54 protein-coding genes, 1 tRNA gene and 1 pseudogene (2 of these 56 cut by a window edge) are annotated in these 57,365 nt (G+C 58.0%); 19 read left to right on the top strand and 37 right to left on the bottom strand.

Annotated features, from left to right (window positions below; all coding sequences use genetic code 11):
• The 5 genes and pseudogenes from C7H09_RS00540 to C7H09_RS20580 form a co-directional block, all read right to left on the bottom strand.
• On the bottom strand, positions 1–587 hold the 5' portion of the coding sequence (locus tag C7H09_RS00540) for a hypothetical protein (protein ID WP_106760735.1). Its footprint begins 73 nt before the window's first position; the window shows 587 of its 660 coding nt (coding positions 1–587); the start codon lies at positions 585–587; its stop codon lies beyond the left edge, outside the window.
• Positions 588–708: 121 nt separating this feature from the next.
• Positions 709–852 (bottom strand): hypothetical protein, encoded by a 144-nt coding sequence (locus C7H09_RS19810; RefSeq protein WP_165794758.1) that lies wholly within the window; start codon positions 850–852, stop codon positions 709–711.
• A pseudogene (locus C7H09_RS20065) lies at positions 806–973 on the bottom strand (type 1 glutamine amidotransferase domain-containing protein); the annotation flags it as partial. The gene C7H09_RS19810 and the pseudogene C7H09_RS20065, both read right to left, overlap by 47 nt.
• On the bottom strand, positions 954–2,021 hold the full coding sequence (locus tag C7H09_RS00530) for a hypothetical protein (protein WP_206074241.1): 1,068 nt from the start codon (positions 2,019–2,021) through the stop codon (positions 954–956). The pseudogene C7H09_RS20065 and the gene C7H09_RS00530, both read right to left, overlap by 20 nt.
• A 29-nt stretch (positions 2,022–2,050) precedes the next feature.
• The gene (locus C7H09_RS20580) at positions 2,051–2,215 is read right to left on the bottom strand and encodes a DUF3360 family protein (RefSeq protein ID WP_240616462.1); all 165 of its coding nucleotides are present in this window, start codon (positions 2,213–2,215) and stop codon (positions 2,051–2,053) included.
• Between the two features lie 99 nt (positions 2,216–2,314).
• On the opposite strand from C7H09_RS20580, the gene C7H09_RS00525 reads away from it, so the two are divergent.
• On the top strand, positions 2,315–4,156 hold the full coding sequence (locus C7H09_RS00525; RefSeq protein ID WP_106760734.1) for a diguanylate cyclase domain-containing protein: 1,842 nt from the start codon (positions 2,315–2,317) through the stop codon (positions 4,154–4,156).
• 4 nt (positions 4,157–4,160) lie between these two features.
• On the opposite strand, the gene C7H09_RS00520 is transcribed toward C7H09_RS00525, so the two are convergent.
• The 3 genes from C7H09_RS00520 to C7H09_RS00510 are packed head-to-tail and all read right to left on the bottom strand — an operon-like array spanning position 4,161 to position 9,130.
• Entirely contained in the window at positions 4,161–4,778 is a 618-nt protein-coding gene (locus C7H09_RS00520) for a condensin complex protein MksE (RefSeq protein ID WP_206074240.1), read from the bottom strand.
• Positions 4,771–6,195, bottom strand: coding sequence for a hypothetical protein (locus C7H09_RS00515; protein WP_106760733.1), 1,425 nt, complete (start codon positions 6,193–6,195; stop codon positions 4,771–4,773). Before C7H09_RS00515 ends, C7H09_RS00520 begins: the two co-directional genes overlap by 8 nt.
• Entirely contained in the window at positions 6,188–9,130 is a 2,943-nt protein-coding gene (locus C7H09_RS00510; protein ID WP_106760732.1) for a hypothetical protein, read from the bottom strand. Before C7H09_RS00510 ends, C7H09_RS00515 begins: the two co-directional genes overlap by 8 nt.
• Positions 9,131–9,272: 142 nt before the next feature.
• On the opposite strand from C7H09_RS00510, the gene C7H09_RS00505 reads away from it, so the two are divergent.
• Positions 9,273–9,920: an MBL fold metallo-hydrolase gene (locus tag C7H09_RS00505; protein WP_106760767.1), complete on the top strand. Its 648-nt coding sequence runs from the start codon at positions 9,273–9,275 to the stop codon at positions 9,918–9,920.
• A gap of 20 nt (positions 9,921–9,940) precedes the next feature.
• On the opposite strand, the gene C7H09_RS00500 is transcribed toward C7H09_RS00505, so the two are convergent.
• Positions 9,941–11,563, bottom strand: a complete 1,623-nt coding sequence (locus tag C7H09_RS00500; protein ID WP_106760731.1) for a methyl-accepting chemotaxis protein — start codon at positions 11,561–11,563, stop codon at positions 9,941–9,943.
• Between the two features lie 267 nt (positions 11,564–11,830).
• On the opposite strand from C7H09_RS00500, the gene C7H09_RS00495 reads away from it, so the two are divergent.
• Positions 11,831–12,475, top strand: a complete 645-nt coding sequence (locus C7H09_RS00495; protein WP_106760730.1) for a hypothetical protein — start codon at positions 11,831–11,833, stop codon at positions 12,473–12,475.
• Positions 12,476–12,508: 33 nt separating this feature from the next.
• Here C7H09_RS00495 and C7H09_RS00490 read toward each other — a convergent pair whose 3' ends face one another.
• Entirely contained in the window at positions 12,509–13,132 is a 624-nt protein-coding gene (locus C7H09_RS00490) for an L-threonylcarbamoyladenylate synthase (RefSeq protein ID WP_106760729.1), read from the bottom strand.
• A complete protein-coding gene (locus tag C7H09_RS00485) occupies positions 13,129–13,485 on the bottom strand; it encodes a BolA family protein (protein ID WP_106760728.1) in 357 nt (118 codons plus the stop codon). The genes C7H09_RS00490 and C7H09_RS00485 overlap by 4 nt, the downstream gene beginning before the upstream one ends.
• A 125-nt stretch (positions 13,486–13,610) precedes the next feature.
• On the opposite strand from C7H09_RS00485, the gene C7H09_RS00480 reads away from it, so the two are divergent.
• The 4 genes from C7H09_RS00480 (at position 13,611) to C7H09_RS00465 (ending at position 20,850) form a co-directional block, all read left to right on the top strand.
• Positions 13,611–15,776 (top strand): DNA topoisomerase III, encoded by a 2,166-nt coding sequence (locus tag C7H09_RS00480; RefSeq protein ID WP_106760727.1) that lies wholly within the window; start codon positions 13,611–13,613, stop codon positions 15,774–15,776.
• Positions 15,777–15,888: 112 nt separating this feature from the next.
• Positions 15,889–16,617, top strand: a complete 729-nt coding sequence (locus tag C7H09_RS00475) for a response regulator transcription factor (RefSeq protein WP_106760726.1) — start codon at positions 15,889–15,891, stop codon at positions 16,615–16,617.
• Positions 16,610–18,244 carry a FecR domain-containing protein gene (locus tag C7H09_RS00470; RefSeq protein ID WP_106760725.1) on the top strand — a complete coding sequence of 545 codons (1,635 nt, stop codon included), beginning with the start codon at positions 16,610–16,612 and terminating at the stop codon, positions 18,242–18,244. The genes C7H09_RS00475 and C7H09_RS00470 overlap by 8 nt, the downstream gene beginning before the upstream one ends.
• A gap of 20 nt (positions 18,245–18,264) precedes the next feature.
• Positions 18,265–20,850 carry a CHASE2 domain-containing protein gene (locus tag C7H09_RS00465; RefSeq protein WP_106760724.1) on the top strand — a complete coding sequence of 862 codons (2,586 nt, stop codon included), beginning with the start codon at positions 18,265–18,267 and terminating at the stop codon, positions 20,848–20,850.
• Here the strand turns inward: C7H09_RS00465 and C7H09_RS00460 are convergent.
• The 17 genes from C7H09_RS00460 to rpsB form a co-directional block, all read right to left on the bottom strand.
• On the bottom strand, positions 20,841–21,215 hold the full coding sequence (locus C7H09_RS00460) for a fibronectin type III domain-containing protein (protein ID WP_106760723.1): 375 nt from the start codon (positions 21,213–21,215) through the stop codon (positions 20,841–20,843). The genes C7H09_RS00465 and C7H09_RS00460 overlap by 10 nt on opposite strands.
• A gap of 230 nt (positions 21,216–21,445) precedes the next feature.
• Positions 21,446–21,522, bottom strand: a tRNA-Met gene (locus C7H09_RS00455).
• A 95-nt stretch (positions 21,523–21,617) separates the two neighbouring features.
• The gene (gene rnhB / locus C7H09_RS00450; RefSeq protein WP_106760722.1) at positions 21,618–22,289 is read right to left on the bottom strand and encodes a ribonuclease HII; all 672 of its coding nucleotides are present in this window, start codon (positions 22,287–22,289) and stop codon (positions 21,618–21,620) included.
• Positions 22,289–23,437, bottom strand: coding sequence for a lipid-A-disaccharide synthase (gene lpxB / locus C7H09_RS00445; RefSeq protein WP_106760721.1), 1,149 nt, complete (start codon positions 23,435–23,437; stop codon positions 22,289–22,291). Before lpxB ends, rnhB begins: the two co-directional genes overlap by 1 nt.
• Before the next feature lie 49 nt (positions 23,438–23,486).
• On the bottom strand, positions 23,487–24,278 hold the full coding sequence (lpxA, locus tag C7H09_RS00440; protein WP_106760720.1) for an acyl-ACP--UDP-N-acetylglucosamine O-acyltransferase: 792 nt from the start codon (positions 24,276–24,278) through the stop codon (positions 23,487–23,489).
• Positions 24,278–24,715: a 3-hydroxyacyl-ACP dehydratase FabZ gene (gene fabZ / locus C7H09_RS00435; RefSeq protein WP_106760719.1), complete on the bottom strand. Its 438-nt coding sequence runs from the start codon at positions 24,713–24,715 to the stop codon at positions 24,278–24,280. Before fabZ ends, lpxA begins: the two co-directional genes overlap by 1 nt.
• 11 nt (positions 24,716–24,726) lie before the next feature.
• On the bottom strand, positions 24,727–25,752 hold the full coding sequence (gene lpxD / locus C7H09_RS00430; RefSeq protein WP_106760718.1) for a UDP-3-O-(3-hydroxymyristoyl)glucosamine N-acyltransferase: 1,026 nt from the start codon (positions 25,750–25,752) through the stop codon (positions 24,727–24,729).
• 40 nt (positions 25,753–25,792) lie between these two features.
• The gene (locus C7H09_RS00425; protein WP_106760717.1) at positions 25,793–26,290 is read right to left on the bottom strand and encodes an OmpH/Skp family outer membrane protein; all 498 of its coding nucleotides are present in this window, start codon (positions 26,288–26,290) and stop codon (positions 25,793–25,795) included.
• A 37-nt stretch (positions 26,291–26,327) separates the two neighbouring features.
• Positions 26,328–28,646, bottom strand: coding sequence for an outer membrane protein assembly factor BamA (gene bamA / locus C7H09_RS00420; RefSeq protein ID WP_106760716.1), 2,319 nt, complete (start codon positions 28,644–28,646; stop codon positions 26,328–26,330).
• A 45-nt stretch (positions 28,647–28,691) separates the two neighbouring features.
• The gene (rseP, locus tag C7H09_RS00415; protein ID WP_106760715.1) at positions 28,692–30,041 is read right to left on the bottom strand and encodes an RIP metalloprotease RseP; all 1,350 of its coding nucleotides are present in this window, start codon (positions 30,039–30,041) and stop codon (positions 28,692–28,694) included.
• Between the two features lie 48 nt (positions 30,042–30,089).
• Positions 30,090–31,274 carry a 1-deoxy-D-xylulose-5-phosphate reductoisomerase gene (ispC, locus tag C7H09_RS00410; protein WP_106760714.1) on the bottom strand — a complete coding sequence of 395 codons (1,185 nt, stop codon included), beginning with the start codon at positions 31,272–31,274 and terminating at the stop codon, positions 30,090–30,092.
• Positions 31,271–32,116 carry a phosphatidate cytidylyltransferase gene (locus C7H09_RS00405; protein ID WP_106760713.1) on the bottom strand — a complete coding sequence of 282 codons (846 nt, stop codon included), beginning with the start codon at positions 32,114–32,116 and terminating at the stop codon, positions 31,271–31,273. Before C7H09_RS00405 ends, ispC begins: the two co-directional genes overlap by 4 nt.
• Before the next feature lie 18 nt (positions 32,117–32,134).
• Positions 32,135–32,905, bottom strand: a complete 771-nt coding sequence (uppS, locus tag C7H09_RS00400) for a polyprenyl diphosphate synthase (RefSeq protein WP_106760712.1) — start codon at positions 32,903–32,905, stop codon at positions 32,135–32,137.
• A 61-nt stretch (positions 32,906–32,966) separates the two neighbouring features.
• Positions 32,967–33,524 (bottom strand): ribosome recycling factor, encoded by a 558-nt coding sequence (gene frr, locus C7H09_RS00395; RefSeq protein ID WP_106760711.1) that lies wholly within the window; start codon positions 33,522–33,524, stop codon positions 32,967–32,969.
• 71 nt (positions 33,525–33,595) lie between these two features.
• Positions 33,596–34,324, bottom strand: a complete 729-nt coding sequence (gene pyrH, locus C7H09_RS00390) for a UMP kinase (protein ID WP_106760710.1) — start codon at positions 34,322–34,324, stop codon at positions 33,596–33,598.
• Between the two features lie 183 nt (positions 34,325–34,507).
• Positions 34,508–35,377, bottom strand: a complete 870-nt coding sequence (tsf, locus tag C7H09_RS00385; RefSeq protein WP_106760709.1) for a translation elongation factor Ts — start codon at positions 35,375–35,377, stop codon at positions 34,508–34,510.
• A 93-nt stretch (positions 35,378–35,470) separates the two neighbouring features.
• Entirely contained in the window at positions 35,471–36,217 is a 747-nt protein-coding gene (gene rpsB / locus C7H09_RS00380; protein WP_106760708.1) for a 30S ribosomal protein S2, read from the bottom strand.
• A 242-nt stretch (positions 36,218–36,459) separates the two neighbouring features.
• Between rpsB and map the strand changes: the two genes are divergently transcribed.
• From map to dapE, 6 genes are all read left to right on the top strand, one after another.
• Positions 36,460–37,230 (top strand): type I methionyl aminopeptidase, encoded by a 771-nt coding sequence (map, locus tag C7H09_RS00375; protein WP_106760707.1) that lies wholly within the window; start codon positions 36,460–36,462, stop codon positions 37,228–37,230.
• Positions 37,231–39,876, top strand: a complete 2,646-nt coding sequence (locus C7H09_RS00370) for a [protein-PII] uridylyltransferase (RefSeq protein ID WP_106760706.1) — start codon at positions 37,231–37,233, stop codon at positions 39,874–39,876. It begins immediately after the preceding gene.
• Positions 39,873–41,069 carry a succinyldiaminopimelate transaminase gene (gene dapC, locus C7H09_RS00365; protein WP_106760705.1) on the top strand — a complete coding sequence of 399 codons (1,197 nt, stop codon included), beginning with the start codon at positions 39,873–39,875 and terminating at the stop codon, positions 41,067–41,069. Before C7H09_RS00370 ends, dapC begins: the two co-directional genes overlap by 4 nt.
• Positions 41,070–41,111: 42 nt before the next feature.
• Complete coding sequence (locus C7H09_RS00360; RefSeq protein WP_106760704.1) at positions 41,112–41,450, top strand: ArsC family reductase; 339 nt, start codon at positions 41,112–41,114, stop codon at positions 41,448–41,450.
• Between the two features lie 38 nt (positions 41,451–41,488).
• Positions 41,489–42,517: a 2,3,4,5-tetrahydropyridine-2,6-dicarboxylate N-succinyltransferase gene (gene dapD, locus C7H09_RS00355; protein WP_106760703.1), complete on the top strand. Its 1,029-nt coding sequence runs from the start codon at positions 41,489–41,491 to the stop codon at positions 42,515–42,517.
• Between the two features lie 100 nt (positions 42,518–42,617).
• Complete coding sequence (dapE, locus tag C7H09_RS00350; protein WP_106760702.1) at positions 42,618–43,748, top strand: succinyl-diaminopimelate desuccinylase; 1,131 nt, start codon at positions 42,618–42,620, stop codon at positions 43,746–43,748.
• 52 nt (positions 43,749–43,800) lie between these two features.
• Here dapE and C7H09_RS00345 read toward each other — a convergent pair whose 3' ends face one another.
• Complete coding sequence (locus C7H09_RS00345; RefSeq protein WP_106760701.1) at positions 43,801–44,019, bottom strand: SlyX family protein; 219 nt, start codon at positions 44,017–44,019, stop codon at positions 43,801–43,803.
• Positions 44,020–44,194: 175 nt separating this feature from the next.
• On the opposite strand from C7H09_RS00345, the gene C7H09_RS20385 reads away from it, so the two are divergent.
• Positions 44,195–44,734: a cold-shock protein gene (locus tag C7H09_RS20385; RefSeq protein WP_106760700.1), complete on the top strand. Its 540-nt coding sequence runs from the start codon at positions 44,195–44,197 to the stop codon at positions 44,732–44,734.
• Positions 44,735–44,799: 65 nt separating this feature from the next.
• Here C7H09_RS20385 and C7H09_RS00335 read toward each other — a convergent pair whose 3' ends face one another.
• The 3 genes from C7H09_RS00335 to C7H09_RS00325 all read right to left on the bottom strand — a co-directional run bounded on the left by C7H09_RS00335 (position 44,800) and on the right by C7H09_RS00325 (position 47,591).
• Complete coding sequence (locus tag C7H09_RS00335; protein ID WP_106760699.1) at positions 44,800–45,174, bottom strand: hypothetical protein; 375 nt, start codon at positions 45,172–45,174, stop codon at positions 44,800–44,802.
• Positions 45,146–46,567: a hypothetical protein gene (locus C7H09_RS00330; RefSeq protein WP_240616461.1), complete on the bottom strand. Its 1,422-nt coding sequence runs from the start codon at positions 46,565–46,567 to the stop codon at positions 45,146–45,148. Before C7H09_RS00330 ends, C7H09_RS00335 begins: the two co-directional genes overlap by 29 nt.
• Positions 46,568–46,643: 76 nt before the next feature.
• Positions 46,644–47,591 (bottom strand): DUF1853 family protein, encoded by a 948-nt coding sequence (locus tag C7H09_RS00325; protein WP_106760697.1) that lies wholly within the window; start codon positions 47,589–47,591, stop codon positions 46,644–46,646.
• Between the two features lie 63 nt (positions 47,592–47,654).
• On the opposite strand from C7H09_RS00325, the gene C7H09_RS00320 reads away from it, so the two are divergent.
• Together C7H09_RS00320 and C7H09_RS00315 are read left to right on the top strand one after the other, a co-directional pair.
• A complete protein-coding gene (locus tag C7H09_RS00320) occupies positions 47,655–48,092 on the top strand; it encodes a VOC family protein (protein WP_106760696.1) in 438 nt (145 codons plus the stop codon).
• A gap of 239 nt (positions 48,093–48,331) precedes the next feature.
• A complete protein-coding gene (locus tag C7H09_RS00315; RefSeq protein ID WP_106760695.1) occupies positions 48,332–49,276 on the top strand; it encodes a bile acid:sodium symporter family protein in 945 nt (314 codons plus the stop codon).
• Positions 49,277–49,345: 69 nt separating this feature from the next.
• Here the strand turns inward: C7H09_RS00315 and rlmE are convergent, their stop codons facing one another.
• Positions 49,346–49,972, bottom strand: coding sequence for a 23S rRNA (uridine(2552)-2'-O)-methyltransferase RlmE (gene rlmE / locus C7H09_RS00310; protein ID WP_106760766.1), 627 nt, complete (start codon positions 49,970–49,972; stop codon positions 49,346–49,348).
• A 181-nt stretch (positions 49,973–50,153) separates the two neighbouring features.
• Here rlmE and C7H09_RS00305 point away from each other — a divergent pair, with 181 nt between their 5' ends.
• Together C7H09_RS00305 and C7H09_RS00300 are read left to right on the top strand one after the other, a co-directional pair.
• Positions 50,154–50,927: a TrmH family RNA methyltransferase gene (locus C7H09_RS00305; protein ID WP_106760694.1), complete on the top strand. Its 774-nt coding sequence runs from the start codon at positions 50,154–50,156 to the stop codon at positions 50,925–50,927.
• Between the two features lie 24 nt (positions 50,928–50,951).
• Positions 50,952–52,406, top strand: coding sequence for a protein adenylyltransferase SelO (locus tag C7H09_RS00300; protein WP_106760693.1), 1,455 nt, complete (start codon positions 50,952–50,954; stop codon positions 52,404–52,406).
• A 61-nt stretch (positions 52,407–52,467) separates the two neighbouring features.
• Here C7H09_RS00300 and C7H09_RS00295 read toward each other — a convergent pair whose 3' ends face one another.
• On the bottom strand, positions 52,468–53,820 hold the full coding sequence (locus C7H09_RS00295; RefSeq protein WP_420844153.1) for an AmpG family muropeptide MFS transporter: 1,353 nt from the start codon (positions 53,818–53,820) through the stop codon (positions 52,468–52,470).
• 33 nt (positions 53,821–53,853) lie between these two features.
• Positions 53,854–54,336: a YajQ family cyclic di-GMP-binding protein gene (locus C7H09_RS00290; protein WP_106760692.1), complete on the bottom strand. Its 483-nt coding sequence runs from the start codon at positions 54,334–54,336 to the stop codon at positions 53,854–53,856.
• A gap of 132 nt (positions 54,337–54,468) precedes the next feature.
• Between C7H09_RS00290 and C7H09_RS00285 the strand changes: the two genes are divergently transcribed.
• Positions 54,469–55,440, top strand: a complete 972-nt coding sequence (locus C7H09_RS00285) for a response regulator (RefSeq protein WP_106760691.1) — start codon at positions 54,469–54,471, stop codon at positions 55,438–55,440.
• A 236-nt stretch (positions 55,441–55,676) separates the two neighbouring features.
• Here C7H09_RS00285 and C7H09_RS00280 read toward each other — a convergent pair whose 3' ends face one another.
• The gene (locus C7H09_RS00280; RefSeq protein ID WP_106760690.1) at positions 55,677–56,729 is read right to left on the bottom strand and encodes an AraC family transcriptional regulator; all 1,053 of its coding nucleotides are present in this window, start codon (positions 56,727–56,729) and stop codon (positions 55,677–55,679) included.
• A gap of 100 nt (positions 56,730–56,829) precedes the next feature.
• Positions 56,830–57,365, bottom strand: the end of a protein-coding gene (locus tag C7H09_RS00275; protein WP_106760689.1) for an argininosuccinate synthase. 676 nt of this gene lie beyond the right edge of the window; only the last 536 of its 1,212 coding nucleotides appear in the window; its start codon lies off the right edge, out of view — the gene reads right to left on this strand; it ends in the stop codon at positions 56,830–56,832.

Genomic DNA, 57,365 nt, shown 5'->3' with positions numbered 1-57,365 from the left:
ATAATATTTAAGCCGGAAATAACGATAATAGCGGGTATGCTCATCATACCGATACCCGATACAATTCGATTCTGAAAACCTAAGCGTCGCGCGATTTCTTTGACAAGCCCGCTTTCTTTGAAGGGCTCAAGAATCTGACTTGCCTGAGCTCTCAATCCATTCTTGGATGTGTAATAAACAGCCCCTGCCAATGCCCCCACTGTGAAGTTTGGCACGGACACTGGATTCATTTGAGCGGTAATCGAGGCAGTTGTTTTTGAGAACTGAAAAAACTCCAGAAGCTCTTCGTCGGATAGAGACCACATGTACCAATATGGCTGAACACTTTGATCTACTACGAGTGTCTGCAAGCGTTGCGTTATATGGCCCCTCGGCACCTCATCTCTTATTGCCCTGTTCACTTCAGCACGAGCTGAGGCGGGAAGGTGTCTAAATACAGCAATTCCATTCAAGATAGGAGCATACAAGTCCGGGGAACCGGAAATCTGGGATTTAAAACTTCCTAAACCCATCAAATCAGCAAGAGCAAGCAGAGGAGAGTTCTGAAAATCAGAGGTAACATAACGATCAGCAGCTACGCTGTTCATAAACTATTCCTTGTCGTAAAAGTGCGACGATCCTGTCATTTAACCTTGGGGCATAATCGCCAAGTTTGAATTTTCTGTCAATAGTTTCAATTACTCCTCCTATTTTTCCTGTAGTAGTCAACTATTCCCGAACATTAATTGAAAGCTCCAGGATATAGCGACACCCCACGGCGCCTTCTTCGGTGTAGGTAAAGCCGGTTACCTTTTGCCCGCCACCAGCGGGTGGCGTCTGTCTGGGAATCTTCAACACTGGTGTTCGGGTCAAGCGGCGGCTGACCGACCTTGGGCGAGGCCAGAACGATATTCGCGCCCGCGTCTTTGAATGCGTAATACGGAAAAGCCAGTTCTTCCAGCCAGAAGCCGGTCTTATGGCCGGTTTCGCTCAGTTTGCCGTGGAGATCGCCGGTTCAACGACGGCCAGAGCGCCAGCACCAGCCACAGGCTCCACCGCAATAGCCACCGGGCCAGCACCAGTACCGGTAACAGCACCAGAAACCAAGCAGGCACCTGCACTACCCAGTGTGGCAGCCCCAGCACGTTGGCTACGCCTGCAAACAGATCATTCAATAGCGCAGGGTGGCGAACCGCCACGTAGGCGAGCGCCGCCATCGCTGGCCATTTGGCATTGCTCACCATCAACGATGCCATACGCCCTGCCCGTGCAAGCCGCGAGGAATATGCCGCAGAGCGGGCAGAAACTGCTGCCGCCCGGCTGGCCCCGGCTGCTGCCCTGCCTACTTTCAGGAACTTCACCGCGCTACCGATAATTACGGCATCCAGCGCCGCCCAGCCCAGATCACTGGCTCGAACAGGTTGGTCAGTCCGATAACGGGACTCCAGGGTTCGAATACCGCCGGTGAAGAACTGGCTCAAGCCCTCGGTAATACGCTCGGTCCAGATCCACTGGATCTCGCCATTCGGCCCAGCTTCAAACTGTCCAATGAAGTCGTGGCCTTCCTGGTTGGCAAAATTCACTGCATACCAGGCACGCTCTTCCGGGCTCAATGCTTTGCCCGTTCCGGCCACCCGGTTCACCATTTCCACCGAACCCACCGGATTGCGGTAAAAGTAGATCATGGGCAGGATCAGGTATTCGCCATAGCGGCGCAGCGCTTTGCGAAACTCAGGCTCTTCCCCGAACAGCTCCAGAAACAACCGGGCCTGCTCCGGGTAAACCGCCAGGGCCGCTTCGGCCTTGAGTCGTAACAAGCGGTCGCCGTGGTAATCGAGCATCAGAGCCTGTATGGGCAACGACTCCTGCAGCACCGCGGCCTGTGAACCGAACCTTTCTTTCGCCTGCAGGGCGATCAGGCGATCTTCTATCGGTTGCGGCTGCAGCCAGAGAGCGATAACACCAGCCATCACAAGAGCGATAGCCACCAGCCAGAGCAGCCCCCGGCGGCGGCGAGTTCGAAACAATTCGGTTTCAGGCATTCAGTGCTCCGGCAACCAAAAACCTCAGTCTACACGGAAAGTCTCCAGCATGGGCGGCAGCCCCGGAATGGCAGATTGGGCCGCCACTGTCGGGGAGACATCCCCTGCAGTTCATGTTCAAGATAAGCTTTGCAGGCCGTAAATTCAGATCTGGGCTTTCGGCTGGCACTGCAAGAAAACGAAGAATACGACAACGACAGCTACATAAAACTGCGTATTTCAGCGGTAATCCTTGCAAAAACAGGATAATATTTCTCCAAATCACTTTTTGCTGCTCCTACCTCCGTCATTTTATGGACATTTTTGAGCAAAAACGGCGCATTATCTCGATCGCCATCGTTGCCGTGGTGCTGACCGGCATTATTATTGCTGCCGCCGTCTCAAGCCCCCTGATTAACCAGATTCATAGCGAAGCGGCCAAGTCTGCCAGCCAGATTGCGGATGCCAAATCGAACAACATCCGAACTCTTTTTAGCCAGTATCAGAATCTGGCAAACCAAACAGCAAGCCGTTCTGAACTTGCCAGTGCATTGGCTGAGTACGCCCGTGGCACTATGTCAGCACACGCACTGAGGCAGATCTCCACTCCACGCCTTGCCGACGCCACTGCCGAGATTGCGCCTTTGGCGGCCCTGGTTCGGTTTGACGTTGCCGGCAACGAGCTGATCAGAATCGGTGCCGATTCAGACGCACTCCCAACTGACCTTGTTCTTCCGCACGAAGGTGATATCGCCAACTACCCATTCGATAGGGCCCAACTCAGCGTTCCCCTCTTGCAGGCGATCGCGCCCATCACGCACCAAGGCTACCTGGTTGGCCACGACTTGTTGCTATTTCATCTAACAGCTTTCGAACACACTCTTAGCACAGGATCCGGCTCTCAGGTGTGCCTGTTCGACGATACCTACGATCGCCTTCTCACGCGTTTACCAAACGGTGGGCTGGAACTCACGTCGCAAAACAGTTGCCGCTCCGAGCTCACTAACATGAGCCAGGTCACTGATACCGGTTTTTTCCGGACAACGTTGGCTGATGGCTCGCGGGTTCTGGGGTTTCATCGGTCAATCGATGGTTATCCGTGGAATCTGTTCATGCACGCCAAAATCACCAGTGTTTTTGGCAATGTTATCGAAGACGTTGGTATCACAATTGTCTTAATTTTGTTGCTGTCGGCGCTCGCGGGCTTCCTGGTCTGGAAGTCTCTCAATCCGATCGTACACGCCTTGGTCGCTCAAGCATCGCGCATCGCACGTTCGTCCGAGGAACTGCGGCTGGCCCAGCAGGTTTTCGCGCACACCCACGAGGCCATCGTTATTTGCGACACCGATCTTGGCATCGTTCGTGCCAACCCGGCCTTCAGCGACATAACGGGTATGCTGCCAAAATCCATGGACAACCTGTCTATTCTCAAGTTCATCAAAACCGAACAGGGCGATAGCTTCTCTGTGGATAGCATCAGGCGCCACCTCATGGCAGAGAACGCCTGGCAGGGTGAAGTCTGGTTAAAAGTGCAACCGGATGCCAGTACACCCACACTGCTGACCGTATCGCCGGTGAAGAACCAGAGCGGACTGAACCATCAATTCATTCTCACTTTCAGCGATATCAGTGCGCGGGTTCAGGCCGAGAAACAGATGTTCCGGTTGGCGCACTTCGACAAGCTCACCGGGTTACCCAACCGCACGGCGCTGGAAAACCATCTGGAGCAGGCTATTCAGCAAGCGCGTCGGCAGCACCACCATTTTGCCGTGATGTTTCTGGATCTGGACAAATTCAAGCCGGTGAACGACACCTATGGCCATCAGGCCGGGGATGGACTGTTACAGCATGTCGCCCGCCGCCTGAAACACTGTGTGCGCTCCGACGATGTGGTAGGTCGGCGCGGTGGCGATGAGTTTCTGGTGATTACCGGGCCCCTGGAGCGCGACGAGCATGTTGAAGCCATTGCTGGCAAGATCATCTCGGTATTAAACGAGCCCTTCGACATCCAGGGCCACAGGGTCAGCATCGGAGCTTCGGTGGGGATTGCCCTGTACCCGGATAACGGACAGGTTGCGGAGGAATTGCTGGAGGCCGCCGACAAAGCCATGTACTCGGTCAAAAGCAGCGGCCGAAACCATTTCGCTCTGGCCTGACAGATCAGGCCTGTTCGTATTCCTGCACCAGCTGGGCCAGGAAATATTGCCCCGCTGAACTGAGGAAATAGCGCCCGGCACCGGCGCGGAAAATCAGGTTTCGCTTCTCCAGATAGTCCAGGGCTTCCCCCATACCCTTTTCGAACCTGGCTGCCCGCAGGATCTCTCGGTATTCGTCGTCGGCCCCCAGGTTCTCAAGATCCTGCTCGTTCAGCCCGGCTTCCGGTCGGCCCAGAAACTCCAGGTCGCGACCACTGCGGGCAAAATAGCGGCCGATCAACAACAGCACCACCTGCACCCTGAAAGCGTTTTCATCGTGTTCCTCGCTTTCGTCGTCGCTGCTTTCCTTGAGAAAAAAGAAGGCCCCAACCTCGTTGAACACCAGCTCACTGCCCAGATGCTCGTAGAGCGTCCGGAAATGGGCCAGGTGATTGTAGAGCAGGTTATACAGCGGGTTGGCGCAGACTTCGGAGCGATTCGCGTCCCAGAGATCGCGCACGATCACCCGGCCCGCCTGGAACTCCCGGAACACCGCCGCACTCTGGGCCGGGAGTATCTGGTCAAAGCTGGCAGTGGTGGTCGGGGTTTCATCACTGACCATAGAGTCTGAATACTCAGGCATGTCGGGCGTCCTGCGGTTGTGTGGTCTCGGCGTAAAGGCGGCGTTTACGGTAAACAAACTGTTCGTCGTCAGTTTCGGGCGCCAGCACCCGGAAACGGTTGGTCGTGGCTACGCGCATACCCGCGGGCGGCGAGTTCACCAGCCGGTTCAAGGCCGCCAGCAAATCCGGCAACCGGTAGCCGGGAATGAAGCCGTCCAGGCGCCCGTGCAGCTCCCTCACCAGATCCCCGGTGGGCCGCAACTCCAGGGTTTCCAGCCACTGGTATAAACGGTTGATGCGTTCCACATCGATGCGGGTGTGCCGACCACTGCCTTCAACCTGCTGCAGCATCGGCACTTCCGCCTTGCGGCGAAGATCGTTCAGGCGCAGCTCCAGTTCGCTGAACAGCAGCTGGTAGTAGCTTGAGGACTGCCCGAACGCGTAGTGCTTGGCCCGCGGCTGGGCCCGAAGCCCCACCAGAAAGCCGGTGCTGCGGGCAAAATCGCGACCTTCCAGCCACTTGCGGCGCAGGCTAAGCGTCTCGGTTTCACCTTTGAGATCGCGCAGCTTGTGATAGAAGTGTTCCATGGCGTTGTACTGGGCCATACCCCGTCGGGTCTTGCGCAGGAAGTGCTCTACCTCCTGTGCCACCGCCTGTATCGGTTTGTAGAGCGCATTCAGACTGATCGAGGAACAGAACAACTGGTCGGCCAGACTGTGGTCGCCCTGGCGTTCCAGTAACCGCACCATAGCCTCGAGGGTTTCAAACAGGTTGCTGCCGTCTGGCAGCCGGGTGTCCGGGTTCAGAAACACCAGCGTGGGCTTGATGTGGCGCTCGTACAGGGTCACGATCTGCTCGAACAGATTCTGGCGAAACTCCAGATATTTATCCGGCGCCCGGCTGGCATCACCGGACAATTCCGCCAGCTGTGTGCTGATGGTCTGCATGCGCAACACATTCTGTCGCAACAGGCCGATCAACTGGCTGATCCGCTCGTTTAGATCGTCCCGCAGTTCGGTGTAATCCGGGTCGGCATTACTGAAACTGCTGAGCTCCAGGCGATTGCAAACATCCCGCAGGGTGACCAGATGGCCACGCAGGCGGGCGTCGGTGAGCTCCTGGTACAGTGAGGCGTTGCACGCCCGCATCAGGTTGATCACCGCATCCTGGAAGACCAGGCGGCGCTCACCCTCGGCTTTCATGATGTCGATCACCAGCCCGGTGCGAAACAGGTTGTCGGTACTCAGTGCCAGGCGAACCCGCTCCCGGTCTGCCCGGCCCAGTGACCGGCTGTAATCCATCACGTCTGCCACCAGATCGCTCTCCCGCACATAGCGGGCTTCGTTTCGATCCATCCGTTCGATCATCCGGAACAGAATCTTCGGGTGTTCGAACAGCAACCGGGTGGTATCCAGCGTGCTGAAACGCTTACTCATCCGCCGCCTCCAGCAGGCTGTTCTGGGTCTGGTCTGCCCAGTGGCTCAGCGGTTGGCCGCCGGTAAACCCCTCGGGGCCGCCCCAGAACACCAGGGTGCGCTGGGGGCTGTAGGGCTTGCCGGTGCGCATCTGGCCCACCTCCAGGTGCCGGCCAATCAGGTAGATGACTTCGGCACTGGCGCTGTGGGTAGCCGCGGAAAACAGATTAAAGCCCTGCTTGCCAAGCCGATCCAGCAACGCGGGCATCTGGCTGATGTCGACGCTGGCCAGTTCATCCAACACCATCGGGAACGACAAGCGAACACCAGGGTACAGCACCCGTTTCAGCAGCCGATACACCAACTCCAGGTTGATCAGTGCGGTGGTGGACGTGGACTGGCCTTTCTTGTCCAGGTTGGCGGCGTTTTCCTTGCGGGTCCGGTACGAGATCCCGGTGATCACCTTGTCCATGGTCAGGCGTTTGCTGCTGCCCTGCTCGCCGAAGAAATCCGCCACAAATACCCGCAGGCGATCGTAGAAGGCGTCCGACTGTAATTGATGGCCAAAAGGATCGATATTATTGGCTTCTTCCACCAGGTTTCGGAACTTCGGGTCGGTATAGATATCCACGCGGATTTCCACCAGATCGTTGATCTGAACCCCCTCCAGTTCCCGGTTAAGCTGGGCCTCAAAGCGGCTGATATGCTCGTGGTTGCTCTTCAACGCCTGCCGATAACTGGCCACGGTTTCGTTGTGAATGGCAATCTGCTCTTCCAGCATTCGCCACTGCTCCGGCAACCCGGCGAACAGATCCGCCAGGCCTTTGAACACCTCCCGAATGTGGGTGCTGGCCGGGCTGTCCTTTTGCAACTCGCCGTTCCCATCATCCAGGATGCCCAGATACACAAACTGTCGCAGGTGGTCGAGTATGCTGCGGCGACGTTCTTCCAGATCATCCAACTGGGTTTGCAGGTCATCAAACCCGGCAACCGATACCACATCCGGCGCCAATGGCGCCTCCGCCTGAACGGCTTTCAGGTGCGGGAAGCGGTGCTCAACGGTTCCTATACTCCGGTTAAGCCCAACCAGTTCCCGCTCCCGTTCTTCAATCCGCTCTTTCTCGCCTCGGGCTTTGGCGACTTTTTGCTGCAGTGCATCCTGTTGCTCCTGGGCTAATCGGGCCTGCTCCTCCAGCCGCGCCTGCTGCTGCTCGGCGGCTTCTTTCTCTTCCGTGGCGTCCCGCAACATGGTGGCTGCCGCCGGATAGCGGTTCAAGGTTTCCAGGTCTTTTTCAATCGCCTGGATTTCTTTCTCCGTACGTTCAATCAGCCGCGGGCGGTCATGCTCCTGATTGCTGGTGTCGGCCAGCTCCGAACGCTCTTTCTCCAGCCCGTGCAGTTCACTCTCCAGGTGCTGCCGCTGTTCGGCAAAGTTGGTCTGGCGCGCTGGCTCGGCCCGGAATTCGGTGTCATACCAGTCAAATCCCTGGCTGCTGGGCACGAACAGGCGGGCAAAGGCCTCAATCACCGCTTTACTTCCGGCATCCAGGTCCTGCCCCGGGCTGGCCATCATCAGGCGGGGATCAATGGCCCGCAGCGGTGCCGCGGTGGCCTCATCCAGCTGATTCTGAAGCTGCCACTGCTGTTTGCTCTCCCGCTCCGCAAGCGCTTCCTTTTGGCGCAGTAGCTCTTTGCTTTTGCGCTCAATCTGTTCGAAGCGGATTTCTGCCTGGGCCGCGCTTTTCAGGGCCGCGAGGTAACCCTGCTTGTTCTCAAGCTCCTCTTTCTGAATCTCGCCGATTTCCTGCAGCGTCATCTCACCGTACTGGGATACCAGCAGTTCGCCGTCTTTACGGGCCTGTTCCGCCTGCTGAATACGCCGGGCGGCGGAACGGATTTCCCCCTTCAGCCCGCTGTCTTCCTGCTCCAGTTTTTTCAGAGTCTGCAGTACGTGTCGCAAGGTGTCGTTCTGCTCGTTGAACACCTCAACGGCGGCCTTGCGCTGCTCACCGATAGCCCGGAGCGCGCCGGCCACGCCATCCCGGAAGGCGGCGAAATCGTACTGACTGCGCAACAGCCTCTGGTAGGCCTGGTAATCCCGGTTGAGCTTTTCGAACCGATGCCGTTCTTTTTCAATCCGGTTCCAGTGGGTCTGCTGCTGCTTCAACTGATCGTGTCGGCTCAAGAAGTCATCAATGTTGAAATCGAAGGCATCGTCGGCAAACTTTTTATCGGCTTCGATGATACTGGCCACGGCGTTAGCCATGGCCTGGTCGTCCGCTTTCATTTCAAACAGCAAAAGAATCAGTGTACGCAACGACTGCACCCGGCGTTCGTCCGACTCCCCCAACGGCAAGACCGAGTAGCGGACACCTTCGGCGTTCATCAGTTCGCTGCTGTAGAGCATGGTTTTGAGCCGGGCCGGGTCACTGACCAGCCGGGTCTCTTTGGAAAGCTTTTTCAGGGCCTCCGATAACCGGCTGAACGACAACTCCGGCACCGCCTGGCCAATCCCCTCGTCGTCATCGCCATCCCAGAACAGGGGCCGCAGCTGGTCGTAGCCCACCGGCACAAACGCCCGGCCATAGCTGAGCTGGCTGGCATTATCCCGATACAGAATCTGGCAGTGGGTGCCAGCAGGATTTTCCGCTTCCATAATCAGGAAGCTGTACTGGCTGGGAAAGTAGTGCTGGTAGCTTTCTTCGTTGGTGTAGAAGCTACCTGCACTGGCGTTACGAAACGCGAACTTCTTGCGGCTGTTCTTGAAGTTGTTCTCTGGCAACAGAAACAGCCGCAGGGAATTGAGCAAACTGGATTTACCCAGATTGCCCGGCCCCAGAATCAGGCCGTGGTTGTCCACCGGGATTTCCACGTAGCAAAAACCGGCAGAATCCACCAGGACCAGGCGGCGTATGCCAAAGGTAAAGGTGCTTGCGCTCGCCTGAGGCTCAGTCATCCAGAATCATCTCCTGTTCCATAAATTTTCCGGTTGCCCGGAACGGTCGGGGCAGCACCATCATGCCGAAACCGTGGTTCGATAGCCCGTGGATGTGCGGCTTGGTAAACTCTCGCCCAAGTTTACCAAGCCGAGGCAGATTATGTCCCTGAAGTACCGCGTGATTCCCGTGACCCCCTTCGAGCAGAACTGCACCCTGCTCTGGTGTACAGAAACTAACAAAGCCGCGGTGGTCGACCCGGGCGGGGATCTGGATCGCATTCGGGCTGCGATTCAGGCCGAGGGCGTGGTGCTGGAGAAGATCCTGCTGACTCACGCTCACATTGACCATGCCGGAGGCACGGCAGCGCTGGCGAACAGCGAGGGCGTGGCCATCGAAGGCCCCCACAAAGAGGACGATTTCTGGATTCAGGGCCTGCCGATGCAAAGCCAGATGTTCGGCTTTCCGGCACCGGAGGTCTTCACCCCGGATCGCTGGCTGGAGGATAACGACCGGGTCACGGTCGGGCAGGAAACTCTGGAAGTTATTCATTGCCCCGGCCACACACCGGGACACGTGGTGTTCTTTCACCGGGCATCGAAACTGGCCCAGGTAGGCGATGTGCTATTCAACGGCTCCATTGGCCGAACAGACTTCCCCAAAGGCGATCACGCCACGCTGATTCACTCGATCCGCGAAAAGCTGTTTCCCCTGGGGGATGACGTCCGTTTCATCTGTGGCCATGGCCCAATGTCCACCTTTGGCCAGGAGCGGGCCACCAACCCGTTTGTGTCAGATCACCGGGGCTGACCCAACCCCGGCGCCACCAACTATTTTCCGCCCTGCGATAGCCGGAACTGCTCAATGGTCCGGCGCAGGGTTTCCGCCATGGCCAGCAAGTCACCGGCAATACGCGCGGTTTCCTGGGCGTCGCTGGAGGTTTGCTCCGCCGAACGGCTGATCTCAATCACATTCTGATTGATGGAATCCGACACCTCGCTCTGCTCATTGGCGGCGCTTTCCATCTCTTCATTCAAACCGGTGATCTCACGCACCTCAGCGGCAATGGTCTGCAGCTCGGTTTCCACTTTCAATATGGCCTCAACCTGATGCTGAGCCAGCTCGGAGGCATGGCGCATGGTGCCGACGCAATCCACCACCTCCTTCTTCAAGCCTGCAATGGTTTCGCGAATTTCCTCGGTCGAGGTTTGAGTGCGGGATGCCAGCGCCCGAACTTCATCTGCAACCACAGCAAAACCACGGCCCTGTTCACCAGCCCGGGCGGCCTCGATCGCCGCGTTCAACGCCAGCAGGTTGGTCTGGTCGGCAATTTCTGAAATCAGTTCAAGCCGGGTCGCCATTTCTGTGGTGCGCTGATCCAGCTGCTCAATCCGGTGCGCGCCGTCCTGCACTTCAGAGTTCAGCGACTCAATGCCCTGCACTGCATTCCGAGCCAACTGCTCTCCGGTTTCAGCGGAGCGCGCCGTGTCTGCCGATTTCCGGGCAGTGCTTACGGCGTTTTCCCGCACCTGCACCGCCGATGCGGCCATTTCTGTGGTGGCGCTCGCAACCTGATCGGTGTTGTCCTTCTGAGCCAAAACTTCCCGCTCGGTGGTCTCAGCCTTACCTGCAATGGTACGAGCTGCCGCTTCGACCTGCTCGGCGTTGTCCATCACCGTGTGCATACTGTCCCGGATCTTCGCCACCATGCGGTTAAAGGCTCGGGAAACAGAGCCGATCTCGTCGTTGCGAGTTACCTCAAGTTCGATGGAGAGGTCAGAATTTCTAGAGATTTCATCCATGCGGTCATGCAGGCTGCGCAAACGGGAAAACACCAAACGCCCCAGCACATAAGTGGTGAGTATAAAAATCACTACAAAAATCAGAATCTGCAAGCCACCGCTCACCAATAACTGCTGCTGTAACCGGGCATCGCTTTTGGCCAGGGAATAATCCACGCGAATGGCACCAAGAACATCGCCCTCGTTGGCCTGATGGCAACCCAGGCAGTTCACCCCCTGATAATCGGCACTGGCGCGCACAGGGTCGATCAGCGTATACACACGGCCCTGGTCGTTTTCTGAATAGTGTTCGATGCGCTCGCCCTTGAGCGCCTTGCGGTCCAGGGGCTCCCGGCGTTGTTCCTCGGCACTGCCCGCGCCGTACATGGCATTCAGCTGATCGCTGCGAATCACCCGAACATCCAGCACCTCTTCCGGAGCGGTCACTTTATCCCGCAGAACGCTGCGGTTGCCGATGGTGCCTGTCACCATCATGGTATTCAGGCCGTCAAAATAAGATTTCGCCAGCCCATCCACGTATTTGTGGCTGTACTCTTCAAGGTGTGCCCGTTGAGACTGGGCGCTGTAGGCAATGGTAAACACCAGAATCGCAGTGAACGCCAGCGCTAGTGCAGCAAGCAACAGAAACCGGATGGAATAATGTTTTTTCATGATACCCCGACAACGGACGAAAATTCGGACACCTGAGGTATTGACGGCCAGGCAGCGGATAACTTTATACCCAAGTATCAATGTTTTCCTGTTCCAGATCATCCCCGCTAATGGTCATGCCCGCTTTATTGCAACTTTTAACAATCGCCGGGCAGCCCCCGAAAGCGGCTGAATTGGCCCGAAACCTGCAGATACTCCTGTAAGCATCACTAACGCGGCCGAAAACAGACGGTTGCGGCAGATTTTTTCCGTTGGGAGCAAGTACTCATGTCGTTGCTGACATCACTGATCCAAGCCAGCACCCGGTTTCAGCAGGCCATGGAACAGCCGGCCTCGCGCACGGACAAAGCGGAAAGCAATGCGCCCGAAGCGCAGCCACTACCCCAGAGCGAGGGCGACGATCGCTTCACTCCGTCGCAGCGGGACGAAAACGCCGCCAGCCTGAAAACCCGAAAACTGCCGTTATCCCAATACAAGCAAACGGTCGCGCAAGACCTTTCCTATGTGCGGGAAACCCTGCGGCATAAACTTGCCGAGTACAATCTGCACCCGGCAACAGCGATCAATGTCAGCAGGAATGACGACGGTTCTTTGCAGCTGAATGGGAAAATGCCAGAGCCGATCCGGGAAAAGATGCAGCAGGATCTCGCCCAAAACAAAAACTTCTCGGAGGCGCTCGGCCGGCTGAGCATAAACGAACCGACCCTGCACTTTATGGACAACGCTTTGAAGCTGAGCAGTGCCTACGGTGTGCAGAATAGCCTGCTGGATTCACTGGTGAGCGAAAACCAACAGTTTAACGGGCTGAATGATCTGATTCATCGCTACGACAGCTTGCGCCGCACCGCAGAACCAACCCAGACCATCAGCGCCAGACAACCCTACGCGTTCAGCCTGAATGCCCGGGCCTGAGCCCGGGTATCGGGCGCATCACAGGTGCCCGGCTCAGACCTGGAACGGTGCCGGGTCGCCCTGGCCCACCCGGGTTACCTCCGGCGCATCTCCGGTGAAATTCACCACGGTGGTCGCCTCCATGCCACAGAAACCACCATCGATGATCAGATCCAGCTCATGTTCCAGCACCTGGCGAATCTCGTAAGGGTCGGTCATGGGCTCCGATTCTTCTGGCAGAATCAGCGTACTGCTCATGATCGGCTCCCCCAGCTCACCCAATAGCTCCCGAACGATCTCATTATCCGGAACCCGCACACCAATGGTGCGACGCTTCGGGTGCAGCAACCGCCGGGGTACTTCCGTTGTGGCATCCAGAATAAACGTGTAGGGGCCAGGCGTGAACGTTTTCAGCAACCGGTACTGGGTGTTGTCGACTTTCGCATACACACCGATGTCCGAGAGATCCCGGCACACCAGGGTGAAGTTATGTTTGTCATCCAGCTTGCGAATGCGCTTGATCCGGTCTGACGCCTGCTTGTCCCCCAAGTGGCAACCCAGTGCATAGCCGGAGTCGGTGGGGTACACAATGACACCGCCGCCCCGAAGAATTTCCACGGCTTGTTTGATCAGGCGCTTCTGCGGATTTTCCGGGTGTATCTGGAAAAACTGACTCATCCGTTTGCCCCTTGTTCAAGTTTGCGAGCCATGTCCGGGTCGCCTTTGGAGCCCCCCATGCAATTGGGAGAATCCGGTGCCGCCTGCCCGCTGGCCTGCCATTCTTCCGGCGTGAACAGATGCAGAGCCAGTGCATGAACTGGCCCGGCGAGTTCCTCAGCCAGCACCTTGTAAATGGCCTGATGCCGTCGAACTTTCATCTGCCCCTCAAAAGCCGGTGACACCAGCGTTACCTTGAAATGGGTTTCCGAGTCTGGCGGAACCGCGTGCATGTAGCTTTCGTTTTCCACGGCGAGCAGGCTGGCATCAAATGCCTTGGCCAGTTTCGCCTCGATCTCTCGCTGAACAATCATTCTGGTTTCTCCAACCGGTGGTGCCGCAGCAATTCACTCAGTCTACTATAGATCCCGATGCCCTTGACACCTGCGGTGCAAGCAGCCACATTCCCTCCCGACCGATCACCAGCCACCGAGCTATCATGCATCTTTTTATTGCCGAAAAACCAAGCCTGGCTCGAGCCATCGCCGCTGCGCTACCCGGCCCCCATGAAAAAGGCCAGGGCTGGATTCGCTGTGGCCGGGGCCCGGATGCCGCGACCGTCAGCTGGTGTATCGGCCATCTGCTGGAGCCCGCCGAACCGGCCCGCTACAACCCGGTCTGGAAGAAATGGCGCATCGAAGACCTGCCCATGTTTCCGGACCCCTGGCAAATGGCGCCCAAAGACGGAGTAAAACAACAGCTCAGGGTGCTGGAATCGCTGGTACGCAAAGCCACCCGGATTACCCACGCCGGCGACCCGGATCGCGAGGGCCAGTTGCTGGTAGACGAGGTGCTTCGTTATCTGGCCGTAAAGGTGCCGGTGCAGCGGGTGCTTATTAATGACCTGACGCCGAAAGCGGTTGCCCGCGCCATCGATTCGCCGCGGGACAACCGGGAATTCCGGCGTTTATCCCATTCGGCACTGGCTCGCCAGCGGGCCGACTGGCTCTACGGCATCAACCTTACCCGCTTTTACACGCTGAGTTACCAGCATAAGGGCGAACAGGGCGTATTCTCGGTCGGCCGGGTGCAAACACCCGTACTTGGTCTGGTGGTCGAACGCGACAACACCATTGAACACTTTCAGCCCAAGCCCTGGTTTCGGATACAGGGGGTGTTTCAGGCTGCCGAACCCGAAGCCGACCAGCGCCCATTCACGGCTCGCTGGCTACCGGACGATCAGTTTCAGGATTATCTCGACGACGAAAACCGGCTCTTAGACAAAGCCGTGGCGGAACAGATTGCAGCGGATATTCAGGGCCGCCCCGGCCGAATCAGCGAATCCCGCTTCCGCGATCGACCGGAAGCGGCCCCACTGCCGCTGTCTTTGTCTGCTTTGCAAATCGAGGCAGGTCGCCTGTTCCACATGGCCGCCAAAGACGTGCTGGACACCGCCCAAAGCCTTTATGAACGCCACCAACTGATCACCTATCCCCGTTCCGACTGCCGTTACTTGCCGGAAGAGCACTTTGATCAGCGCGAACCGGTACTGCGGGCCATCGGGCGAGTGGCCCCGGCATTGGAGTCTTTCTGCGCGCAGGCAGACAGCGGGCGCCGATCCAAAGCCTGGAACAATGCAAAAGTCGATGCCCACCACGCCATAATCCCGACCCAGCGCCCCTCGTCGAACGGCAAACTCAGTGCTGCCGAGCAGAAAATTTACGACCTGGTCAGCCGCTATTATCTGATGCAGTTCTACCCGGAGGCGGTGCACCGGGAAGGCCGCCTTACCGTCAACATACAGAACCATCGGTTCCGCGCAACGGAAACGGCGATTGCCAGCGCTGGCTGGAAAGCCCTGGAGATACAACGGGCGGATCAAAAAAAGGAACCGGCAAAGCCGCCCCTGCCCAAACTCGCGCTGGAAGAACCCGTGCTCTGCAACCAGGCCGAGGTGGTGCAACGGGAAACCCAGCCACCGCAACCCTTTACCGATGCGACTTTGCTGGCCGCCATGACCAACATCGCACGCTTCGTTGCCGACCCGGAACTGCGAAAAACCCTCCGGGAAACCGATGGTCTTGGCACCGAGGCGACCCGTGCGGCCATTATCGACACCCTGTTCCGCCGGGAGTATCTTCGCCGGGATAAGCGCCATATCCGGTCTACCGACAAGGGCAAAACACTGATTGCGGCACTGCCGGAGTCTATACGCACACCCGACCGCACGGCGGTCTGGGAATCGACACTGGAGGCCATTCTCCGGGGTGAAAACGACCCGAAAGCGTTTCTGGAACAGCTGAAACAGGAAATCACCGGGCTGGTGAACCCTGCAGCCTCACCCACCGCAGACAATACCTCCTCGGCTCCCGCCATTCACTGCCCGAAATGCCGCGCCCCGATGATTGAGCGATCCGGTAAGTTCGGCGCTTTTTTCGCCTGCACCCGCTACCCGGATTGTCGCGGCACCCGCCCGATTGAGCAGCAGGCACCCGAGGATGGCACCGGCCAGAAGCCCGTGCCCTGCCCACATTGTTTTTCACCGCTGGTGCGCCGGAAAAGTAAAAAAGGCTGGTTCTGGGGCTGCAGTAATTTCCCGGCCTGCCGACAAACCGTAAATGATGCTAACGGAAAGCCTGCATTGGATTTACGGAAGGCTACATAACGACACTGAATACACTTCCTTTCTCTGGAATAATAGTGATAGTGGAACAGGTGTCCTATGCAGACACTTGAATTCTATCGCATAGCGGACAACACCTTGGGGGCTCGTATTAATGCGCATTGCTCTGCTGGAAGACGAAATTGAACAGGCGCAGCATATACAAGGCATTCTTTCGGAGCGAGGGTATCAGTGCGATAGCTTCCAGACCGGTCATACCTTTCTGAGTGCTGTTCTGCACCGCACCTATGATCTGATCATTCTCGACTGGCAAATACCGGACATGACCGGCATTGATGTGCTGGAAACCGTTCGCGCCCAGATGAACTGGCCGATCCCGGCCATTTTCCTTACCCAGCGAGACAGCGAAGCCGACATCGTGCGCGCCCTCGATGCCGGTGCAGATGACTACCTGGCAAAGCCAGCCCGCGCCGCTGAACTCGTGGCCCGAATCCATGCCCTGGCGCGGCGCATTCATCCGGAGAACGAAAAGGAGTGCCTGGATTTTGGCCCCTTCCGGGTGAATATCCATCAGCGCAGCATTCATCTGCATGGTGAGCCCCTGACCCTCACCGACAAAGACTTCGACCTGACCCTGTGCCTGTTCCAGAACCAGGGCCGTCTGCTCACCCGCGAAATGCTCTTGCAGCGGGTCTGGGGTTTGACCCGGGACATCAATACCCGCACGGTCGACACCCACATGAGCCGGCTGCGCAGGCGCCTGGGGCTAAACCCTGAAAACGGGTTCCGGATCAAAACCATCTATCAGCGTGGCTATCGCCTTGAGGCCATTGACGCAGGAAATGCAGATACCTCATCAGAAGACACCCTTGCCCATGCGTAACCCTCTGGTAAAAGGCTGCGGTTCACTGCTACTGGCGGCGCTGGTCTGTCTTGTTTCACAGCTGGCATCTGCCGAACTATCCGTTGCCAGAGGTTCGGCAAGCCAGGCTTTTCAACAGTCTGACCCGGTTCCCGAATGGGTGTACACCCTGCAGCAGGGAGATACCCTTCAGAGCATTGGGCAAACGCTGCTGGCCCGCAACGTCGACACCCGCAAGCTGCTTGAACACAACAACCTGATGTCAACCGGGCAACTGAGAAGCGGCGACACCCTGCGTATTCCGATCAACTGGCTGAAACGGCAACCGGAACCGGCAAAAGTTGTTTCGGTCACTGGCAGTGTTCGAAAAATTTCCGGTGTTGATGGCCGGCAGCACCCTTTGCAGAGCGATACCATTATCCGCGTGGGCGACGAAATCCTCTCAGGCGCCGGATCCGCCACGATTGCCCTGGCCGACGGCTCTGAAATCCGGATTTCACCCAACTCCCGCCTGATCTTTAACCGCCTGACCCAGTATGGAAAGTCTGGCATGGTGGACACCCGGCTGAGACTCCAGAAGGGTGAAGTACACACCCGCGTTCGGCCCATCATCATCGATGGCGCCCGTTTTGAGATCGAAACCCCATCGGCAGTGGCGGCTGTCCGGGGCACCGTGTTCACCATGCAGGCCGATAGCAATGGCAGCGCCATCCAGGTAGCCGAAGGTGCCGTCGATTTTGGCGCTCCCGGCAAGACCCGGCGCATACCGGAAGGCTACGGAGCCAGCCTGTCCACCACTGGTAACCAGGCCGTGATGATTCACAAGTTACCACCAGCGCCCACGATTAACCCGCTGCCGCCCGTGGTCACACGCCTGCCTGCCGAAGTCACCTGGCAAGCTGGCAACTATCAGCAGTATCGGCTGGATATTTTTGACGAAGACACAGGTACCTGGGTGCAAAGCCACGACCTGGCCAGCGATCGTTTCAACATCAGCCGTCTCGACAACGGCCGCTATGAACTGCACCTTGCCGCTATCGACCACCGGGGCATTAGCGGAATTCCCGGCGTTGAGTCGCTTGAAGTGAACCTCCAGGCCAGAAAGCCCACGCTGACAGCCCCCGCAGAAGGTGAAAAGCTGAACGACGATATGCCGGAGTTCCGCTGGCAGTTCAACGGCAATAACGAAGTGGCCCGCGTTGAAATAGCCAGAGACGATAGCTTTCAGCAACTGGTAACGACCAGCGAGTGGGCCCCGGATTCAAGAGCACTGCCCCTGCGGCCACTGAGCCCGGGCGAATATTACTGGCGGGTAGTCAGTGAGGCTGGCGGCAATTCCATTGCCACTTCAGAAACCCGCAAACTGGTGATGAACGGCACGCTGCCACCGGCACGTATTATCAGTGTGAACTACCTGGACAACCAGGTTCGAGTGTTCTGGGAAGACATAAATACCGCCTCTAGCTACAGGTTACAGTTGTCCGAGGAGCCCGGGTTCCGTAACATCATCAAGCAGGCCGATATTGCCGACACCACTGCAGCACTTCGTCTGATTCCCGGGCGCCGGTATTATGTTCGTGTCAAAGCCCTGTCTGAAGGCCCACTCACCGGCCGCTGGGGCCCTGGCCGGGAACTTTATCTCGACTAACTGGTAACGCAGCAAGGTACATGAAACGGGACTGGCTAACGATTGAAACATCACCCTGGTCCCTGGGTTTCCTGCTCGGCGTTATTCTGTTGCTGAGCTACACCAGCGAGTTGCCAGGCCACATCAACACCTGGCTCTACGACCAAACGGTCTCATCATGGCCAGCATCCGTGGATGAGCGAGTTGCGATTGTCGCTATCGACGAACCCAGCCTCCGGCAACTGGGCCGATGGCCCTGGCACCGAAGCACTCATGCTCAACTGATCGACAAGCTGGCCGTCGCAGGCGCAGAGACGGTGATCCTCGACATCCTGTTGCCTGAGTCCGGCCCCGGAGACAACGAACTCGCCCGCGCAATCACCCACCATGGCAATGTCGTTCTGCCGGTGTACCTGTCGGCAACCGACACAGAGCACCTGATGGCAGAGGTTCTTCCGGCCCCGCAACTGGCCAATGCCGCCAGCGCCCTGGGGCATGTCCATGTTGAACTGGAGAGTGACGGCGTAGCCCGGGGGCTGTATCTCTATTACGGCCTGGCACGGCAACTCTGGCCACCACTGGCGCTGGCATCGGAGCTTTCGCCCCGCCCTCCCGGGCAAAGCCAGGTGCCGCACTACGTGAATGTCCGGGAAGACTACCGCCGGATACCGCTTGTGGGCGGTGCAGGCACAGTGCCCGCCCATTCCTACAGTAAAGTACTGGAAACCCCGGCAAACGAACTGAACCTGAAAGGAAAAACGGTGCTGGTTGGCGCCACAGCCGCTGGCTTTGGCGACATTCTGCCAACCCCCTTCTCTGGCCTGAGCCGCCCGATGCCGGGTGTCGAGTTCCATGCCAACATCGCCTCCGCTTTTTACCGGAACAGCCTTATTGTGCAGGCTCCCACACTGGTGACCGGTGCGCTCGCGATACTGGTCATCCTCCTGCTGGCCACCCTGCTGCCAAGACTTCGCCCGGCATCGGGGCTGGTGATGACGCTTGCGATTTTAGTCACCCTGCTGGCAGCCCACAGCGCCCTGCTCGTCTGGTTTCGGTTTGAAATCGGCATTGCCAATGCACTGCTACTGCCCGTGGCGGCCATTCCTCTTGCCAGTGGTCTACGGCTGGCAACCGCCAACCGGTTTTTCAACAGGCAACTGGCGCACATGGCCACAATTCCCCGGCTATCACTGCCAGACCCGGCTCACCGGCACCCGCAACTGCTTCTCAAGCACTTACGCGTACTCTTAAAGCCGGAAGGCTGGTTACTGGCCGAAGGCAAGGGTTTGACCGAACTGCACAACATGAGCCTTGCCGAAGCCTTGCCCACGCCGGTGTCAGGGCACTGGTATCACCAGCAGAACCAGAGCTGGATCCGCCTGGTGCGGGGCAATGCAGAATACCTGATGGGGCTGACACTGCCGAACGACCTGAGCCGCGAAGTCAACCAGCATTACCTCGACCGTCTGTTACTGGAAACAGGCCCCTACAGCACGGCTCGCAGGGGTAGCCGGGAGCGCCTTTCCGCCCGCATCGAACGGGTGCGCAGTGCCAGCGAAAAGCTCGAGGAAATGCAGGGGTTTATCCGCAGAAGCTTTGAGCATATGCCCGACGGCATTATCGTAACCGACGAACTCGGCGTGATCCGGTTCGCCAACGCACGTATTGAGCGCTGGTTTGGCGAGCCCATGCCCAGCCTGAGCGGAATGCCCCTGGCCAGCCTGCTGGAATCCCGGGACAAGGAAGGCCACACGCTGTGGCATGAAATTCTGGCAGAGACACTGACCCTTCAAGAGCGCCGTACCGCGGATCTTACCGTGAACAACCGGGACTTTTTGATCCACCTGGCGCCATTTCTGCTGCCGGACACCCGCCAGCAAGGGCTGATTGCCAATATTTCCAACATTTCCAACCTGAAAGATCAGCAAAGACAATACCGCGAGGCCATCGACTTCATCTCCCACGACGTTCGCTCGCCACTGGTTTCCCAACTGGCCCTGATTGAACAACTGAAGCGCGACCCGGAGCAGGTAACCAGCGCCCATCTCGACCAGCTTGGCAGGCTGGCCAAGCGCAGCTATCAGCTTGCTGAAGAATTTGTTCAGCTCGCCAGGGCCGAACAGATTACCGAGACCCGCTTTTACGAGTGCGAACTGCTGGCGATTGTTGAAAACGCTCGGGACAGCGTGTGTGAACAGGCGCTGGAAAAATCGGTGGAGATCCACTTGTCGGGCACTGAAGACCTCTGGTTGCGCGGCAACGCAGAACTGCTGGAGCGGGCCATCATCAACCTGCTAACCAATGCCGTGCAATACAGCCCTGCCGGGTCGCTCATTACCGTTCAGGTGTACCAGGCCGCGCATCTGGCCTGTGTGGCCATAACCGATGAAGGCACAGGCATTGATGCCGGAGAACTGCCCCGGCTTTTTGACCGCTACCACCGCCAGAAAAGAACAGAGACAGGCGGTATCCACGGCACCGGGCTGGGCCTTTCATTTGTGAAAACGGTTATGGAAAAGCATCATGGCGAGGTTTTGGTGGATTCCGTGCCGGGCGACGGCGCCACCTTCACACTGAAACTGCCGATATCCGACCCGATGCTGGACAGCGCCGCACCTCAGGGCTGAAACGTTTTGCTAACGGGCTCTGACGGTTCACTCAGCAGCCCTGCGGTGTCCTGAACCTGTATGGTGAAGTACCAGGTGCCAGGCTGGAGATTGCGAATGGTATAGCTCATCTCCGGAGCGCTGGCCGCCCCACCGATAACAATCTTGCCGGTTGGTTCCTTCGGATTGCGTCCATACCGGATCACATATCGATCCAGCTCACCCATCGCGATACGATCACCGTTCACCCGCGTGGCGGGTGCAGACCAGCTCAACACCGCCGAGTGAGGTGTCGATACCCCGCCGGAGCCACCACACCCGAACAGAACTATCCCCAGTAAACACACAGCAATCCCTGGCAGTCGCCTGCAGATTGCGCATTTCATCATCAATATCCTGTCGCCCGGATTCGCCCTCGAAATTTGCCTGTGTCAGGCGGTAACTCTGATTACACCAAGCGTTTAGTATAAACGGGGAAGATTAAAATTTAACCAACTTTAATGATGCTCGGTGATAACGCAAAACTGGCAGGAGCCAAAATGAAACAAAGACTCGCCCATGACCTGGGCGCCAAAACAAAAAGGCCGATCAGTAAACTGATCGGCCTTTTCTTTTTTGGTAGCGGGGGCAGGATTCGAACCTACGACCTTCGGGTTATGAGCCCGACGAGCTACCAGACTGCTCCACCCCGCATCAAACTGTCTGTGATCGGAAACCGGAAGCTCCCTGATCAACGTGGCGCGTATAATATATGGCTGCCCGGGTTCTGTCAACTGCATTTTCAACATTTAATCAAATAGATCCGCCGGGTAATGCTCGACCTCGTTCTGGCTGGCTTGCTGGTACGCGCCCGCTGTTTGCAAAGCCAACTGCACCGGGCGAAACGAGCGCCGGTGTTCAGGGGTTACGCCATAGCGATTCAATGCTTCCAGATGTGCCGGGGTGGGATAGCCTTTGTGCCTGGCAAGGCCGTATTCAGGATAGCGCTGATCAAGAGCCTCCATCTCACGATCCCGGGTGACCTTGGCTATGATGGAGGCAGCGCTGATGGCCTCCACCCGGGCATCACCTTTTACCACGGGTTCAGACGGCCAGCGCCATTTCGGGCACCGGTTGCCATCCACCAGCACATACTCAGGCGCCGTGCTCAAACCATCTACCGCCCGCTGCATTGCCAGCATGGTTGCCTGGTAGATATTTATCTGGTCAATTTCTGTCGCCTCACAGCGCCCGAGGCACCAGGCCGCCGCTTTATCGAGAATTTCATCATACAGGGCAAGCCTGCGTTTCTCGGTCAGTTTCTTGGAATCCGCCAGTCCGGCGATCGGCCGCTGAGGATCCAGAATAACCGCGGCCGTCACCACAGCACCAATCAGCGGCCCCCGGCCAACCTCATCCACCCCAGCCAGGCGCCAGCCCCGGTAGTGGCATTCAAACGGAGGAAGCTCCCTGGCCGCCATCAGCTCCGCGCCCCGATCAGATCCGCCACAGCCGTGGCAGCCCGCTCGTCCGCACCCTGGCGCAGCATCTGGTGCAGCGCAAGAAACTCGGTATGTAACCGCTCACGTTCCGACGCATTCTGCAGCCTTTCAAGCACTGCAGAGCCCAGGCCCTCCGGGGTTGCCGCGTCCTGTAGCAACTCGGGCACCAACTCCTTTCTGGCCAGCAGATTCGGCAACGCCACCCAGGGCACTTTGATCAACCGGGAAAGAATTTTGTAACTGAAATCACTCAACCGGTAACCTACAACCATGGGTTTTTTCAGCAGCATCGCTTCAAGCGTTGCGGTTCCCGACGCCAGCAATACCACATCACTGGCCGCCATCACCTCGCGGGAACGGCCACGAACCAGGGTTAGCGGAAGGCTTACCTCAAGACTCTCGACCAGGGCCTGAACCTGCTTTTCGCGGTCACGGTTAACACAGGGAATCACCAGCTGCAGGTTTGGCTGCCGCTCCTGCAGCCAGCGGGCCGCCTCGAGAAACAACGTACCAAGGCGCTCCACTTCACCGCCCCGGCTGCCCGGCAAAATGGCCAGCACGGGCGTATCCACACGCAGCCCAAGATCCAGGCGAGCACCCCGGGTGTCGGTTTCAAGCTCAATCCGGTCAGCCAGGGGATGGCCAACACAGGCCACCGGCACGTTATGCTCTTCGTAAAACCGGGCCTCGAAGGGGAACAGCGTCAGCATAAGATCAACCGATTTGGCGATCTTGAAAATGCGTTTCTGGCGCCAGGCCCAGACCGACGGGCTCACGTAATGCACAGACGGGATACCGGCTTCACGACAGCGACGCTCAACGGCCAGCGTGAAATCGGGAGAATCAATACCGATCACGACATCCGGTGGTGTCGTCAAAAGGTAGTCCAGCAGCCGGCGACGGATACTGACGAGTTCGCGAATGCGACCCAGCACTTCCACCAGCCCCATTACCGATAGCCGCTCCATGGGCACGAGTGAATGAAAGCCTTCGGCAATCATCTCATCACCGCCGATACCCACGAATCGGGCGCCTGGAAAACGTCTTCGCAACGACCGGATAAGCCCGGCACCGAGTATATCACCCGATGCCTCTCCGGCGATGATCGCAATGGTGCGTGCTTGCATGGCGACAGGGTACGCCTGATGATTGGGCACCGGCAGAACTCCGGCAGAATTAACGGATGATGCCGCGATCCGCCCGTTTGAGCGAATCCACCAGCACTCGGATCTCGGGTACGCTCTGGAACCCGCGCTCAAGCTCGTCAATGGCCTGCTCGGTGGTCAGGCCCTGCCGGTAGATCACCTTATAGGCACGGCGAAGCTCCAGCAGCGCCTCTTTGGTGAACCCGCGCCGTTTCAAGCCCTCCACATTCATTCCGTGGGGCTCGGCAGACTGGCCACTGGCCATTACATAGGCCGGGATGTCCTTGAGCACGATACTGCCGCCTGCGGCCATACTGTGGGGGCCGATATGGCAGAACTGGTGCACCATGGTGCCTCCGCCGAGAATGGCAAAATCCCCCACCGACACGTGGCCCGCCAGAGTGGCGCAATTGGCCAGAATGGTGTTGTCGCCAACGGTGCAGTCGTGGGCAACGTGTACATAGGCCATCAACAGATTGCCGTTACCGATACGGGTTTCACCTCGATCCTGCACTGTACCGCGATGAATGGTGCAGTTTTCCCGGATCACATTATTATCGCCTATCACCAGTGTTGTTGGCTCACCCGCGTATTTTTTGTCCTGGCACTCTTCACCAATGCTCGAGAACTGGAAAATACGATTGTTGCGGCCAATGACTGTCGGCCCTTTTACCACAACGTGGGAGAGTATCTCGGTGCCCTCGCCTATTTCGACCCCGGGGCCAATGTAGCTCCAGGGGCCAACGGTCACCTTGTCTGCCAGTTTGGCTGACGGGTCCACAATTGCCTGCGGATGGACACCCGACCAGTCATTTGTTGCCATCAAACTTCTCTCTCAGCGGTAAGAATTTCCGCCACGCACACAACCTCTCCATCGACCAACGCGCGGCAATCAAACTTCCAGATACCGCGTTTGCCAGAGACGAATCGGGCTTCCATATCCAAACGATCTCCCGGCAATACGGGGCGCTTGAACCGCACTTTACTGGAACCAGCCAAATATTGTATCACGCCGTCTGACGGTTTCCGCTCAACGGTCACAAAACCAAGAATTCCGGAGAGCTGGGCCATCGCCTCGATAATCAGCACCCCGGGCATAATCGGGTTGTCGGGGAAATGGCCGGTAAAAAACGGCTCGTTGAACGACACGTTCTTATAGCCCTTAATCGAAACGCCCTTCTCGACCTCGGTTACCCGATCCACCAGCAAAAACGGGTACCGATGCGGAAGGTATTCCAGAATTTCGTCGATTTTCATCATGTTGATCGGCCTCAGCCCTCTAATTTCTTTTCCAGTTCTTTAATCTGTCGCGCCATCGAGTCGAGTTGCCGAAAGCGAACAGCATTCTTTCGCCATTGCCGGTTGGGCTCCGCACTGGTGCCTGAAGAGTAGACTCCGGATTTGCGAATATCTCCGGTAACGAGGGTCATGCCGGTCAGGTGTACCTGATCGGCAATCTCCAGATGACCGGCAACGCCAGACGCGCCGCCGAATACACAATGCTTGCCGATGCGCGTGCTGCCCGCGATGCCAACCTTCGCCGCCATGGCACTGTGGTCGCCGATTTGAACGTTGTGAGCGACCTGAATCAGGTTATCGAGTTTAACCCCGTTGCCGATCAAGGTGCTGTCCAGGGCACCTCGGTCTATGGTGGTGTTGGCCCCCACCTCAACATCGTCACCCAGCACCACGCCACCAATCTGCGCAATTCTGTGCCAGGCTCCCCGGTCATTGGCAAACCCGAATCCGTCAGAGCCGATAACCGCACCGCTCAGAATATGGCAACGCTTTCCAAGAATCACATCATGGGCCAGGGTTACCCTGGGGCGCAGTACGCTCTGATCACCCAGACGACACCTTGCGCCGATAAAACTGCCCGCACCAACAACCACCTGCTCGCCAATCTCGACATCAGCCTCAATAACCACATGAGGGCCAACAGCAGCAGATTCGTGAATTCGCGCATCAGGATCAACAACAGCCGTGGGGTGCACGCCCGCAGGCGCTCTGGGAGAGGGATCAAACCAATGGCTCAGGTGAGCATAGCCCAGGTACGGGTTCGCCAGTACCAGGACATTGGTCGGAACACTTTCTGCAAATTTATCAGATACGATCACTGCCGACGCCCCGGTTGCGGCGAGATAGCGGGCATAGGAAGGATTTGCCAGGAAGCTGATCTGGCCGGGCGTAGCCGCCTGCAGTGTCGCCAGCCCCGAAATCAGGGCTTCGGGGTCCCCCCGCAATTCGGCGCCAAGAGCATCGGCGATATCCTGCAGCCGATAGGACGTTTGCGTCATGGTGTTCTCCAAACTCAAGGCCGGGGAGCCCCGATAGCGATTACTTGTTCAGTTTGTCGAGCAGTTCTTTGGTCAGGTTCAAATCCGGCTTTACATAGACTACAGCTTCGCTTGGCAGAATCAGGTCCAGGCCGTGCTCCTCCAGAAGCTCCTTCACGGCAGCGTCCACTTCCGGGCGCGCACTTTCAAGAAACTGCTGTTTACGCTGGTTTACGGTTGCGTCCAGCCGTTGCTTGAGCATGTTGAACTCCTGAACTTTCTCCTGGAACTGGCTGGCGAGCTGGTTCCGCTCACTCTCGTTCATCATGGAACCGTCTTTTTCCAGGCGGTCTTTCAGACTGCGGGCTGCCTCCTGGGCCTCCCGTACCTTGCTTTCATCGCCTGCAAAATCCTTCTGCAGTTTCTCACTGAAAGTCTGCGCATCGTCAGACGAAAAGAGTGCCTGGCGCAGGTCGACCACACCAATTCGGGATTCTGCAGCCACCTGGCCCGAAACAACCAGCAAAGCCGCCATCATCAGTTTAGTCAAACGGTTCATACGTATCTCCTGTATCTCATTCTCTGTTTTTTTAGTATCAGAACGTCTGGCCCAGCGAGAACTGGAACACCTGGGTATCATCACCCGCTTTGTCGTTCAGCGGCTTGGCCAGGCTGAACGCCAGAGGGCCCACCGCGGTAATCCACTGGAAGCTCAGGCCAGCGGAGGTGCGTACCTCGGTAAACTCGGGGTCGAATCCACGCTCGGTATCGAACACCTGCCCCGCATCCACGAAGAACGAGGTTCTCATGGAGCGGGAATCTCCGGCAAAAGGCGTCGGGAAGATCAGCTCCAGCCCGGCCTCGGTCAGCACGTTACCGCCAAACGGATCCGGATCGGACAAGTCTCCGGATACGCGTTCGGCCTTGTTACCCAGAGAGTTGGCCCGGTAGCCACGCACAGAGCCGTAACCCCCGGAATAGAAATGCTCGAAAAACGGCATCTGGGTGCGATCGCCGTAACCGTCGCCGTAGCCCAGTTCGGTGCGGGCACGAATCACCCAGTTAGACGAGTCCACCAGCGGAAAATAGAAATCGGTTCGGTACGTCGCTTTGTAGAACGTCAGATCACTGCCGGGAACAGCCACATCCAGAGACACCGAATGGCTATAACCATCCGTTGGCAACACACCGCGGTTGAGCGTACTGCGCCGCCAGCTGGTAAACAGGAAATAGTTGTTGAAGGAGTCGCCTTCTTCGGTAATGAAATCCCGCACTTCCTGGGCAGAGAACACACCGGGCTTGATGTTCGACTGGGTAACGCCGAGGCCGAAATTGAGCCGGGTAATCGAATCCATCGGATAACCGAATGTCAGTCGGCCGCCATACTCATCCAGCAGATACGAGGAAATGTCCTCTTCCTCGTAATCGGTTTCCCGGGCAAACAGACTGAAGCCCCGGCTAACTCCGTCTACGGTGAAATAAGGATCGAGATAGGAAATATTGGCGCTCTTTACCGAATCGCTCACATTCACCCCGAAAGACACCCGCTTGCCGGTACCAAAGAAGTTGTTTTCCGACACCGAGGCGCCGAGGATCACCCCGGAGTTCTGTGAGAAACCAACAGAGGCCGACAAACTGCCCGTCGGCTGTTCCTGTACCCGGTAGTTCACATCCACCAGGTCATCGGTGCCGGGCACCGGTACCGTGTCAACCTCTACACCCTGGAAGAAGCCCAGCCGTTCCAGCCGGCTTTTTGAAAATTCGATCCGGTCCGACGAGGCAACACCGCCTTCCATCTGGGTCATTTCCTGGCGCAGCACCTCATCCTTGGTGGATACGTTACCTTCAAAGTTCACCCGCCGAACATAGGCGCGCTTTCCGGGTTCAACAAAGAAGGTCACCACGGCGGAGTTGTCCTCGCCCGGCTCGGGCACCGGGTTCACATTTGCAAAGGCATAGCCTTCACGGCCGAGGCGGAAAGAAAGGGCTTCGGAGATGGCCGTCATTTTCGCCCGGGAGAACACGTCACCGGCTTCCACAGGAATGAACTTACGCAACTCTTCCTCGCCCACAATCAGGTCGCCCCGCAGGCGAATCTCGGAAATGGTGTATTGCGGCCCCTCATCAAGGGCAATAGCAATAAACACTTTCTGCTTGTCGGGCGAAATCGACACCTGGCTGGATTCCACGCTGAAATCCAGATACCCCCGATCCAGATAAAATGAGCGCAGGGTTTCCAGGTCGCCACTCAGGCGTTCACGGGCATATTTGTCTTTGTTGGTGAGCGAGTTCCACCAGCTACTGGTGCGCAGTTCGAACAAGTCGGTGAGCTCTTCGTCGCCGAAGGCCTGATTGCCGATGATGTTGATATGCCGGATGGCGGCGACACTGCCCTCATTAATATCGAGCCGCACCGCTACGCGATTCCTGGGCAGCTCTTCCGCGGTGGCCTTTACCCGGGCGTTATACCGGCCCTGAGCTATGTAGGAGCGCAATATTTCCAGCTCAAGCTTTTCCAGAGTTGCGCGGCGGAACACTTGGCCTTCTTCCAGGCCGGCACCGGCAAGCGCATCCATCAGCATCTGGGTTTCTATGTTCTTGTTACCGTCGATTTCAATGGAGGAAATGGACGGCCGTTCCTTCACCGACAGAATCAGGACACCCTGATCACGGCTCGCTTCGATATCGGTAAACAGGCCGGTAGAAAACAGATCCTTGATAGCCGTCGCCAGCCTTGCCTCTCCCATGCGATCGCCGATGTTAATCGGAAACGCGGCAAACACCGAACCGGCAGAAACCCGTTGCAGGCCTTCAACTTCGATATCCGCAACCGTGAATTCATCTGCCAGCGCTGGCTTCATACCGGTTGCGGCAATGGCGAAGCCAACGGCTACAGCTAGAAGGGAACGTCTCATTCAGATATTTCGCCTGGTTAATGTGCGGTTAGGGGCTCGCAATTCTCACAACCGCATCAGGTCGTTGTAAAGAGCAAACACCATTAAAGTAAGGATCAAAGCCATACCAATTCGTAATCCGAATGCCTGGGCCTGCTCAGAAAGCGGCTTTCTGCGGATGGCTTCGATGGTGTAATACACTATGTGCCCGCCATCGAGCACCGGCACCGGCAGCAGGTTGAGCACTCCAAGGCTTACGCTCAGGTAGGCCAGAAAGCGGATAAAGTCTTCAAAGCCTGAGCTCACGCTGGCCTCGGCCACCCGGGCAATGGTAATCGGGCCACTGAGATTGCTGGGCGAAAGCAGGCCTGTCACCATCTTTTTAATGGCGACCAGTGTCAGGCGGGTGTCGGCCCAGGTTTCGCTGATGGCATTGGGAATCGCCGCCAAGGGCCCGAAACGTACCTCCCTCAGTGAGTCTTCGGGCCATTCAATTTGTTGCACACCCGCGCCGACAAAGCCGATAACCTCGCCATTCTCCAGGGTGCGGGAGGCTGGCGTTATGGCCAGCTGTAACGGATCGCCGCCCCTCTCGATGGCCAGTGCTAACGGCTGCTCCGGGGCGCTACGGATGAACTCTACCAGGGCAAACCAGTGCGTAACCGGCTCGCCGTCCACCGAGAGAATGCGATCTCCGGGCTGAAGACCCGCCATGTAAGCCCGGCCATCGGGTGATATTTCACCCAGAACCGCCGGAATCGTCGGGCGCCAGGGGGAAATACCGAATTCTGCCAGCGGATCCGGCGTATCATCGCTCAGCCGCCAGCCTCCGAGAGAACCTGAAACCTCACCCCGGGAACCATTGCGGGATACCTCCAGCGACACCTCGCCATGCTCCCCCGCACGCTCCAGCAAGCGCATGTTCACATCCCGCCAGGAATGGACGCCGTGGCCGTCGATGGCGTGGATCTCCATGCCGCTCTGCAGCCCGGCACGCTCGGCCACGCTGTTTGGCGCCACATCCCCCACCACCGGTGCCACGGTGGTAACACCCACTACGCTTAGCAGCCAGTAAGCGGCAATGGCAAACAGGAAATTCGCCATCGGCCCTGCTGCGGCAATGGCAATGCGCTGTCCGGGAGGCTTCGCGGTAAAGGCCTGTTCGCGAAGCTCATCCGGCACCGGGCCTTCGCGCTCATCCAACATCTTCACGTAGCCGCCCAGTGGAATGGCAGCGATGGCAAACTCCGTTCCATGCCGGTCGTACCAGGAAAACAGAGGTTTGCCGAAGCCCACCGAAAATCGCAGCACTTTCACACCACACCTTCTGGCCACCCAGAAGTGCCCGTACTCATGCAGGGTCACGAGGATGCCGAGCGTTAGCGCCAGCGCCAGAACGGATTGAATTATCTGCATAAACTCCCCGGATTTCGGCTTTCAGCCAGAGTGCAAACCATATCAGATTCAGACCGCCACCAAGGCAATGTGTTCCCGGGCTCTTGCCCGCGCCTCGGCATCCTTGGCGAAGATGGTTTCAAAGCTCCGCGCAGGCACGGATTCTGTGCTGGCCAGAGTCTGCTCTATGATAACGGGGATGCGGGTAAACGGCAGCCGACCTTCAAGAAATGCCGCCACCGCAATTTCGTTGGCCGCATTAAGAACCGCGGGCGAGGTTCCGCCTTCGGCAAAGGCATCGGCTGCCAGGCGCAGACACGGAAACCGGTCGGTGTCCGGCCGTTCAAAATGAAAGCGGCCAATGCTAAACAGATCCAGCGGCGCGACACCGGCATCAATCCGCTCCGGCCAGGCCAGGCCATTGGCAATGGGCGTGCGCATGTCCGGGCTGCCAAGTTGTGCCAGCACAGAGCCGTCGGCGTATTCGACCATCGAGTGAATAATGCTCTCCGGGTGCACATGCACATCCACAAACTCGGGGGTGGTGTTGAACAGCCAGCAGGCCTCAATCAGCTCCAGGCCCTTGTTCATCAGAGTCGCGGAATCCACCGAGATTTTACGCCCCATACTCCAGTTGGGGTGCGCACATGCCTGGGCGGGCGTAACGTGCTGCAAACGGTCGGCGCTCATGGTGCGGAAAGGCCCGCCCGATGCGGTCAGCAGAATACGGGTAATGCCCGCACCATGGGGGTTCCGGACCTGGCTGGGGGGCATGCACTGGAAGATAGCGTTGTGCTCGGAATCGATAGGCAATAACTCCGCCCCGGACTCGGCCACGGCATCCATAAAGAGCTGGCCCGACATCACCAGCGCCTCCTTGTTCGCCAGCAATACACGCTTACCGGCCCGAACGGCTGACAAGGTGGGCGCCAGCCCTGCCGCCCCGACAATGGCAGCCATCACCGTATCCGACTCGCTGGAGGCCGCCACCTCGCACAAACCCTGCTCCCCTGCCAATACGCGGGTTTCCGGCAGGTCGGCCAGCAGAGTCTCCAACCGCTTCGCAGCCCCGGAATCCGCCATAACCGCCACTTGCGGACGAAACTCCCGGCACAATTGCGCCAGTTCTTCGGCCCGGGTACCGGCGGTGAGTGCGTAAACTGAAAAACGTTGCGGGTGGCGCCGGACAACATCCAGCGTGTTCAGGCCGATAGAGCCGGTGGCACCGAGTATGGTTACTACACGTTGATTCATAAAGTGCCAGAACCTGCAGCCAACCACCCCAGGAGGGTAATGATCAGGGCAAAAACCGGAATCGCGGCCGTCAGGCTGTCGATACGATCCATGATACCGCCGTGCCCGGGCAACAGCTGACTGCTGTCTTTGATGCCGCGAAAACGCTTGAGCATACTTTCAAACAGGTCGCCAAGCACCGACACCATACCCGTAGCGAGGCTGGCAACGATCAGCAACAGGGCATCGGCCATCGTCGCCTGGGCGACAAAACCGGCGGCCATGGCCAGCAGCGCCACCGCCACCTGACCACCCCAGACACCGGCCCAGGATTTGCCCGGGCTGACCCTGGGCGCCAGCTTGGCTTTGCCAAAGGCCCGGCCCGCAAAGTAAGCGCCGATATCCGCCACCCAAACCACCAGCAAAACATACAGAATAGCCAGTAAACTATTGGAAAACACACCAAATTCAAGGGTTCCGGCGCGCAGATGATTCAACCCGACCCAGGCTGGCACCAGCACCAGCACCCCCATCAGTGCGCGAACCGGAACCGAGCCCCAGGAGCCAGAGCCTTCCGGGTACCGCCGCACCAGCCAGAACCCGGCCAGCCACCAGGCAACCGCGACCAAGAGCGCCGCGGCAGCAGGAACAGACTTGATGGCAAACAGCAGTACCGCCATGGCCAGGGCATAGCCAATTCGGCCGGGTTGATTTTCAATACCGGCCATATTAGCCCATTCCCAGGCACCCAGAGTAATAACAACACCGGTAAATAACGCAAAACCGGCGGGCGGCAGGAAGAAAATACCGCCAATCGCAATGGGGGCGAGAATCAAAGCGGTGATAATACGGGTTTTAAGCACAATAGAAGTCGCTTCTGGTTATTGTTGTGAAGAGCGGGCCGCAATCTGATCGTCGGTCTGCCCAAAGCGACGCTGGCGCCCGGCGTAGGCCGCCAGCGCCTTGATCATTTCATCTTGCTTGAAGTCCGGCCAGAACACATCCGAAAAGTAGAACTCGGTGTAAGCCAGATGCCAGAGCAGGAAATTGCTCACCCGCTGCTCGCCCGCCGTCCGGATAAGAAGATCCGGCATGGGCAGGTCGCCAATACTCAGGTTGGCCTGAATCAGGTCGTCGGTGATGTCTGAAGGCTGAAGGCGCCCGGCACTGACCTCCGCAGCAAGCCGCTGCGTAGCCTGGGTGATATCCCAGTGCCCACCGTAGTTTGCGGCGATCACCAGCGTAAGGCCGGTGTTGCTGGCCGTCAGCGCCTCGGCTTTGTCCATGTGCTGTTGGAGCAACGGATTGAACGCCGAACGGTCACCAATAATTCGCAACCGAATGTTGTTTCGGTGAAGTTTTCGGACTTCCCGTTCAAGGGCGATCAGGAACAGGCGCATCAGGGCCGATACTTCGTCGGCCGGGCGCCGCCAGTTTTCACTGGAAAACGCGAACAGGGTAAGCACCTCTACCCCCTCACGCGCACAGGTTTCAACTACGGCCCTTACCGCATCAACACCCGCCTTATGCCCCGCGACTCCCTTCAGGCGCCGCGCTTTCGCCCAGCGATTGTTGCCATCCATGATAATGGCTACGTGCCGGGGGCGAGCTTCAGCCGCCACCGGTATCTCTGCGGTCACTTTTACCGTCATGAAACCCTCTGTGCGGCGGCGACAACCGCCACTGATCCTGCTCCTGAATATCCGGTGGCGATTACACTGCCATCAGATCCTCTTCCTTCGCCTTCAGCATCTTGTCGACTTCAGCAATGTACTTGTCGGTCAGCTTTTGCACTTCGTCTTCACCGCGACGCTCGTCGTCTTCGCTGATTTCTTTCTCTTTCAGCAAATCCTTGATCATGCTGTTGGCATCGCGACGGGCATTGCGCACAGATACCCGGCCATTCTCAGCGTCTGCACGGGCCTGCTTGACCATTTCTTTACGGGTCTCTTCCGTCAGCATCGGCATCGGTACACGAATGATATCGCCACTGGTGGCCGGGTTCAGGCCAAGGTCAGAACTCATGATTGCCTTCTCGATCGTCGGCACCAGGTTCTTTTCCCAGGGGGCGACCGTCAGCGTACGGTTGTCTTCCACGTTAACGCTGGCCACCTGCTTCAGAGGCGTTTCCTGACCGTAGTAGTTCACCATCACGCTGTCCAGAATGGCAGGATGGGCACGGCCAGTCCGAATCTTGTTGAAAGCCGAATGCAGAGCCTCCAGGCTCTTTTTCATTTTCTTTTCAGCTTCGGTTTTAATGTCGTTGATCACGTTTGCTTCCTCAATTCGTTCAACTGGTCCAGACAGGCAAACGGCGCATCATGCGCTCACGCCCGCATCAATCATTCAATCAGTGTGCCTTCTTTCTCGCCGGTCACGATGCGCGTCAGCACACCCGGGCGGTTCATGTCGAACACACGCAGCGGCATGCCGTGATCCCGGGCAAGGCAGATTGCAGTAAGATCCATCACACCCAGCTTCTTGTCGAGCACCTCATCGTACGACAGGCGGTCGTACTTCTCGGCAGTAGGATCAAGGTTCGGGTCAGCCGAATACACGCCGTCTACTTTCGTCGCTTTCAGAACCGCATCGGCCTGAATCTCGATTCCACGCAGGCAGGCTGCGGAATCTGTGGTAAAGAACGGGTTACCGGTTCCGGCGCTGAAGATCACCACATCACCTTCTTTAAGATCCCGGACGGCACGGCGACGATCATAGTGCTCTACAATACCACTCATCGGGATAGCCGACATAACGCGAGTACGGATGTTGGAGCGCTCAAGGGCATCGCGCATAGCAAGGCCGTTCATAACCGTTGCCAGCATTCCCATGTGATCGCCGGTTACCCGGTCGAGGCCTGCCGCGCTCAGCGCCGCTCCCCGGAACAGGTTACCACCGCCAATGACCAGGCCAACCTGCACACCTATGCCAATCAGCGCCCCGATTTCGAGGGCCATGCGGTCAAGAACTTTGGGATCAATACCGAAATCGTGGTCTCCCATCAGGGCTTCACCACTAAGCTTTAGCAAAACGCGCTTGTATCTGGGCTGGGTATTGGAAGGTGTCGGCATGGTGATCCCCTTTTCGTCTGTTGGCTGTCCGGTATCAAACCCGTCGCAGGCTTGTATCTGACATACCCCTCAAAAAAGGGGCATCTCAGATACAAGCCCGCCACGAAAGCCGGGTAACCCCAGCTGACGTGGCAGACTCAGGCGCGCCAGCCGCATTACACGGCGGCGCAAATCAGAGAGGGATCAGGCCTTGCCTGTGCCAGCGGCCGCAGCCACTTCAGCAGCAAAATCCACCTCTTCTTTTTCGATTCCTTCACCCACTTCCAGGCGGACGAAACCAACCAGCTCGCCACCGGCGGCCTTGATCAGTTCACCCACTTTCTGGTCCGGGTTCTTAACGAACGGTTGCTCAACCAGGCTGTTTTCAGCCAGGAACTTCTTGATACGGCCACCCATCATCTTCTCAACGATCTCGGCAGGCTTGCCTTCCATATCCGGCTGGGCCTTGATGATCGCCTTTTCATTTTCCAGCTCGTCTTCCGGCATTTCTTCCGGCTTACCAACGCGCGGGTTGACAGCTGCCACGTGCATGGCGATGTCACGGGCCAGTTCTTCGGTACCGGCGCTCAGAGCCACTACAGAAGCGATTTTGCTGTTGCTGTGAACGTAGCCACCCACAACGGCGCCTTCGATCTTGACGATACGACGAACGGAGATGTTCTCGCCGATCTTCTGAACCAGCGCTTCGCGCTTGCCTTCCAGCTCGCCTTCCATCAGCTTGGCTACGTCAGTTTCGCCCTTGGCAAAAGCAACTTCCAGAACATCGTTGGCAAAGTTCATGAAGTTGTCGTCACGAGCAACAAAGTCGGTCTCAGAGTTCACTTCAAGAATGAAAGCAGATGTGTTGTCGTCAGCAACCTTCACCAGCGACACGCCTTCAGCGGCGGTACGGCCAGCTTTCTTGGCCGCTTTCAGACCGGATGACTTGCGCAGCTCTTCAATTGCAGCGTCAACACTGCCGCCAGCTTCAACCAGTGCTTTTTTGCACTCCATCATGCCAAGGCCAGTACGCTCACGCAGTTCCTTGACCATTGCAGCGGTAATTGCAGCCATGTTCAATCCTCTTGTCTATTCGGTATTCGGTGGGGAGGCGTGCCCGGACAAACCCGCAGACACGCCTTGCAACTCAAGCTTCAGACCCGGCGATTACTCGGCAGCCGGTGCCGCGCCTTCGGCGTCTTCGCTAACTTCAACAAACTCGTCAGCGCCGCCAGACTGGGAAGCTTCCAGGCAGGTATCAGCAACGGCTTTCACGTAGATCTGGATAGCGCGGATGGCATCGTCGTTACCCGGGATTACGTAGTCAACGCCGTCCGGGTTGCTGTTGGTATCAACCACACCAATAACGGGAATACCCAGCTTGTTGGCTTCTTTGATGGCGATGCGCTCGTGATCTACGTCAATCACGAACATGGCGTCCGGCAGGCCGCCCATATCCTTGATACCACCGATGGAACGCTCCAGCTTGTCCATCTCGCGAGTGCGCTCAAGCGCTTCTTTCTTGGTCAGCTTGTCGAACGTACCGTCTTTGCTCTGGGCTTCCAGATCGCGGTAGCGACGGATAGACTGGCGGATGGTCTTGTAGTTGGTCAGCATACCACCCAACCAGCGGTGGTTAACGTAAGGCTGACCAGCACGGGATGCTTCTTCCTTGATGATCTTGGAAGCCGCACGCTTGGTGCCAACGAACATGATCTTGTTCTTGTTCTCAGCCAGAGACTGAATGAAGTTCAGCGCTTCATTCATGGCCGGAACAGTCTGCTCCAGGTTAATGATATGAATCTTGTTGCGGGCGCCGAAGATGAACTTCGACATTTTCGGGTTCCAGTAGCGAGTCTGGTGTCCAAAGTGAGCACCTGCTTTCAGCAGGTCACGCATATTTACCTGAGCCATGATATTTACCTTTTAGCTTCGGGTTAGACCTCCACGCGTCCGATTGCCCCAACCAGCCCCTGAAATCAGGCTCTGGCACCCTGGGACAACGTGCCGACACGTGTGTGAATTTGCCGGATTCGTTTCCGGCGGCGCGTTTATACCATAAACCGAGCCGCAAACGCCATAAATTTACACCTTCCTTGTAGACTGGCCGCCTGCCGCTTAAAATGCCGGTTTGATTCAAATCAACAGGAAGCCCGATGCAGGTATCTATCAAGACCCCCGAAGAAATCGAGAAGATGCGCGTAGCCGGCCGCCTGGCCGCCGAAGTTCTGGAAATGCTCGATGAGCACGTCAAACCCGGCGTGACCACCGAAGAACTCAATCGCATTGCCCACGACTACATCGTGAACGAGCAGCAGGCCATTCCTGCGCCGCTCAACTATAAAGGGTTTCCCAAATCGATCTGCACCTCGGTAAACCACGTTATCTGTCACGGTATTCCCTCTGAGAAGAAGGTGCTCAAAGACGGCGACATCATTAACATCGATGTGACCGTCATTAAAGATGAGTACCACGGTGACACCAGCAAGATGTGGATTGTGGGTAAACCCAAGCCCGGCACCGAACGGCTAATCCAGATTACCCAGGAGTGCCTGTATAAGGGCATCGAGCTGGTTAAACCCGGCGCCCGCCTTGGCGACATCGGCTCGGTTATCCAGAAGCACGCCGAGAAACACCGCTATTCTGTGGTTCGGGATTACTGCGGCCATGGTATCGGCAAGGTTTTCCACGAAGAGCCCCAGGTAATGCACTACGGCAAACCCGGCACCGGCGTGGAACTGAAAGAAGGCATGACCTTCACCATCGAGCCCATGATAAACCAGGGCAAGTACCACACCAAGCTTCTACCAGACGGCTGGACGGCGGTCACCAAAGACCACAAGTTGTCGGCCCAGTGGGAGCACACTATCCTGGTAACCGCCGATGGTTATGAAGTTTTGACCAGGCGATCAGAAGAGCAATTCTGAATGGACCGTAGCGAGCTGGAATCCCGAATTATCAAAGATCCCTCGCCGGTTAAAGCGGCCCGAGAGCTGCTGGCCAACCACTACGAAGCAGACGCCGACGCCTTCCGGCACGGCGCCGATGTCCGCGCCCTGGTGCATGCCAGGGCCGAGACCGTAGACAATGTGCTCCGGCTGATCTGGAGCCGCTACAGCTTCTCCACCTCGCCCGACATTGCCCTGATCGCCGTGGGTGGATACGGCCGGGGCGAACTGCACCCCCACTCCGATATCGATTTGCTGATTCTTACCCGTGAGGGCATGGAACCGGGCTGGCAGGACGATCTTGGCGCCTTCATTACCCTGCTCTGGGATCTGAAACTGGATATCGGCCACAGCGTGCGCAGCATAGCCGAGTCGGTTCAGGCCGCCACCGACGACATCACCATTCTGACCAACCTGCTGGAAACCCGCACCATCGCCGGCCCCGACGAACTGAGGGCGGCCCTGAGTGAGCGAATCTATGCTGACGACGTCAGTTCCGACAGGGATTACTTTCTGGCCAAACAGAAAGAACAGCAGGAACGCCACAAAAAGTACGGCGACACCGAGTACAACCTGGAGCCCAACGTCAAAGGCTCTCCCGGGGCACTTCGGGATATCCAGACCATCGGCTGGATTACCAAACGCCACTTCGGGCTGCAGAGCCTGGCGGATCTTACCCGTTTCAGCATCCTCACCGAAGAAGAACATCAGATTCTGCATAAGGGCGAAACCTTCCTCTGGCGCTTGCGTTACGGCCTGCAGCTATTGGCTGACCGCAACGAGAACCGCTTGTTGTTCGATCACCAACGGGGCCTGGCGGAAATGCTTGGCTTTCGAGATGAGGGTAAGCGCCTGGGCGTCGAGTTGATGATGCAGGAGTACTACCGCACGGTTCTGGCTCTGGCGGAGCTGGCCGACGTGATTCTGCAGTACTACGACGAAGCCATCATCGGCAGTGGCAGTGACGACGAAATCCGGCCCCTGAACAAACGCTTCCAGATGCGCAACCTGTACATTGAAGCCATCAACAATCAGGTCTTTGCCTACGCGCCCTACGCCATCATGGAAATCTTCGTGCTGATGGCTCAGCACCCGGAAATCAAAGGCATCCGGGCAAAAACCATTCGCGCCCTGCGGGCCCACCGGCACCTGATCGATGACGCCTTCCGGGCAGACCTGGCCGTCACCACGCTGTTCATGGAGCTGCTGCGCACGCCCCATGCACTAGATGAAACCCTGTCGGCGATGAAGAAATACAACGTGCTGGGTCGCTATTTGCCGGAGTTCGGCCAGATTATCGGCCAGATGCAGCACGACCTTTTCCACATCTATACCGTCGACGCCCACACCATGCGGGTTATTCGTAATATGGTGCGGTTGAGCAACTCTGAAGCCCGGTCTGAATACCCGCTGGCCTCACGCCTGATCCACCGGCTGCCAAAACTGGAAACCCTGTTCATTGCCGGGCTCTACCACGACGTGGCCAAAGGCCGGGGCGGCGACCACTCCGAACTCGGCGCCATAGACGCAGAAGCTTTCTGCAAGCGCCACCACCTGAGCGAACGGGACACCCAACTTGCCTCCTGGCTGGTGGAAAACCATTTGCTGATGTCGATGACCGCCCAGCGCAAAGATATTTCAGACCCGGACATTATCCAGGGCTTCGCCCGATCCATGCCCAGCCAGGCGCACCTGGACTACCTGTATATCCTGACGGTGTGCGATATCAGCGCCACCAATCCGAAGCTCTGGAATACCTGGCGGGCCTCACTGTTGCGCCAGCTCTATATTGAAACCAAGCGCGCCTTGCGCCGGGGCACCGACACACCGGTCGACCGTCAGGCCTGGATCAAGGCAACCCAGGAAGAAGCCCGTGAAATCCTGCGGGCCCAGAACATCAGCAACGAGCAGATCGACCGTATCTGGGATACCGTCGACGACGACTATTTCCTGCAGGATTCCACAGTAGATCTGGCCTGGCAAACGGCCGCCATCATCCGCCATGGCGACAACCCAGACCCGCTGGTACTGATTCGCGATACCCGGGGCGGCCCCACCGACGGCTATTCCCAGATCATTATTTACATGAAAGACAGGGTCACCCTGTTTGCGGCCACCACCGCCGTTCTGGAACAGCTCAACCTGAACATCGTGGACGCCCGCATCAATTCCACCGAAGCGCCCTACTCCATCAGCTCCTACGTGGTACTGGATGAACAGGGGCAGCCTCTGGGCATCGACCCGGATCGCAAAGAGCGGGTGCGCAAGCGCCTGATTGAAGAACTGGATGATCCTGAAGATTACCCGGACATTATCCACCGGCGCACGCCACGCCAGCTGAAACACTTCGCCTTCCCCACAGAAGTGACTTTCTCCAACGATACCGTAAACCAGCGTACCGTGATGGAGCTGATTACACCGGACCGCCCCGGCCTGCTGGCCCGAATTGGCCAGGTGCTGCTGGAACACCGAGTGAGGCTGACCAATGCCAAAATCGCCACTCTGGGCGAGCGGGTAGAAGACGTATTTTTTATCACCGATGAACACGGTGAGCCCCTGAGCGACCCGGCCGTATGCCAGGCCCTGCAACAGGCTCTCTGTAAAATGCTGGACGACATTCGATGAATTCCAACCTGGACAAGCTACACCCCTACCCTTTCGAGAAACTCGCCAAGCTGAAAGCTGGCATCAGCGTGCCAGCAGACCTGGCGCCGATTTCCCTCGGCATCGGTGAGCCCAAACACCCGGCACCGGGCTTCGTGCAGGACGTCATCCGGAATCATCTGGACAAACTGGCCAATTACCCCACCACCAAGGGCATCGAAGAGCTGAGGGTCGCGATCAGCCAATGGGCAACCCGCCGCTTTCAATTAGCCGGGAATACGCTGGATCCCAACCGCCATGTGGTTCCGGTGAACGGCACCCGAGAGGCCATTTTTGCCTTGGTACAGGCCGTGGTGGATGCCAGTAAACCGGCCACCGTGGTCAGCCCCAACCCGTTTTACCAGATTTACGAGGGCGCCGCGTTTCTGGCAGGCGCCACACCGGTGTACCTGCCCTGCGATGCCAGCAACGGCTTTATCCCGGATTTTGACGCAGTATCTGAAGCCGTCTGGCAACAGTGCCAGATTCTGTTTCTTTGCTCGCCGGGCAACCCAAGTGGAGCCGTGATTCCGCGAGAGACCCTGAGCAAGGTGATTGATCTGGCCGACCGCCATGATTTTATTGTGGCCTCCGACGAGTGTTATTCCGAGCTCTACCCGGACGAAAACCAGCCACCTGAAGGCCTGCTTCAAACTTGCGCAGCCCTTGGGCGACACGACTTCAAACGTTGCATCGTGTTCCACAGCCTGTCCAAGCGCAGCAATCTCCCCGGCCTTCGCTCGGGCTTTGTTGCAGGCGATGCCGACATTCTGGCGGGTTATCTGAAATACCGTACCTACCACGGCTGCGCCATGCCGATCCACAATCAACTGGCCAGCATCGCCGCCTGGAGCGACGAAGCCCACGTTGAAGAAAACCGTGCCGCCTACCGGGCGAAATTCGAAGCCGTAGTGCCCATTCTGCGGGAAGTGATGGAGGTGGATTTCCCCGATGCGGGCTTCTACCTGTGGCCGCGCACGCCCATGGACGACGAAACCTTCGCCCGGGAGTTGTCGGCGCAACAGAACGTGCATGTGTTACCCGGCAGCTATCTATCCCGCACCGTAGACGGCCACAACCCGGGCGCAGGCCGGGTACGCATGGCGCTGGTGGCACCGCTGGAAGAATGTGTAGAAGCCGCCCGGCGTATTGTCGAATTTGTGAAGAGTAACTGACTGAACCGGCTGTGAAAATTGCAGCCCTGTGAGTGAGAGAACATGAAACTGTACGGCATTAAAAACTGCGATACCGTCAAGAAAGCCCGAAAATGGCTGGACGAACAGGGTCTGGATTATCAGTTCCACGACTTCAAAAAAGACGGTTTGAGCGAGGAAAAACTCGCTGAATGGGAACAGGCCATTGGCTGGGAAACCCTGCTGAACAAACGTGGCACCACCTGGCGCAAATTGCCAGACGACGTTAAAGACAACATCGACGCCCGGTCTGCCCGCCAGGTCATGCTGGAGAACACCTCTATCATCAAACGCCCGGTGGTCGAACGCGACAACACCGTAAGCATAGGTTTCAACGCCGAAGAATGGGCGTCCTGGACCTGAACCAGATTCAAGTAACGAAAAACAGGAGCAATCAGTAGATGAGTTTTGCATTCGGCATCGGAATCGGCACCCAGAACAACCAGGGCGAATGGCTGGAAGTCTATTATCAGCAGCCACTCATGACCCCGGACAAAGACCTGATCGACGTGGTGGAGTCGGCTCTGGACTATCAGGGCGGCAATCAGGCCATCACCGTAAACGCAGAGCAACTGGTGCAATTTGCCAATGCACTGCGTCAACTTGGCCAGAACCAGCAGGCCAAACTGGCAGAAACCGCCGCTGAAAGCCAACGGCCGGTGGTGGTTACAGTACTGGCCACCGATGACACCGCCTCCAGCACACCGGAAGTCTATCTGAAGCTGCACCTGATCTCTCACCGCCTGGCCCGCCCTCACAGCCTTAAGCTGGACGGCATTTTCGGGCTGCTGCCGAACCTCGCCTGGACCAGTGAAGGCGCCATCGATCTGCAGGAACTGCCGGATCGCCAGCTGCAGGCCCGAACCCAGGGCCGGGTTCTGGAAGTAAAATCCGTCGACAAGTTTCCGCAAATGACCGACTACGTGGTGCCCGCCGGTGTTCGCATTGCCGACACCGCCCGCGTGCGCCTGGGGGCCTATGTGGGCGAAGGCACCACCGTGATGCACGAGGGCTTTATCAACTTCAACGCCGGTACTGAAGGTACCAGCATGATTGAAGGCCGCATCTCCGCAGGCGTCATCATCGGCAAAGGCTCGGATCTGGGCGGCGGCTGCTCCACCATGGGCACTCTGTCCGGCGGCGGCAACATCATCATTTCGGTGGGCGAGAACTGCCTGCTGGGCGCCAATGCCGGTATCGGCATCCCCTTGGGCGACCGCTGCACCGTTGAAGCAGGGCTGTACATTACCGCCGGCACCAAAGTGGCGCTGTTGGATGACAATAACGCTCTGGTGGAAATCGTCAAAGCCCGCGATCTGGCCAGCAAGAACGACCTGCTGTTCCGTCGCAACAGCCAGACCGGTGCGGTTGAGTGCAAAACCAACAAGACCGCCATCGAACTGAACGACGAACTGCACGCGAATAATTAATTGCCCTGAGTGATCGGGAAGGCCGGGGCCGCGCACCTCTCCATCAGAGACGCTCTCAGGCCTTCCTTATCCTGTGTATCACCCTGAACAGGTTGCCGCTATGCCGCTGTCCCCCACCCTCGAACTTGCCATGGATCTGATTCAACGCCCGTCGGTAACCCCCGCAGATGCCGGATGCCAGGCCCTGATGATGTCCCGCCTCGCGCCCCTTGGCTTTCGCGATGAACACATGCGCTTTGGAGACACCGACAATCTCTGGGCCCGAAAAGGCCAGGATGGTCCGGTGCTGGCTTTTGCTGGCCATACTGATGTGGTGCCCACCGGGCCGGAAAAAAACTGGGCGCATCCTCCGTTCGAGCCGGTGATCGAAAACGGCTATCTGTACGGCCGGGGTGCGGCCGACATGAAAGGCAGTCTCGCCGCCTTTGTAACCGCCTGCGAACGGTTTGTGGCCAACCACCCGAACCACCGGGGCTCCATTGCCTTACTGATTACCAGCGATGAAGAGGGCCCTGCCAAAGACGGCACAGTAAAAGTGGTGGAGGCTCTGGAAGCCCGCAACGAAAAGATGGATTGGTGCCTGATCGGTGAGCCTTCCAGCACCCACCAGGTGGGCGATGTGATCAAGAACGGCCGACGGGGATCCCTTCACGGCTATCTGACCGTGCACGGCACTCAGGGCCACGTGGCCTACCCGCACCTGGCGGAAAATCCGGTACATAAGGTAGCTCCGGCGCTGGATAATCTGGCCAACGAGTTCTGGGACAACGGCAACGATTTCTTTCCCCCCACCACTTTCCAGATTACCCGCATTGAATCCGGTACCGGCAGTAACGTAATCCCCGGTGAGTGCCTGGTGCACTTCAATTTCCGCTACTGCACCGAGAATACGGCAGAGAGCCTGGAAGAGCGCGTAGTCGCGATCCTGGATCGACACCGGCTGAAGTACGATCTGCAATGGCACCTCAGTGGCCGCCCCTTCCTGACCGACAAGGGCGCCCTGGTCTCGGCGGCACAAAGCGCCATTCGCACCGTCACCGGGCGGGAAACCGAACTGTCTACCTCTGGCGGCACTTCTGACGGTCGCTTTATTGCACCAACCGGTGCCCAGGTGGTCGAACTGGGGCCGCTGAACGCCACCATCCACAAAGTGGATGAATGTGTGAACGCGGAAGACCTGGATACCTTGTCCGACATCTACGAGCAGATACTGATCGAACTGCTGGCTTGAGTGCCCCTGACACCCGGCGGGTAACCACCGGCCGGGAAGCGGAGCGGCGATCTCAGTAGTGGGGAGGCGGCGTCTCGTCTTCTTCGCGCCGGATGTTCGAGGGGGACATGTCCTTCAATTGCTTGTGCAGCATCCGCTTGGCATCCCATAGTTCGCGGATGTCCATTTCCTGCTTCGCCACCTGGTCGCTCAGGGTGTTGATCACGTCGTCCTGGAACGCAAGTCGCATTTCCAGTTCGGCGAGACGCTCTTCCAGAGAGTTTTTGCTCATGAGTTTTGGTCAGCCCTTTCTGTAATCTGGTATCATGCCGCCTTTTACCGCCTGCGGAGAGGAAAAGCCCATCATCTGCTTTTCCTGCCCGGGCGGCGTTCACCGGCCAGGCATGCCATGTTACCCGATGTCCGGCTTTTATCGTCAGTGTTAAATTATGGAGAAACTTCAGCAAATGCGTAATCCAGCCAAAGCGATCCTTGTCGCCATTCTGATCGCAATTCCGGCATCTTTCATCCTCGGCCTGTTACTCACCATAACGCCTGAGCCCCTGAAACTGCTGGCACTGGGTGAAGGCCTGGAAGCTCTGGGCAGCCAGGGCGGCGTCGCAGCGCTTCTGATCAGCGTGGTGGTTATTGCCGTCTCAGCTTTTCTGGCCGTTATGTTTACCGGCCAGCCCGCCGCCGCCAGCAACAACAGCACCGCAACGCGTGCGCCTTCCCGGGCAAACAGCAACGCTGGCCAGTTCGATGAGGAAAACGATTTCGACGACAGCACCCCGGAGGGTGTCGAAGAAGGCAGCGTGAAATGGTTCAACGTGAAAAAAGGCTTCGGCTTTATCGTGCGTGAAAACGGCGACGAGATCTTTGTCCACTTCCGTGCCATTCGCGGCCATGGCCGCCGTGTTCTGCGCCAGGGCCAACTGGTGCGCTTCGATGTGGTTGATGCAGACAAAGGCCTGCAGGCGGACAACGTGTCTATTCTGAGCGACTGATTCCGCTACGCCTGAACCAAAAAAAGCAGCCTTCAATGGCTGCTTTTTTATGCCTGACACGTCGCTCAGCTCCAGACCACCAGCTGCTCACCCCGGTGGTCGAGCCGCCACCACTTATCGTCTTCCACCGGGTCGCCCTCTTTCCACTCGCCGGGGCTGCAGCGGATTTCAGTATCCATAGCTCGCCAGGCGCTTCTGGCGCAAGCCAGATCCGAACTCCAGGGCAGGCTTTCACCCTCTAGCAGAATCGACGTAAAACGTTTGCCGGAGGCTCCTGGGTAAAGCGTAATACGAATGCCCGCACTGCCGTATCTGCCCTGCCCTTTCACCACGCGGGCCACATCGGCGTCATCCAGCTGCACTTCATCTAGCTGGCTTTCCAGCCAGTCCGATACAGACCCCGGCTCAAGGTCACGAACATAAATTTCCAGATCCTGCACCCAAGCACTCTCCATGCTGTTGTCCACAATGTCGCACATAGTGAACCGCGCCGGGCCTTGCTGCAACCCATTGCTCCCGTTCGGCACGCAAATCTTCCACCAACAGCCGCCGCAGCGTGCCTGCCCGCTGGCGTTCGTGCCAGTGCACGTTCATGGCGGCCTCATGAATACTCAATTCAGCCGTCGATGGCTCCGGCTCGCCGATAGCATCTCCCCTGGCCAGGGCCACCAGTGACCGGCGCTGCCAGCACTCGCGCTGCCCCTGAAGACTCAGGGCCTCAAGCGGCCCCCTGCGGGCAAACAAGTCCATGCGCGCACAGGCCTTTTTCACCCATTCCAGCATAGCACCTGGTGTGGCCACCCCCGAGCCTGTGCACGATGCAGCGTAGGCCATGACCTCCGGAGACAGCTGAACATTCCAGCGTTTCTCGATGGCAGGCTGGTGTGCAGCCAGAATCGCAAGCCGCTGATTCCGGCTGGCCGGTGGTATGGCCAGCACCTCCGGCGTTCGGCCCGCTGCCCGGGACAACGCGGCCACCGCGTCTGCCTCCTCCGGGGCGTTGCGGCCTGCCATCAATATCGGCCCGGCCCAACCGGTAACCAGCTCGCGAACGACATCCGCCGGGTTCGACAACGCAGCAAGCAATTCAGACGGCAAGGTGTTGTCGAGCACCAGCACCGGCCACCGGAGAGCTTCCATTTCGGCTGTTGGCAGGGTGGCATGGTCGTTGGCCAGAATTTCAGCTTCCCGCCTGGGGTCAACCTGAACCCAGGGGAGCCCCAGAGTACTCAGCAACGAGTTCAGCCAGGCAGTCTTTCCGCTACCCTCAGAGCCCCGAACCCAAAGCATCAGCCTGGGGTTTGCTGCCAGGGCAACCGCCACATTTTCCGACAGCGCCAGCCAGGCCGGATCCACCAGCGCAATCGGCACAACCGGATCGGGGCGCCCCTGCCCAGGCAGCATTTCGGCTGTTTCCGGCCAATGGCTGACCAATTCCAGTACCGCCACATAGGCCTTATCCTGAAGCCGCTCACAACCCGCCACCAATGAGCGGAACAGGGCCGGCCAACCCAGCCATCCCTTGCCGCTGGATTCACGGGCTGCGGCAATCCAATAGATCAGTTGCGAAGAGAGATCTCCGTCGCCAGCGATCTCGGGAACCCTGGGCTGTTCGCCCTGAATGGTGCGCACCAGTTCATCGAAATCGACACTGTGGCGCCGTAAAAAAGGGGGGATCTCAGAAATGGCATCGAGCAATGCCAACATAAAATCTTCGACAGTAATGACAGAGCCACCCCGGTGGCGCACGTTATCCCGCGCCAGCAACAAGGCGGACTGACATTCCGGAGACAGACAGCCTTGCCAGTCATCCATCCGATCAGCTCCTTCCATGGTTGTTCCAGCATCGTCCTGATGCACTTTTTTGTGAGGGAGCCAGTCTAGAACCGGAACAGCGCCCTGACAAGTGTTAACGCAGGTTACCGGAATCCGCCACCAGATGGCGGGCGCGCTCGGGTTCCGGCCAGGCCCCGGGAACCACGAACACCCGATCCACTTCCACCCATGCATCACCCGATGCAGCCGGAGCCAGTTCCGCAAAAAGTCGGGGCACCTGCCGAACGGCCACCTGTTCCAGCGACTCCCTGGCGTTATCCGATACAGGGGCCTGAGTTTGCTGCCAGGGGCCAATCCAGTGTGGCTTGTGGAGTGGTACCCAGTGGCCGATGCCGCTATCGGAAGGCAGGTCCCGATGATAAAGCCAGCGCCCGCGAAAGTGCGCGGAAGCCACCTGTTCGGGCGCTGCCACCGGGCGCCGGTTGGCCGGATAAAAAAGGTAGCCGGGCATAAACACTTTCGGAGTGACCGTTTCCCGAATGCCGAGGCTTGCCAGCCGGGCACGGGTTTCCGGCCGCAGGCTCAAGGTACGCTGGTGATTCAGCAAACGGTCAGTCTTCAAATCCAGCCGGTCCCGGGCATTGGGGCCATACCAGCGTATATCCCCCGCCAGTACGACACCCAGATAGAACTTGATGGCAATCTCATGATGTTCCAGACGGCCTGTTTGCCGGTTTCGAACCAGAAAATCCAGTTCACCCAGCGTGCGCCCTTCCCACCGGATTTGCAGGTTCTGAAGCACCATGTCCCAACCCAGCAATTCCGTAAGAAGCACTTCATACAGGCGCTCGAAATAGTGGCCCAAACGCCGCTCAGCCGGTTCCCGCAGGCGCTCGGGCACAAGCTCCGGATTAGCATCCCAACGCAGCAACCGCGCCAGCGTGTTTTCCGGCAGATAGCTGGCAGGATCAAAGCTGTCCGGGTGCTGCAGCAACGGCGGCGCCAGGCACAACCACGCCAGATGGCGAACCGCCGGAGTCTGAAAGCGCAGCAACGTCTCAGTGATCGGGTGAGTAGTCATAGCCGAAGAATACCGTAAACTGTAGGCCAAACCACCCCAAGCCCATTTCGGGAGGCCAATACAATGCAATACCTGCACACCATGATCCGCGTGAGCAACCTGGACGAAACCCTCCATTTTTTCAACCTGCTGGGCATGATTGAAATCAGCCGAAAAAGCAATGACAAAGGCCGTTTCACCCTGGTCTTTCTGGCAGCCCCTGAAGACCAGGCCCGTGCCCGGGAAGACAAAGCACCGATGATCGAACTGACCTACAACTGGGATCCGGAAGAATACACCGGCGGCCGCAACTTCGGGCATCTTGCCTACCGGGTAGACGATATCTACGCCTTATGCGAAAAGCTACAGGCGAACGGCATCACCATCAACCGCCCGCCACGGGACGGCCACATGGCCTTTATCCGCACGCCAGACGGGATTTCCATTGAACTGCTACAGAAAGGCGAAGCACTACCGGCCAAGGAACCCTGGGCAAGCATGCAAAACGAAGGAAGCTGGTAGCCCCACCCGGGGTCAGACCCCGGTACATTTGACCAACCCAAATGTATCGGGGTCTGACCCCAACGTCTAATTGGTCAATCACCGGCGAGAAAGATAGTATAGGTTCTCATTTCGGATGACGGCAGGGCCAAAAGCACTGGTGTTAAGTATCCAGGCCCCGTTCTGTGAGTGGCTGTGATCCAGTACTCCCGGGCTTTACGGGGCAAAAAACCCACACATCTCTTGCCAGGATCACGTTCATGATTGCCAGAATTACCCAGCTGTTTCCTCTCTGGGCCATCGTTTTTTCGGTGCTTGCTTACCTGCAGCCTGCGCTGTTTGTAGACTTGAAGAGCACGATCGTGCCTCTACTGACGATTATCATGCTGGCCATGGGCCTGACCCTTACGCCAGCCGACTTCGTCAACGTTGCCCGTCGTAAGGGTGCCATCAGCCTTGGCGTCGTATTACAGTTCTCCGTTATGCCCATTCTGGCACTGGCGATCAGCCTGGTGATGGGGTTCACTGCGGAACAAACCGTTGGCATGGTGCTGGTGGGCAGCGTTGCAGGTGGCACATCGTCGAATGTGATGGCGTATCTCGCCAAAGGCGACGTTGCACTGTCCATCTCCATGACGGCAATCTCCACCCTGCTTGGCGTTGTGCTAACGCCCATCCTAACCGGCCTGCTTGCGGGCAAAGCGGTGGACGTACCTGTTACCGCCATGTTGCTCAGCCTGGTCAAGATTGTTCTGGTGCCGGTCGCCATCGGCGTGGCCATCAACACCCTGGCACGCCCTGCAATAAAACGCATCGAAGCCATTCTGCCGCTGGTATCCATGGCCGCCATTGTTACCATCGTGGCAATTGTGGTTGCACTGAACAAAGACAATTTGGCAGCTCAGGGTGTTGCCATCGCTGTGGCGGTGGTACTTCACAACGGACTTGGGCTGGGGCTCGGTTACGGCCTGGCACGGCTATTCGGATTCGAGCCCGCCATCTGTCGCACCATCGCCTTTGAAGTAGGCCTGCAGAACTCCGGCCTGGCCACCGCTCTGGCAATGAAGTTCTTCACACCGGTCGCAGCCATCCCGGGCACCTTGTTCTCTGTCTGGCACAATATCTCCGGCTCTATCCTTGCTGGCTACTGGTCACGGCGCCAGCCAGAAGAAAGCACCGCCAAACCAGCCATAGCCGAAAGCTAAAGCAACCCCTTGGGGTCAGACCCCGGTACATTTGACCACTCCAAATGTATCGGGGTCTGACCCCAAATGTTAGTGAGGCCCCTTGAAGCCCTTGCCGACCAGGTACACCTCCCGCGAACGGGCACGGGAGGAGTCCGGCTTGCGCACCACAACTTTTTCGAACACGTCGCGTACCGCCTTCACGTACTCGTCGTAACCTTCCCCATGAAATACCTTGGCAACGAAACTGCCCTTGGGCTTCAGCACCTGGCACGCCATATCCAGCGCCAACTCAACCAGATACATGGAGGCAGCCTGGTCCGCCACATTCACACCACTGATGTTGGGCGCCATATCAGACACCACCACATCCGCCAAAGCGCCATCGAGAGTGGTCATAATCTGATCGAACACGTCCTGTTCGGTGAAATCGCCCTGAATAAACTCCACACCGGCAATCGGATCCATCGGCAGAATGTCTGAAGCCACTACCCGGCCCTTGTGGCCAACCAACTTGGCCGCCACCTGCGACCAGCCGCCGGGTGCAGAGCCCAGGTCCACCACCAGCATGGTGGGCTGGATCAGCTTGTCTTTGGTGTTGATCTCCAACAGCTTGTAACTGGCACGGGAGCGATAGCCATCCTGCTGGGCCTGCTTCACAAAGGGGTCGTTTACGTGCTCTTCGAGCCAGCGGTTACTGCTTTTTGAACGGGCCATGGGGTTGCATCTCTGAACTGCGGAAAACCCGGCATTGTACGCCGCCCGGCCACAGGCGGCAAAATACCAGGAGTCTGCGCGGTAGATATCCCGAAGGCTCCTGGCCACTGACAACACCACAGGCCACCCGTACAATAGGCGGCACAATTTTCACCAAGCCAGCAAGGGCCCGGGAACCACTGTGAAACTGGACGACATCAAAAAACTGCACCAGAAAAAATATCGCCAGGCCCTCGGGCACTTTCTGGTGGAGGGTGAGCATCTGGTTTTAGAGCTGGAAAAGGCTGCGAGAACCAACCCACACTGGCAACAGGCCCGCCTGCTGGTAACAGACGCCTTCAAAGACTGGCCCAGCCCCTGGCCGGTGCAAGTGGTTAGTGAGCGGCAAATGGCCCTGCTGGCCGATACCAAAACCCCACAGGGTATTCTGGCGGTGGTGCCATTGCCGAAAGCCTCCACACAACAGCCGAACCCGGCGGAAAAGGCCATCTACCTACACGAAGTACAGGACCCGGGCAATCTCGGCACCATTCTGCGCACCCTGGCCTGGTTTGGCGGCCTGCGTTGTTTGCTCAGCCCCGGCAGCGTCGACCCTTACAACCCCAAAGTGGTTCGGGCCAGCATGGGCGCCATTTTCCACGTACCGCTGGAAATCGATGTGCCCCTGGATTCGCTGGCCGAGCGATACTCCCGCATCGCCTGCCTGGACCTTGGCGGCCACCCCATCGCCAGCCCCGGCTTCGCTGACCACGAATGCTACCTGTTCGGCAACGAAGCCCGAGGCGTGCCTGCCGATGCTCTGAATGAACTTGGCGCAACTGCCTACACCATCCCCGGCGCCGCCGCCATCGAATCCCTGAACCTGGCTTCCGCCGTAAACATGTCCACCTACGAACTCAACCGTTTGGGGTCTGACCCCAAGACATTTCACCCCGGCAAATGTACCGGGGTCTGACCCCAAAAGATGTGAAAGGTGACTATGAGCGAGACAACCTTCAGTATTGAACACCGCTATCTTGAGTTGCCCGCCAGCTTCTATACACGAGTGCAACCCACGCCTCTGAGCAAGCCGCGCATGGTGTGCTTTAACCATACTCTGGCAGCGCAGATGGGATTTCATGTTCAGAATGAAAACGACTGGGCCGCCATTGGCGCCGGTGCCGAACTGCTGGAGGGTATGGATCCGGTAGCGATGAAGTACACCGGCCACCAGTTCGGTGTCTATAATCCTGAATTGGGCGATGGCCGGGGGCTTTTGCTCTGGGAAACACTGGGGCCCGATGGCAAGCGTTGGGACTGGCACCTGAAAGGCGCTGGCACCACGCCCTACTCCCGCTTCGGCGACGGCCGGGCCGTGCTGCGTTCCACTGTTCGTGAATACCTGTGCAGCGAAGCCATGCACGGGCTGGGCATTCCCACCACCCGGGCACTGTTCATGATCAGCGCCAAAGACCCGGTACGGAGGGAATCCATCGAAACGGCCGCCGCTCTGATGCGCGTGGCCAACAGCCACATACGCTTTGGCCATTTCGAATTCGCCGCTCATCACGAAGGGCCTGAAACTCTCAAGAGCTTGCTGGAACACGTCATTGCCCTGCACTTCCCACACCTGATCAGCCTGCCGGAAGAACAGCGCCACCGCCGCTGGTTTGAAGAGGTGGTGGAGCGCACTGCCCGGCTGATCGCAAAATGGCAGGCGGTCGGGTTCTGCCACGGCGTGATGAACAGCGACAACATGTCGATCATTGGCGACACCTTCGACTACGGCCCCTACGCCTTCCTCGACGACTTCGATGCCGGTTTTATCTGCAACCACTCCGATCATCAGGGCCGGTACGCCTACAACCGGCAGCCCCAAATGGGCTTCATCAACTGCCAATACCTGGCCACCGCCCTGTTACCGGTCATGGAGGAAGATACCGTTCGCGAGTGCCTGCAGGTGTACGAAAACGCCTACAACAACCATTTCAGAGATCTGATGCGGGCAAAGCTCGGGCTGGATGAGCCGGATGACAGTGACATGTCGCTGATCATGGACACCTTCAGCATGCTGCATGAACACCACATCGACTACACCCGATTCTTCCGTGGGCTGTCGAATCTGCACAGTCATGGCAGCGCACCGGTTCGGGATCTGTTTGTCGACCGCAGCGTGGCCGACGAATGGCTGCAACGGTACGAAGCCCGACTGCAGCAGGAAACCCGCGCCCACGATGCCCGCGAACACGCCATGCGCCGCACCAACCCGAAATACATCCTGCGCAACTACCTGGCCCAGCAAGTCATCGTTGAAGCCCAGAACGGCGACTATCAGCCCATGCATGAACTGTTGCGGGTTCTGGCCAACCCCTTCGACGAACAACCGGAATTCGACCATTACGCCGCCTTGCCCCCAGACTGGGGCAAACACCTGAACATCAGCTGCTCGTCCTGAAGTTGGGGTCAGACCCCGGTACATTTGACCGGGTTAAATGTATCGGGGTCTGACCCCAACGTTAGTTTTTGGCGGGGGCGAGGCTGTCGAGGCGGGCGCCGTTGCGCATCAGGTAGAGTACGAGGAGGATGGCGGGGATGCCCATCAGGCCGGCGATGAGGAAGAATTCGGCGTAGCCGAAGCCCGCCACCACCATGCCGGAGAAGCCGCCCAGGAATTTGCCGGGCAAGGTCATCAGGGAGCTGAACAGCGCATACTGGGTGGCTGTGAAAGATGCGCTGGTCATGCTGGAGAGCCAGGCAATCAGCGCCACGTTGGCAATGCCGCCGCTCAGGTTGTCGGCACTGACCACCACCGCCAAAGTCGCAAGGTTTGGCGGTTGCTGCGCCAGCAATACAAACAGCAGGTTAGTGCCAGCGGTCATGATCGCACCTGCCAGCAGAATCCGCCGCACGCCGTAACGCACCACCAGCACACCGCCCACCATAGACCCGACAATGGTCATGAAAAAGCCGAACACCTTGGTAACATCGGCAACCTGGGTTTTGCTAAAGCCCATGAAATCCAGGTAGAAAGGGTTGGCCATCACGCCCATGGCAATGTCAGAAATCCGGTAAACCGCCACCAGCAGCAGAATCACCACAGCCAGTTCCCGATAGCGCCGGAAAAAATCCACAAAGGGCCCGGCCACTGCGGCATAGAACCACCCGGTGAAACGGGCCAGGCCCCGGGGCAAGTGGCCACGCTTGCGAGCTTCTTCTTCAACCTGCCCGGCAATATCTTCCGCCGCTGCGAAGTGGTTAACCTCCGGCTCCCGAATCACCAGAACTGTAAGCGCACCCACCCCCACCAGCGCCGCCATTACCTGATACGACACCTGCCAGGACCAGAACTCCGCCAGATACAAAGCTCCGGCACCGGCCACCAACAGCGCTAACCGGTACCCGAAAATGTAGGTCGCCGCCAACGCCGCCTGCAAACGCTCCTGCGCGATTTCAATGCGATAGGCATCAATGGCCACATCCTGCGTGGCCGAGGAGAAAGCCACCAGCAAACCGCACAGCGCCAGGGTTTCCGGGGCGGCCAGGGCATCCACACTGGCCATCAGAAAGAGCCCCGTGGCAATGCCAGCCTGGGCCAGCAATATCCAGCTTCGGCGCTTGCCGAACAAAGCATCCAGCACCGGCAACCGCAGGCGATCCACCACCGGCGCCCAGAACACCTTGATGGAATAGGTAATCCCCAGCCAGCTGAAAAAGCCGATGGTGGCAGTATCCACCCCAACATCCGCCAGGCGCGCGTTCAGCGTGGAAAATACCAGCAAAAACGGCAGGCCGGCAGAAAACCCGAGAAACAGCATGGCAATCACCTGCCAGCGGGTGTAGGTGTAGACGGTATCCCGGATCAGGGGCAACGCGTTGGCAGGCAGGATAAGCGCTACTCCCGGTCAGTCGCGGAAATTGTTGTACTGCAGCGGAATTTCCAGTTCGGCTTCGCGCAGCATGGCGATGGCCTGTTGCAGGTCGTCCCGCTTCTTGCCGGTAACCCGCACCTTGTCACCCTGGATGCTGGCCTGCACTTTCATCTTCTGATCCTTGATCAGCTTGACGATCTTCTTGGCCATATCGGTTTCAATGCCCTGCTTCAGGGTAAAGTGCTGCTTCACCAGTTTACCCGCCTTGCTGTCGCCGTCTTCCGACAAAGCGCGGGAATCGATATTGCGCTTGGCGAAGGCCATCCGCAGCATATCCACCAGTTGCTCCAGCTGAAACTCCTGCTCGGCACTCACCGTCAGGCGCTTGTCTTCCAGCTCGATGTCCGCTTCTACATTCTTGAAGTCCCAGCGATTGCCCAGCTCACGTTTGGCCTGATCCACCGCGTTGGTCACTTCGTGCATCTCGATTTCAGAAACAATGTCAAAAGAAGGCATAGTCGTTATTCTCCTAAGCTGCCGGGGGGTATACTGGCCGCCATAGTGTTTAAAGATGTTTGAAGCCGCCAAGAATACCAAGAGCCGCAACGAACCGCATCTGACAATGGACCGGTAACAAGTAGACAAACCATGCCTAACCTGGATCTTTCCATTCTTGTAGTAGACGACGCCAAGTTCAGCAGTATGGTGGTCGGCCGCACCCTGAAAAATGCCGGATACCGCGACATACGGGTTGCCAACAATGCCGACGCCGCTCTGCGCCTGATGGAGCAACGCCCCGTAAGCGTACTGATTGCAGACTGGCTGATGCCGGAAATGGACGGCCTGCAACTCACCGACCAGGTACGCCAGCAAGACGAGCAGAATAACCACTACACCTACGTGATTCTGCTCACTGCCCGGGAAAGCGTGGAAGCGCTGGCAGAAGCCTTCGACCGCGGCGTGGACGACTTCATCTACAAATCGGACATGACCAAACAGCTGATTCCGCGGGTGTTCGCAGCCGATCGCATGGCCGACCGGCAAAACACCCTGCTGCGGGCCAATGCTCTGTTGGTGGAAAACAACCGGGAACTGGAGTCCAGCAACATCATCGATCTGGAAACCGGCCTGACCAACAACAAATACGCCCGCCAGCGCCTGCAGAAAACCCTGCGCCACGCCGAGTCCCGGGGAGGCGCAACCGCGTACGTGATGTGCGGTATCCGCAACTGGCAGGATTTAAAACGCCAGCATCCGCGAAGCATTATGGCTGAGCTTTCGGTGGGAATCGCCCGCCGGCTGAGCTCGCTTATACGCCCTATCGACACCCTGTGCCGGGTGGGCGACAACCAGTTTGCCATTGTCTCTTACTTCCCTGACAGCGATCACTGCAGCCCCAAAGCGTTTCGCCGGATATTCGATGGCATCAACCACAAAGCCCTGAAAACCACGGCAGGTTTCATATCGGTGGAAGCGGGCATGGCGCTGTGTAAATCAGACGCCCAACACGGCACGCCGTCTGTGCAGGAAGTGGAACGTTGTGCGGTACAAGCCCTGATCGATGCCTACGAAACCCGGCGCTTTACAGAAAGTACGCCAAGCGAACCGGAAAGTGCCTGAACCCAACAATCCGTAACACGGCGACACAGATCACAAACAGACTTGGTGGCCTGACGATCGTATTCTAAGAGCGTGGAATGAAGCAGTATCCACCCATGGCGGAGGAGCCGCGTAGTACCTCCGCCGCCGTATGGATGCTCTCCACAGGATTAACGAATTTTTCAGGCACTTTCGTTCTTTCCGACATATTTCGAGCCAGCTCCCAGGAGCTGGCTTTTTTATTTGTGGTTCAGGGGTCAGTCCCCGTGTGGGGACAGACCCCTGCTCCTTTTCCGGCTCTGCTTGCGAAAGTCTCCCGGGGTTTGGCCGGTGGCGGCTTTGAATTTGCGGTGGAAAGACGTGGTTTCGCTGTACCCCAGCCGCAAGGCGATGTCCGGAATTGCCATGGCCGTATTGCGCAGGTAATCCTCGGCCATTTGCTGGCGCACCTCATCCAATAGCTTCTGATACGACACGCCTTCCTGGCTGAGCTTGCGCTGCAGGGTTCGGCTGGTCATACCCAGATCTTCGGCAATCATATCCTGCCGGGTGATTCCTTCGGTCAGCTGTTTCTGGATACTCTGCTTTACCTGGCTGGTCAGGTCGGTATCTGAATCCAGCATGGCCAGTTGGGATAATGCGTGGGCTTCCAGGGTTTTGCGAAGCAACGGGTCTGGCTGGCGCAGGCGGGTGGCAAGCAGGCTCTGTGGCAGAATCACGGCATCTTCACCGGCGCCAAAGGTTACCGGGCAGCCCCAGCGTTCCGCATACGCCTTTTCATACTCCACGCCTGGCGAAGGCCGCTGCAGGCGCACACTCGACGGCGCCGCCTGCGGAACGTCCGCCAGCCAGCGGGCGTAATTGATCCAGGAAGCAAACACATTGTCCACCACCTGCGGGCGAACCACCGCATCCTGAAAATTGCAGTGCCACACCAGCGCAATTTCTTCACCTTTCATCTGCAACGCAGTGGTGCCCATATCCCCCACCAGCTTCTCGAAAGGCGCAATGCGCGCCACCGCCTCGCCCAGGGTGGCGCAACTCATGGTGATGTAGCCCAACACACTGTAAGAGCCGGGCTGCACATAATCGCCGGTTTCCAGGCCCAGAATGGGATTGCTGGTGGTTTCGGCCAACGCGCGGATGAAAGTCTGGAATTGCTCACCGTTCACGCGGCCGTCGTTAGAATTGAGAATATCCGGGGCAAGGCCTGCGCGGCCAAGAAGCTCCGCCGTTGGCATGCCCAGGGCATCCGCGTAGCGGGCATATTGACGCAGGGCGGCGACAGAAGCAGTTCCGAGAACACTCATGTAGACGGCTTTCGTTATGGATGGAGTAGGCCAGTATAAACAAAAACGCCCGGCGATTGGGCCGGGCGTTTCGGGGTATGGGGGGTAGTTCCCTGAGACCTTAAAGCTTGCGCCCCTTACCCGCCGCAATGCGCAAGCGCAGCGCATTCAGCTTGATAAAGCCTTCGGCGTCTTTCTGGTCGTAGGCGCCCTGGTCTTCCTCGAACGTCGCGATCTTCTCGTCGAACAGGGAATCCTCAGACTTCCGGCCAACCACGTCCACATTGCCTTTGTACAGCTTCAGGCGAACGGTACCGTTCACGTACTCCTGGGTGTTGTCGATCAGCGCCTGCAAGGCTTCACGCTCCGGTGACCACCAGTAGCCGTTGTAGATAACGTCGGCGTAGCGCGGCATCAGGCTGTCTTTCAGGTGAGCCACTTCGCGATCCAGGGTGATGGATTCGATGGCGCGGTGGGCCCGCAGCATGATGGTGCCGCCCGGGGTTTCGTAGCAGCCGCGGGACTTCATGCCCACATAGCGGTTCTCAACAATGTCCAGGCGACCGATGCCGTTCTCGCCCGCCAGCTTGTTCAGGGTTTCCAGAACCACATGCGGCTTCATGTCCTGGCCGTCGATGGCCACAATGTCGCCCTTCT

Origin of the sequence: Marinobacter fuscus (assembly GCF_003007675.1) — a bacterium.
In the GTDB taxonomy this organism is placed as follows: Bacteria; Pseudomonadota; Gammaproteobacteria; order Pseudomonadales; family Oleiphilaceae; genus Marinobacter; species Marinobacter fuscus.
Note: the sequence above shows the minus strand (reverse complement) of the source record. Positions and strands in the feature narration are given on the sequence as shown.

Bases quoted from the DNA above. Each gene is read 5' to 3' on its own strand.
- C7H09_RS00530 (WP_206074241.1), bottom strand. From the start codon at position 2,021: ATGCCTGAAACCGAATTGTTTCGAACTCGCCGCCGCCGGGGGCTGCTC.
- C7H09_RS00525 (WP_106760734.1), top strand. From the start codon at position 2,315: ATGGACATTTTTGAGCAAAAACGGCGCATTATCTCGATCGCCATCGTT.
- C7H09_RS00520 (WP_206074240.1), bottom strand. From the start codon at position 4,778: ATGCCTGAGTATTCAGACTCTATGGTCAGTGATGAAACCCCGACCACC.
- C7H09_RS00515 (WP_106760733.1), bottom strand. From the start codon at position 6,195: ATGAGTAAGCGTTTCAGCACGCTGGATACCACCCGGTTGCTGTTCGAA.
- C7H09_RS00510 (WP_106760732.1), bottom strand. From the start codon at position 9,130: ATGACTGAGCCTCAGGCGAGCGCAAGCACCTTTACCTTTGGCATACGC.
- C7H09_RS00505 (WP_106760767.1), top strand. From the start codon at position 9,273: ATGTCCCTGAAGTACCGCGTGATTCCCGTGACCCCCTTCGAGCAGAAC.
- C7H09_RS00500 (WP_106760731.1), bottom strand. From the start codon at position 11,563: ATGAAAAAACATTATTCCATCCGGTTTCTGTTGCTTGCTGCACTAGCG.
- C7H09_RS00495 (WP_106760730.1), top strand. From the start codon at position 11,831: ATGTCGTTGCTGACATCACTGATCCAAGCCAGCACCCGGTTTCAGCAG.
- C7H09_RS00490 (WP_106760729.1), bottom strand. From the start codon at position 13,132: ATGAGTCAGTTTTTCCAGATACACCCGGAAAATCCGCAGAAGCGCCTG.
- C7H09_RS00485 (WP_106760728.1), bottom strand. From the start codon at position 13,485: ATGATTGTTCAGCGAGAGATCGAGGCGAAACTGGCCAAGGCATTTGAT.
- C7H09_RS00480 (WP_106760727.1), top strand. From the start codon at position 13,611: ATGCATCTTTTTATTGCCGAAAAACCAAGCCTGGCTCGAGCCATCGCC.
- C7H09_RS00475 (WP_106760726.1), top strand. From the start codon at position 15,889: ATGCGCATTGCTCTGCTGGAAGACGAAATTGAACAGGCGCAGCATATA.
- C7H09_RS00470 (WP_106760725.1), top strand. From the start codon at position 16,610: ATGCGTAACCCTCTGGTAAAAGGCTGCGGTTCACTGCTACTGGCGGCG.
- C7H09_RS00465 (WP_106760724.1), top strand. From the start codon at position 18,265: ATGAAACGGGACTGGCTAACGATTGAAACATCACCCTGGTCCCTGGGT.
- C7H09_RS00460 (WP_106760723.1), bottom strand. From the start codon at position 21,215: ATGAAATGCGCAATCTGCAGGCGACTGCCAGGGATTGCTGTGTGTTTA.
- rnhB (WP_106760722.1), bottom strand. From the start codon at position 22,289: ATGGCGGCCAGGGAGCTTCCTCCGTTTGAATGCCACTACCGGGGCTGG.
- lpxB (WP_106760721.1), bottom strand. From the start codon at position 23,437: ATGCAAGCACGCACCATTGCGATCATCGCCGGAGAGGCATCGGGTGAT.
- lpxA (WP_106760720.1), bottom strand. From the start codon at position 24,278: ATGGCAACAAATGACTGGTCGGGTGTCCATCCGCAGGCAATTGTGGAC.
- fabZ (WP_106760719.1), bottom strand. From the start codon at position 24,715: ATGATGAAAATCGACGAAATTCTGGAATACCTTCCGCATCGGTACCCG.
- lpxD (WP_106760718.1), bottom strand. From the start codon at position 25,752: ATGACGCAAACGTCCTATCGGCTGCAGGATATCGCCGATGCTCTTGGC.
- C7H09_RS00425 (WP_106760717.1), bottom strand. From the start codon at position 26,290: ATGAACCGTTTGACTAAACTGATGATGGCGGCTTTGCTGGTTGTTTCG.
- bamA (WP_106760716.1), bottom strand. From the start codon at position 28,646: ATGAGACGTTCCCTTCTAGCTGTAGCCGTTGGCTTCGCCATTGCCGCA.
- rseP (WP_106760715.1), bottom strand. From the start codon at position 30,041: ATGCAGATAATTCAATCCGTTCTGGCGCTGGCGCTAACGCTCGGCATC.
- ispC (WP_106760714.1), bottom strand. From the start codon at position 31,274: ATGAATCAACGTGTAGTAACCATACTCGGTGCCACCGGCTCTATCGGC.
- uppS (WP_106760712.1), bottom strand. From the start codon at position 32,905: ATGACGGTAAAAGTGACCGCAGAGATACCGGTGGCGGCTGAAGCTCGC.
- pyrH (WP_106760710.1), bottom strand. From the start codon at position 34,324: ATGCCGACACCTTCCAATACCCAGCCCAGATACAAGCGCGTTTTGCTA.
- tsf (WP_106760709.1), bottom strand. From the start codon at position 35,377: ATGGCTGCAATTACCGCTGCAATGGTCAAGGAACTGCGTGAGCGTACT.
- rpsB (WP_106760708.1), bottom strand. From the start codon at position 36,217: ATGGCTCAGGTAAATATGCGTGACCTGCTGAAAGCAGGTGCTCACTTT.
- map (WP_106760707.1), top strand. From the start codon at position 36,460: ATGCAGGTATCTATCAAGACCCCCGAAGAAATCGAGAAGATGCGCGTA.
- C7H09_RS00370 (WP_106760706.1), top strand. From the start codon at position 37,231: ATGGACCGTAGCGAGCTGGAATCCCGAATTATCAAAGATCCCTCGCCG.
- dapC (WP_106760705.1), top strand. From the start codon at position 39,873: ATGAATTCCAACCTGGACAAGCTACACCCCTACCCTTTCGAGAAACTC.
- C7H09_RS00360 (WP_106760704.1), top strand. From the start codon at position 41,112: ATGAAACTGTACGGCATTAAAAACTGCGATACCGTCAAGAAAGCCCGA.
- dapD (WP_106760703.1), top strand. From the start codon at position 41,489: ATGAGTTTTGCATTCGGCATCGGAATCGGCACCCAGAACAACCAGGGC.
- dapE (WP_106760702.1), top strand. From the start codon at position 42,618: ATGCCGCTGTCCCCCACCCTCGAACTTGCCATGGATCTGATTCAACGC.
- C7H09_RS00345 (WP_106760701.1), bottom strand. From the start codon at position 44,019: ATGAGCAAAAACTCTCTGGAAGAGCGTCTCGCCGAACTGGAAATGCGA.
- C7H09_RS20385 (WP_106760700.1), top strand. From the start codon at position 44,195: ATGCGTAATCCAGCCAAAGCGATCCTTGTCGCCATTCTGATCGCAATT.
- C7H09_RS00330 (WP_240616461.1), bottom strand. From the start codon at position 46,567: ATGGAAGGAGCTGATCGGATGGATGACTGGCAAGGCTGTCTGTCTCCG.
- C7H09_RS00325 (WP_106760697.1), bottom strand. From the start codon at position 47,591: ATGACTACTCACCCGATCACTGAGACGTTGCTGCGCTTTCAGACTCCG.
- C7H09_RS00320 (WP_106760696.1), top strand. From the start codon at position 47,655: ATGCAATACCTGCACACCATGATCCGCGTGAGCAACCTGGACGAAACC.
- C7H09_RS00315 (WP_106760695.1), top strand. From the start codon at position 48,332: ATGATTGCCAGAATTACCCAGCTGTTTCCTCTCTGGGCCATCGTTTTT.
- rlmE (WP_106760766.1), bottom strand. From the start codon at position 49,972: ATGGCCCGTTCAAAAAGCAGTAACCGCTGGCTCGAAGAGCACGTAAAC.
- C7H09_RS00300 (WP_106760693.1), top strand. From the start codon at position 50,952: ATGAGCGAGACAACCTTCAGTATTGAACACCGCTATCTTGAGTTGCCC.
- C7H09_RS00290 (WP_106760692.1), bottom strand. From the start codon at position 54,336: ATGCCTTCTTTTGACATTGTTTCTGAAATCGAGATGCACGAAGTGACC.
- C7H09_RS00285 (WP_106760691.1), top strand. From the start codon at position 54,469: ATGCCTAACCTGGATCTTTCCATTCTTGTAGTAGACGACGCCAAGTTC.
- C7H09_RS00280 (WP_106760690.1), bottom strand. From the start codon at position 56,729: ATGAGTGTTCTCGGAACTGCTTCTGTCGCCGCCCTGCGTCAATATGCC.